This window comes from Streptomyces sp. NPDC041135 (genome assembly GCF_055592085.1).
In genome coordinates this window covers 446,402-501,560 of the sequence record NZ_JBVIYZ010000004.1, presented here as the reverse complement: position 1 = coordinate 501,560, position 55,159 = coordinate 446,402, and the positions used below count along the sequence as shown (strand labels likewise).

Here is a 55,159-nt window from a genome sequence, read left to right as displayed (position 1 = left end):
AGGCGGACCTTGACGTCGGGCAGTTCGGCGACCGACTGCTGCTCGGCGGTGTGGATGCGGCGGCGGGCGCCGTCGTACCAGTAGACCCGCAGCAGCCTGCTGTCGGCGAAGATCGTGCGGGCGCGGTCGATGAGAGCCTCGATCAGTCCCTCGGCGTCGAGGTCGAAGGCGCGGCGGTCCTCCGTCCCGGCGACGAGCCGGCCCGCGGCGGCGTAGAGGTAGCCCGCGTCGACGAAGATCGCGTGGGTGGAGGGCGTCTTCGCCACTTCGGCGAGCATGCGGGTGAGCAGCTCGTTCGTGTGGTCGATGCGGGCGTGGAGGGCCGCGAGGTCGTCGTTCATCGCCGTCATTGTCCCGGCGCTCGCGCAGCGGGCACAACCGTTGCCGGCCGGTTCCGGCACAGCCACTTACCGCTCAGTAATTAGACGTTCGAAAAATTTATTTAGCGTAGGGAATGTTTGTAACACGCAGCCCGTTGACTACGTACGTAAGCAGGACACCAGTAGTTCTCCGCAGGAGGATGACCAGACGAAGGGAGAAGCCCTTGCGCTTCGAAATCATGCGACTCGACGAGGTCGACGGCACCACCGTGGACACCACCGTCGTGGACGCCGCCTCCGTCAACCGGATCGTGCAGCAGGCTGCCGCCATAGGGCAGCGGCTGTGGATCCGTCCGGCCGAGACCTCGGCCTCATAACGCGCGGATCACCGCAGAAGCTCGCCGCGGGAGCCGGTCCACCACCGGACCGGCTCCCCCGGACGGACACCGCGGCGCGCAGGCTCAGCCGCCCCGCACGACCTGGGTCACCCCGTTGATGATCTGCTGCACGGCGATCGCGGAGAGCATCATGCCCGCGAGCCGTGTCACCAGCACCACTCCGCCGTCCTTGATGACCCGGATGATCAGCAGCGAGTAGCGCATCACCAGCCACAGCACGACATGGATCGCGAGGATCGCGGACCACACCGACACCTGCGTGGACAGGCTGCCGGCCTTCTGCACGGCCAGGATCACGGAGACGATCGCCCCCGGCCCCGCGAGCAGCGGCATGCCGAGCGGGACGAGCGCGACGTTGACGTCCTTGGTCTGCTTCGGCTCGTCCGTCTTGCCGGTGAGCAGGTCCAGCGCGATCAACAGCAGCAGCAGTCCGCCCGCGATCATCAGCGCGGGGACGGAGACGTGCAGGTAGTCCAGGATCTGATGCCCCAGGACGCCGAAGACGGCGATGACCCCGCCCGCCACGCAGACGGCCTGGAACGCCATCCGCTTCTGCACCTTGGCGGGCCGCCCGGCGGTCAGGGCGAGGAAGATCGGGGTGATCCCGGGGGGGTCCATGATGACGAAGAGGGTCAGGAACAGGGAGCCGAAGACGGCGAGGTCGAACATGGGTGTGGCAGGCCTTGCGAGAGAGGTGCGGACGTGCGGAGGGACGGATGCCTGGACTCAGGCTCCGCCGGCGCCCGGCACCGGGAAGGCGCCCGTCGCCCGCCGCGTGATCTCCCCGTAGACCTCGGGGTCGGTGGTGTACTCACCGAGCGGGACCGTCTTACGGCTGCCGTGGTAGTCGGAGGACCCGGTGACCAGCAGGCCCAGCTCGGCGGCGAGCCCGCGCAGTCGTGCGCGGGTGTCGGCGTCGTGGTCGAGGTGGTCGACCTCGATGCCGTCCAGGCCGGCCGCGGCCATCTCGGCGATCGCCGGCTCCGGCACCGTGCGGCCGCGCTTGGCGGCGCCCGGGTGCGCGAAGACGCACACCCCGCCCGCGCCCTTCACCAGCCGGATCAGCTCGAACGGGTCGGTCTCGTGCTTCGCCACGTAGGCGCGGCCGCCGTCCGCCAGCCACTGGTCGGTGAACGCGTCGCTCACGGTGTCGACCACGCCCAGTTCCACCAGCGCGGAGGCGACGTGCGGGCGCCCGACCGAGCCGTCCCCGGCGATGCGCGCGACCTGCTCCCAGGTGACCGGGACGCCCAGCCCGTTCAGCTTGGCGATCATGCCCTTGGCCCGCGGTACCCGGTCGTCCCGGACCAGTTCGCGCTCGGCGAGCAGCGCCGGCTCCTCGGGGTCGAACAGGTAGGCCAGCATGTGCATGCTCACGCCGTCGATCCGGCACGACAGTTCGGCGCCGGTGACCAGGGTGAGCCCCTCGGGCAGTGCGGCAAGGGCCTCGGCGTGGCCGCGGGTGGTGTCGTGGTCGGTCAGCGCGACGACGTCCAGGCCGCACGCGGCGGCGTTGCGCACCAGCTCGGCCGGGGTGTCCGTGCCGTCGGAGGCCGTGGAGTGGCAGTGCAGGTCGATGCGCACGCGGGCTCCAGGCGGGTGACGGACGGAGGGGACTCCTAAGGATAACGGGAGCGGCGGCATGCCCCGTCACACCCGCAGCGCCCCGGCGCCCCCTACACCCCGGCGTCCCCCGCACCCCGCCGGTATCCGGCCGTCACGGCCCCAGCAGCCGCGGGGACAGCGCCCCGCACGGCACCAGGTCCAGCTCCGCGCCCGCGTCCCGCAGATCCGTCAGCACCAGCTCGTCGTACATCAGCAGCCCGGACTGCTCGGGCCAGACCACGGCCCACAGCCACAGCCCGCACGCCTCGCCGGCGAACACGGCGCGGTCGTCGGGGCCGGCGGTGACGTGCCACAGCGGCGTCGGCCGGCCGGCTGCGAGCAGCTTGGCCTGGGCGGGTTTGCCGACGTCCATGTACGGCCCGGGGTCGGGACCGTCGACCCCGGCGTAGCGCGCGCCGAGGCCGACGCCGAGCTCCTCGGCCACCAGGATCAGCTCGCCCATTCCGCCGAGCGGTCCCGGGCCGGTGCAGGCCACGGCGGAGGCGCGGCCGCCGCTGCGGTCGTCGCCGGCGCTGGCCACGCCCGTGAACAGCCAGCCGACCGGCAGGGGCCACGGCATCCACACCGGCACCTGGGTGCGATGCACCACCACGCTGAGAGCCTCGACGCTGGGCGGGATCACGGGCTGGACCGGATGCACGGTCCCGTGCACATCACATTGCCAGGAATCGGCGAAGAGTCCGGGAGCCCTGACCCGGCCACCACACTTCGGGCAACTGGGTTCGCCCCTCATAGGGCTCCACGGTCCTACCCCGCTCGCGTCACGTCAAGGACGATCACCCGTCCGGCGGGACGGGCCTGTCGCGAGAATTTACGTGTAGCTTGCATTAATTAGGTCGCCTAACTTAGTATGTGTATATTGCAACCACCGATTCGGACGGGAGAACTCAAGTGGACCCCCTCGACGCGGGAGCCGGCGGCATCCTCCGGCAGCCCAAGGCGGTCTGGGCGACGGCCGGTGCCTCCGTCGTCGCCTTCATGGGCATCGGCCTGGTCGACCCGATCCTGCCGTCCATCGCGCAGGGCCTGCACGCCTCCGCCGGCCAGGTCTCCCTGCTGTTCACCTCGTACTTCCTGATCACCGCCGTCGCGATGCTGCTCACCGGTGTCGTCTCCAGCCGCATCGGCGGCCGCAAGACCCTGCTGCTCGGCCTCGCCCTCGTGGTGGTCTTCGCCGGGCTCGCCGGAACCTCGGGCACGGTCGGCCAGCTCGTCGGCTTCCGGGCCGGCTGGGGCCTCGGCAACGCCCTGTTCGTCTCCACCGCGCTGGCGGTCATCGTCGGCGCGGCGGCCGGCGGCAGCGCGGCGGCGATCCTCCTCTACGAGTCCGCCCTCGGCCTCGGCATGGCCTGCGGCCCGCTGCTGGGCGCCGTGCTCGGCGACCTCAGCTGGCGCTACCCGTTCTTCGGCACCGCCTCGCTGATGGCGGTCGGCTTCCTGTGCATCACGGCCTTCCTCAAGGAGCAGCCCAGGCCCGCCCGCAGGACCTCCGTGCTCGACCCGCTCCGGGCGCTCCGGCACGGCGGCCTGGCCTCGGCGGCGGTCTCCGCGTTCTTCTACAACTACACGTTCTTCACCGTGCTGGCCTTCACGCCGTTCGTGCTGGACATGACCCCCTACAAGTCGGGCGCGGTGTTCTTCGCCTGGGGCCTGCTGCTCGCCGTCTTCTCGGTGCTCGTGGCGCCCCGGATGCAGGAGCGGTTCGGCTCGCTGAAGGTGCTGGGCGGCTCGCTGCTGCTGCTCGCCGCCGACGTGCTCGTCCTCGGCTACGGCGGCCACACCGCGGCGGTCGTCTGCACGATCCTGTCAGGTGCCTTCATCGGTGTGAACAACACCGTCTACACCGAGCTGGCGCTCGGCGTGTCGGACGCGCCGCGCCCGGTGGCGAGCGCGGGTTACAACTTCGTGCGCTGGTTCGCGGCCGCCGCGGCGCCGTACTTCGCGCCGAAGATCGAGGAGTGGACCGACGTCCACGTCCCGTTCGTGGTCGCGGCCGTCACCGCGGTCCTGGGCGCGCTGGTCGTCGTCGTGCGGCGCCGCTCCCTCACCCGGGAGGCGGCCGAACTCCAGCCGCGGCACGCCACCGAGGACGGGGTCACGGTCTTCGCCGGCTGACGGTCACCGTCGTCGACCGGCCGGCGAAGAGGCGGCGGCGGGCCGGTTCACCCCAGCGGGACGGACGCGCGAGCGGGATGGCGCAGGTCCGTCCCGTTCGCCAGCCAGCGCTCCTGGAGCGCCTGGGCGCCGTGCACACGCTTCCAGGCGGCCTCGTTCGGGGTCATCGGCAGCAGCGGCAGGAACCGTACGGGGTCCATCGGCTCGTCGAGTTCGAGGTCGGCCACCAGACCGCCCGGCTCGCCGACCAGCACCGAGGTGAAGGGAGCGCCGGGCCACAGCGGGCCGCCCACGTCCAGCGAGGCGCCGGGAGCCACCACCACACCCTCCACCTGCGGGGAGGCGGCCAGTACGGCCAGCGGGCGCAGCACCTCGCCGGTGTCGGCCAGGCCCGCGCGGACGGACAGGACCAGCTCGGCGCGCGGGCCCCGGACGGGGTCGGCGAGCATCGCGGTGGGGTCGGTCATGGGGTGCGCGGACATGCCGAGCGTGGCGTACCGGACGACGGCCCCCTCCTGGTCGGCGTCGCGGAAGCGGAGCACCTCGATGCGGTCCGCGCCGAGGAAGGTGACCGCGGCGCGGGCGTCCGGTTCGCCCAGCGCCGTGCTCAACCGCGCCTCGACCAGAGGAAGAACATCAACCATGCGGTGAGCATAGAACTCGTCAGTACCGGGCAAAGCGGCGCCTTGACACTTCAGGCGACTGCTACTCTGAGCCGGTGGTTCGGGGCAAGGTGTAGCCGCCCTCAGGCCGTTGGGCACTGAGGACGCCACTGTCGGTCCCGACGCCGTTGAGACTCCCTTACGAGGGACCGGCCGGAGGAGGTGGGGCTGTCATGGATCGAAGTCGACCTGGCAGTACCACTCGCTCTTCCGGCTGCTGATGTCGTAACTGGCTCGCTGCCGCCTCTCACGTTCGCGTCGAGATCCTCGGGTATCGCGTCATCCGCGTCATTCGGAAGAGCACTCGTTTCGCTTCCCCTGATGTCTGATCTGGACCAGTAGCGAAACCGCCATCGCGACGGTGCGGTGCTCCCCGCTTTGTGGACGAGCCAAACCTCCTTCCCCGCCCCGGGGCGGAAGATCGTGCAGGACGTCCTCATTCCGGGCAGTTCCAGCCGTTGCCGGCGGCCTTTCGTTGCCCGCCCGCGAAGGAGCCTGCCCGTGTCGATGATCCGCGACCTGCGTGCCGCCGTCCGCCCCTCCCGCCCCTCGCTGCGCAAGAGCGGCCTGCGCCCGGACAACAGCGCCTACGACAGCACCCGCGACCCCGCCACCCCCTCCGCGGTCGTCGACTGCGCCGTCTACCGCGACGGCGCCCGGGTGGCGAGCGGCACGCCGCTGACCCCGCAGGAGGCGATGCGGCTGGTGCGCCGCGACGGCGGCTTCGTGTGGATCGGCCTGCACGAGCCGACCGAGGCCGAATTCGCCGGTATCGCCAGCGAGTTCGGACTGCACCCGCTGGCCGTGGAGGACGCGGTGCAGGCGCACCAGCGGCCCAAGCTGGAGCGGTACGACGACTCGCTGTTCACCGTCTTCAAGACCATCCACTACGTGGAGCACGACCGCCTCACCGCCAACAGCGAGGTCGTCGAGACCGGCGAGGTCATGTGCTTCACCGGCCGGGACTTCTTCATCACCGTCCGGCACGGCGGCCAGGGCTCGCTGCGGACGCTGCGCCACCGCCTCCAGGACGACCCGGAGCTGCTCGCCAAGGGCCCTTCGGCCGTGCTGCACGCCATCGCCGACCACGTCGTCGACGGTTACATCGCGGTCGCGGACGCCGTGCAGGACGACATCGACGAGGTGGAGACCGAGGTGTTCTCGCCGGGCCGCCGGGGCGGTGTCTCGCGCGGTGTGGACTCGGCGCGGATCTACCAGCTCAAGCGCGAGGTGCTGGAGTTCAAGCGGGCGGTGTCGCCGCTGCTGCGGCCCATGCAGCTGCTGAGCGAGCGGCCGATGCGGCTGATCGATCCCGACATCCAGAAGTACTTCCGCGACGTCGCCGACCACCTCGCCCGGGTCCAGGAGCAGGTGCTGGGCTTCGACGAACTGCTCAACTCCATCCTCCAGGCCAATCTGGCGCAGGCGTCCGTCGCGCAGAACGAGGACATGCGCAAGATCACCGCCTGGGCCGCGATCATCGCCGTACCGACGATGGTGTGCGGGGTGTACGGCATGAACTTCACGTACATGCCCGAGCTGCACTGGAAGTACGGCTACCCGGTGATCATGGGCGTCACGGTGTGCATCTGTCTGGGCATCCACCGCACGCTGAAGCGCAACGGCTGGCTCTGAGGCCGCCTGGATAGGGTGGGCCCATGACAAGCGAGCTGCTGGAGCGGGCCCTCGTCGAGGAGGCCACGAAGAAGTCGGGCCTCATCTGGGTCGAGGCCGCCGCGGCCCCGGGCGCGCGTGCGCTGTGGCACGTGTGGCACGACGGCGCGGCGTGCCTGGTCGGTGACGGGCCGGGCGAGCAGCCGCTGACCGGGCTGGTGGACGGCGGCCGGGCCGAGGTGACCGTCCGCAGCAAGGACAAGGGCGGCCGGCTGGTGACCTGGACCGCGACCGTGTCCGAGGCGGCCGCCGGCTCGCCCGAGTGGGAGGCGGCGGTGGCCGAGCTGAAGGGCAAACGGCTCAACGCCCCCGACGGCGAGGCGATGACGCAGCGCTGGGCGCGGGAGTGCCGGGTGCTGCGGCTGGTGCCGACCGGTGCCGCGCTGCCGCTGCCCTCCGGCAGCCTCGCCCGCCCGCCCGCGCCGTCCCCGGCGACCACCCGGGAGCCGGTGCCGGCCGGGCTGCCGCGGCTGCTGGCGAAGCGCCGCAAGCGCGGGCAGCCGCCCGCCCCGCAGCGCTGAGGGACCCCGCCGGCAGCGGCGCTACGACGTCGGCAGCTGCTTGCCGTAGTCGACCGTCTCGGACCGGGCGGGCTCGGCGACGGTGAAGTCCTCGCCCCAGTCGGAGAAGGCCAGCGTGCCCGCCCCGCCGCCGCGGACCAGGCGCAGCGGATACGGCCGGCCCTCCAGGGAGACGTCCAGCGTGCCGCCGGAGCCCTTGTCGCCGGTGATGCGGATGGTGCGGGTACCGGACTGGTCGTGGTGGCCGTCCGTGGCCAGCGTGCCGTGCAGCGTCAGCAGACCGTCGAGGAGGACGTCCTTGTCCGTGAAGCCACTGAACTTCTTGTACGCCGGGTCGGCCTGCGGCACCTTCACGTACTTGCCGTCGAGCTTGCCCCCGGCCGCCGTGTCCTTGCCGCTGCCGGCGCCCTGGTTCCAGAAGTCGGCGTCGGCCTTCAGATACAGCTGCTCACCCACCCGCAGCAGCCGGAAGGTCGCACCCCTGGACGTCACCGACCCGGACCCGCCGTCGTCCTTGAGCCGCATGTCGAGCCGGTACGTGCGCCCGCCGCTGACCACGGTCCCCGACAGCCGCACCGCCGACGCCGAGTCCGCCGCCGCCCGGGTCTTCGACTGGATCCGCGCGGGCGCCAGCTTGCCCACCCCGTTCGTGCCCGCGTCCGGATCGTCTCCGCCGCACCCCGCGAGCGCCGCCGCCCCTGTCACGGCCAGTGCGCAGGTCGCGGTCACCAGCGTGGCACTACGGGAACGGCCCTGGGGAGTCGCAGTCACCGGTGGGGCTGCCTTTCTGACGGGTCCTGAACGGCGTACGGCAGCGTACCGGGGCGACCCGGTGGGAGCGGAGCCGGACCGTCCGGACCGCCCGCCCAGGCACGGCCGATCGGTACGGGCTAGCCTGAAGCCCACCCCAGCGGGCCATTCGGAACACATGAGTGCGGTAACCGAGCAGGTCACAGGTAAAGGAAGCACAGCCATGGCAGCCGGCGCCCCCCGGGTCTTCGTCTCGCACCTCGCCGGGGTCCCCGTCTTCGACCCGAGCGGCGACCAGGTGGGCCGCGTGCGGGACCTGGTCGTCATGCTGCGCGTCGGGCGGCGGCCCCCGCGGCTGCTCGGACTGGTCGTCGAGCTGTCCACCCGGCGCCGCATCTTCCTGCCCATGACCCGGGTGACCGGCGTCGAGTCCGGCCAGGTCATCACCACCGGGGTGCTCAACGTCCGCCGCTTCGAGGCGCGGCCCACCGAACGCCTGGTCTTCGGTGAGCTGCTGGACCGGCGCGTCACGCTCGTCGAGACCGGCGAGGAGGTCACCGTGCTGGACCTGTCGGTGCAGCAGCTGCCCGCCCGCCGGGACTGGGAGATCGACCGGGTCTTCGTGCGCAAGGGCAGGAAGGGCGGCGCCTTCCGGCGGGCCAGGGGCGAGACGCTGACCGTGGAGTGGTCGGCGGTCACCGGGTTCTCGCTGGAGGAGCACGGGCAGGGCGCCGAGAGCCTGCTCGCCACCTTCGAGCAGCTGCGCCCGGCCGACCTGGCCAACGTCCTGCACCACCTTTCCGCCAAGCGCCGCGCCGAGGTCGCCGCCGCCCTCGACGACGACCGGCTCGCCGACGTCCTGGAGGAGCTGCCGGAGGACGACCAGATCGAGATCCTCGGCAAGCTCAAGGAGGAGCGCGCGGCCGACGTCCTGGAGGCGATGGACCCCGACGACGCCGCCGACCTGCTCGGCGAGCTGCCGGAGGCGGACAAGGAGCGGCTGCTGAGCCTGATGCAGCCCGCGGACGCGGCCGAGATGCGGCGGCTGATGTCCTACGAGGAGCACACCGCCGGCGGTCTGATGACGACCGAGCCGATCGTGCTGCGCCCGGACGCGACCGTCGCCGACGCCCTGGCCCGGGTCCGCAACCCCGACCTGTCCCCGGCCCTCGCCGCGCAGGTCTACGTCTGCCGCCCGCCCGACGAGACGCCGACCGGCAAGTACCTCGGGACGGTGCACTTCCAGCGGCTGCTGCGCGACCCGCCGTACACCCTGGTCAGCTCGCTCGTCGACGACGATCTGCAACCCCTCGCCCCGGGCGCGAACCTGCCGCTCATCGCCGGGTTCTTCGCCACCTACGACATGGTGGCGGCGCCGGTGGTCGACGAGGCCGGGTCGCTGGTGGGCGCGGTCACCGTGGACGACGTCCTCGACCACATGCTGCCCGACGACTGGCGGGAGACCGAGTTCCACCTGGACGGGACCGGGGACGCGGCCGCCGGGGAGGGTCTCCATGGCTCCTGAGCGCGAGAGCGGCCGCGAACGCACCCCGGCGGGCGCCACGGCCGCCGCCCGGCCCCGCGTGCCCCGCCTCGACCAGCCGCGCCCGCCCCGGCGCCGGCTGGTGCCCGAGTGGGACCCGGAGGCCTTCGGGCGGCTGTCGGAGCGGATCGCCCGTTTCCTGGGCACCGGCCGGTTCATCGTCTGGATGACGATCGTGATCATCGCGTGGGTGGTGTGGAACATCGCCGCACCCCGCCACCTGCGCTTCGACCAGTACCCGTTCATCTTCCTGACCCTGATGCTGTCCCTCCAGGCCTCCTACGCGGCCCCGCTGATCCTGCTCGCGCAGAACCGGCAGGACGACCGCGACCGGGTCAACCTGGAGCAGGACCGCAAGCAGAACGAGCGGTCGATCGCGGACACCGAGTACCTGACCCGGGAGGTGGCGGCGCTGCGCATGGGCCTGGGCGAGGTGGCGACCCGCGACTGGATCCGCTCCGAGCTTCAGGACCTGGTGAAGGAGCTGGAGGACAGACGGCGCCACGACGGGCACGTCAGGGTCGCGGCGGAGCGGACGGAACGGGCAGAGCGCCCGCAACCGCCTCCGGGACGTGACGCAGACGACCGCTGAGGGGCTACCCGGAGGTGGCCGCGGGCGCCGTACCATCGTCCTTATGGTTACGGAAGACGCGGTGCGCGACGCGCTGGCGACGGTGAACGACCCCGAGATCAACCGACCCATCACCGAACTGGGGATGGTCAAGTCGGTGGAGATCGGCGCGGACGGGGCGGTCGCGGTCACCGTGTACCTGACGGTCTCCGGCTGCCCCATGCGGGAGACGATCACGCAACGGGTGACCGAGGCGGTCTCCGGCGTCGAGGGCGTCACCGGGGTCGGCGTCACGCTCGACGTGATGAGCGACGAGCAGCGCAAGGAGCTGGCGACCGCCCTGCGCGGCGGCCAGACCGAGCGCGAGGTCCCCTTCGCCAAGCCCGGCAGCCTCACCCGGGTCTACGCGGTCGCCTCCGGCAAGGGCGGCGTCGGCAAGTCCTCGGTGACGGTGAACCTGGCGGCGGCGATGGCGGCGGACGGCCTGAAGGTCGGTGTCGTCGACGCCGACATCTACGGCCACTCGGTGCCCCGGATGCTGGGCGCCGACGGCCGTCCGACCCAGGTCGAGAACATGATCATGCCGCCGTCGGCGAACGGCGTGAAGGTCATCTCCATCGGCATGTTCACCCCGGGCAACGCCCCGGTCGTCTGGCGCGGCCCGATGCTGCACCGCGCCCTCCAGCAGTTCCTGGCGGACGTCTACTGGGGCGACCTCGACGTGCTGCTGCTGGACCTGCCGCCCGGCACCGGTGACATCGCGATCTCGGTGGCCCAGCTGGTGCCGAACGCCGAGATCCTCGTCGTGACGACGCCGCAGCAGGCCGCCGCGGAGGTCGCCGAGCGCGCGGGCTCCATCGCCGTGCAGACCCACCAGAAGATCGTCGGCGTGGTCGAGAACATGTCCGGCCTGCCCTGCCCGCACTGCGGCGAGATGGTCGACGTCTTCGGCACCGGCGGCGGCCAGACCGTGGCGGACGGCCTGACCCGGACGACCGGCGCGAGCGTTCCGGTCCTCGGCAGCATCCCGATCGACGTCCGGCTGCGCGAGGGCGGCGACGAGGGCAGGCCCGTGGTCCTGTCCGACCCCGAGTCCCCGGCGGGCGCGGCGCTGCGGGCCATCGCGGGCAAGCTGGGCGGCCGCCAGCGGGGCCTGTCCGGCCTGTCCCTGGGAATCACCCCGCGCAACAAGTTCTGACCCCGCACGCCAGGACAGGGCCTGTCCGTTCGGGTGCGACGAAGGGGCGCCGGTTCCCACCGGCGCCCCTTCCGCGTCTCCGCGCCCGCCCGGGTCAGGCGTAGGCGCCGATGTCCTTGACCGTCGCGAAGCCGAGCCCGTACGCGCTCATGCCGCGCCCGTAGGCGCCCAGGTGCACGCCCCCCTCGGTGGAGCCGGCGAGCACCCACCCGAACTCGGACTCCCGGTAGTGGAACGGCACCGGGACCCCGTCCACCGGCAGGGACAGCGTCGACCACTCCGGCCCGGCCAGGTCGTCGGCCAGCGCCCACGCCGTCTCGGTCTGCTGGTCCAGCCAGTCGTCGCGCAGGCTGTGGTCCATCTGGCCGGGCCAGGTGAAGGACAGCAGCCCCACGCCCGCCAGCCAGGCCGCCGAGGACACCGACGTGGCCTCCAGCACGCCCGTGCCGTCGGCGCTGCGCCGAACGGGGTTGGCCGCGACGGTGACGACCACAGCGAACTTCTCCCGGGCGTCGTTCGCGGCCCCGGCGACGTGCTCGTTGCGCACGGAGGGCTCGTCACCGTGCCCGATCGACCCGTGCTCGACGGCACCGTCCGCCGCCGTACCGACCTGCATCAGCCAGCGCGGGCCCGTGAAGGCCTCGTCGAGGCCGTACCAGGGGAAGGGCGCCTCGAGGTAACCGTCGACCGCGCGCCGGGCGGAGGGGTCCTGCGGTCCGCCCTCCGCGGCCGACGCCTGTGCGCCCACCCGACTTGTCGTCTCCATCTGCCCGGACGCCTCCTCGCTCTCGTCGGACCGGGGCGGCCCGCCCCCCTTCGGGCGTACTCGCCCGGTCCGCACAACAACTCGGCAGCATATCCACACCGCCGGGAGCGGCAGGGAAAGCGCCCGGCGGGTGGGTCGCGCGGAGGACCGTTCAGGCCGTGCGCAGCACGTATGGCGCTATGACATACGTCACGTGCGCGGGGTGGGGCGTCGGCAGTGGCCCGGACGGAGGTACGCGGGCGGCGGGCCGGACGGACTAGGTCGCGTCCGCGTCGAAGGCCGGGCTCTCGATCGCGCTCTGGGGCTTCTTGGTCATGTCGACGGCGGCGCCGGACGGGGCGGCTGACGAGGCGGCGGAGTCCGCGGCGGCGCCGCTCTGGATCGCCTCCGTGACCTCGGCCATCTCCTTCTTCAGGTCGAAGCCGTTGCGGATCTCCTTCAGCCCCAGGTCGTCGCTGTCCAGCTGCTTGCGCAGGAACGTCTTGGGGTTGAGGTCCTCGAACTCGAAGTTCTTGAACTCCGGACCCAGCTCGCTGCGGATGTCCTCCTTGGCGCTCTCCGAGAACTCCCGGATCTTCCGGATCGTGCGCATCACGTCCTGGATGACATTGGGAAGCTTGTCCGGACCGAAGACGAGCACGCCGAGCACGACGATCGTCACCAGCTCGGGTAGTCCTATGTCATTGAACACCTGAAGCTCCTTGCGATGTCCTCGGTCGCTCAACGGTACCCGGCGCACCCGTGCGACCGGTACCGCCCCAAGGTGTCCGAGTGGGTACGGGGCGTGCTTTTTCGCGTTGTTTGCCATGGGGGGCCCGGCGCGGGGCCCCGCCCTGTGAGCTATCCGTCAGTCCGGTCCGGGCCCGGACCGGTTCAGTCCCGGTCCGAGAAGCCCAGCACCAGCGAGACGTGGCGCCGTGCGCCGTCGCGCTCCACGGTCAGGGCCAGCCGGTCGCCGGGGCGGCGGGCGCGGGTGCGGACGATCAGTTCCTGCCCGGAGTGCACCGGCCGGCCGTCGACCTCGGTGATGACGTCGCCCGCCTCCAGGCCCGCCCGGTCGCCGGGGCCGCCCCGGGTGACGGAGGGCCGGCCGGCGCTGCCGCCGCCGATGCGGGCGCCGTCGCCGGAGTAGTCCATGTCGAGGGTGACGCCGATGACCGGGTGGGTCGCCCGGCCGGTGTTGATCAGCTCCTCGGCGACCCGCCTGGCCTGGTTGACCGGGATCGCGAAGCCGAGCCCTATCGAGCCGGACTGGCCGCTCTCCGTGCCGGTGGCGCCGCCCGCGGAGCGGATCGCGGAGTTGATCCCGATGACGCGGGCCCGGGTGTCGAGCAGCGGGCCGCCGGAGTTGCCCGGGTTGATGGGCGCGTCGGTCTGGAGGGCGTCCACGTATGACACGTCGCCGGCGTCGCCCTCCGCGCCGCCCGCCGTGATGGGCCGGTCCTTGGCGCTGATGATGCCGGAGGTGACGGTGTCGGCCAGGTCGAAGGGCGCGCCGATGGCGACCACCGGGTCGCCGACCTGGACGTTGTCGGAGTTGCCGAGCGGCAGCGGGGTCAGCCCGTGGACACCGCTCACCTGGACGACGGCGAGGTCGTAGCCGCTGTCCCGGCCGACCACCTCCGCGGTGGCGGTGTCACCGCTGCTGAACGCCACCGTGATCCGGCCGCCTCCCGCCGCGGCGGCGACGACGTGGTTGTTGGTGAGGATGTGGCCGCGGGTGTCGAGGACGAAGCCGGTGCCGGTGTCCTGCTCGTCGGCGCCGCTCACGTGCAGCGTGACGACGCTGGGCAGGGCCTTCGCGGCGATCCCGGCAACGCTGTCCGGCGCCCGTCCGGAGGGCTCCTTCCCGGCCTGTGGCAGGTGGACCTCGGCCAGCCCGCCGGTGCGCTCCAGCCAGGCGCCGACCACGCCGCCCACGCCGCCCGAGACGAGCGCCAGCACCAGGGCGCCGCCCGCCAGGGCCCGCACGGCCCGGCGGCGCCGCTGAGGCGGGGTGAGGACGGCCGCACCGGTCTGCTGGAAGGGGGCGTGCACCGGACCGGGCGCGGGGGCCGGGGCCGGGGCCGCCCAGGGGTCGTAACGCTGCCAGGGGGCCGCCGGCGGGGCTGCGGCGGCGGGAGGGGTGGCGGGGGCCGGTGCCTCGGGCGCGGGGCCCGGGACGGCCGGGTGCGCCGGTGTCTGCGCGAGGGGCGGCGCCGGTGCCGGTGCTTCGGAGGACGGGCCCGGGATCGAGGTGCCGCGGGCCGGAGTGGCCTGGGCGGCCGCCGGGTGCTGGACCGGCGGGGCGGACGCCCAGGGGCCCGGCTCGCCGTAGGGCGGGGTGCTGTAGGGATCGGGGGCGTGCAGCGGACGGGGACGCTCGGCGGACGGCACGGTGCCGGCGCCCTCCGCGGGCGTGCGGGCAGCGGTGGCCGGCCGCGCCAGCTCGAAGTCGCCCTCCGGGCCGGCGGGCCGCGGCGGCCGTCCGTCCCCGTCCGGTGCCTCGCCCGTCTGCGCCGGTCCCGGCGGGTTCCCCTCGTTCATACGCTCCCCACAGCTGGCCGGGCCCTCGCGCCCGGGTCCCGGCCCGGGCGCGCCTCACAGGATTCAACCAGGTTCGGGCGCCGCGGGGCAGCGGGCGCTCAGGGGGTGGCGGAGGAAGCCGCGGAGCCGGACGCCGTGTCGGGCAGGGCGGTGGACAGCGGGGCGGGGCCGCGCACCTCGGGGGCCGTGGAGTAGGAGGTCAGGGCGAACGGCGAGGTGGCGGTCAGCGGAGGTATGAGCGGGGACATGACGGCCGCGCCGGCCGTCACCGGTGCCGTCAGCCCGCGCACGGGATCGGGGCCGGCCGGGGGCGGCATGCCGGGCAGCAGCGGCGCGGACACCGAGGTCGGCGCCACCGGGGCCGCGCCGAGCAGCGTGTCCTGGGCGAGCAGCGGTCCGCCGGAGCGGCGGCGCTGGGTCGCGGACGTCGCCGCCGGGCCGGTGCCCGCCGGGCCGCTCGGCGTCACGTTGCTGCCCGCGCCCGCACCGCCGCGCGCGTCCGGGCCCGCGGCGCCCGGCATACCGGTGGTCACGCCGCCGAGGGCGACGGCCGCCAGCGACACCGCGCCCGCGGCGACGAACGCGAACCGCATCCCGCGCGAGGCGGGGCGGTCGGCGTCCGGGCGCCCGACGGCGTGGATGCGGAAACCGCGGTCGTGGGGCACGGCCGGGGTGTGCGGGCGGGCGGGGACGTAACCGAACTCGAAGCGCTCCTCGCGTCCCGCGCCGAAGACCCCGGCGCCGGGGCCCCGGCCGGACAGCCCCGCGCCGCCGGGCGCCGGGCCGGTGCCCTCGAAGCCGCCTCCGCCGGGCAGGCCCTGGAGGCGGGCCAGGAAGCTCTCCGAGGGCGGCGGCGGGGCCGCCTCGGCGAAGACGTTCTTCAGCCGGCGCTGGGCGTCCGCCTCCGCCCGGCACCTGGCGCAGGTGGCCAGGTGGGCGAGGACCCGCTCGCGCGACTCGTGACCCAGTTCTCCGTCCACCAGGGCGGAGAGGCGGTCTCCCAGATGCTCCTCTGCCAGTTGCTTCTCGGCAGGTTCAGGCCATGATCGGCTCACGCGGTCGCGCCCCCTCCTCCCAGAGCGGGGACACGGGGGACGAAGGAGCGCCGCTCGGCGGCGCGCGCCTCGGGCGAGCGGTGGGCGAGGGCCTTGCGGAGCTGGGAGCGGCCGCGGTGGATACGGGAGCGGACCGTGCCGAGCTTCACGCCCAGGGTCGCGGCGATCTCCTCGTAGGACAGTCCTTCGATGTCGCACAGGACGACCGCGGCGCGGAACTCGGGCGCGAGGGTGTCGAGGGCCTGCTGGACGTCCGCGTCGAAGTGGGCGTCGTTGAACAACTGCTGCGGGTTCGGCTCCCTGCTGGGCAGCCGCTCGGCCGCGTCCTCGCCGAGGGCGTCGAAGCGGATGCGCTGCCTGCGCCGGACCATGTCCAGGAACAGGTTGGTGGTGATGCGGTGCAGCCAGCCCTCGAAGGTGCCCGGCGTGTACGTCGACAGCGAGCGGAAGACGCGGACGAAGACCTCCTGGGTGAGGTCCTCGGCGTCGTGCTGGTTGCCCGTCAGCCGGTAGGCGAGCCGGTAGACCCGGCCGCTGTGCGTGCTGACGATCTCCTCCCAGGTGGGCGGAGTCCACGCCTGCCCGTCCGCGTCGGTGGCGAAGGTCGCGGTCTGGGCGTCGCCTGCGGCAGGCTCCGCGGCGTGGTGGTCAGCAGCGGTGTCGTTCACGGATCTCGGCCTGCCTGCCGATCCGAGGAAGCGCCGCAGCACTCCTCCCCGATCCACGGGCGCGGCCGCACCTCCCCTGTCGGCTCTGGTGGTGTCCAGCGGAGCCCCTACCATAGCCACCTCGCCCGTTAGCTCCGGATAAGCGGTTTTACGAGAATTTGATCGCCACCTGGACGGCTCGTCCGGCCCGATCGGCACCTGCTCGGCGTCCTGATCCACCCCTCGCCCCCCGTCGCGTCGCCGGCCGTCCCTGCAACCCTTTTAACGCCCGGTCCCATCTGCGGGTTCCCGACGGCAACGGATACAGTCACGCCCAGGCAACCATGGGGACAGGAGAGGGTCATTACCGGCAACCGGCAGACGAGCTGGGCGTTCGCCGACGCCTTTGTCGCCGAGGACGAAGCGCTGCACTGGGCCCGTGACCGGGCCCGTGAGGCAGGGCTGCGCTCGGTGTCGCCCGGCACGGGCGCCGCGCTGCGGGTGCTCGCCGCGTCCGTGGACGCGAAGGCGGTCGCCGAGATCGGTACCGGCTGCGGGGTGTCCGGGATCCACCTGCTGCACGGGATGCGCCCGGACGGGGTGCTCACGACCGTCGACCCGGAGCCCGAGCACCAGCAGTCCGCCCGGCAGGCCTTCCGTGCCTGCGGCTTCGCCAGCAACCGGGCCCGCTTCATCCCGGGCCGCGCCCTGGACGTGCTGCCCCGCCTCGCGGACGCCGGGTACGACCTCGTCTTCTGCGACGGGGACCGCCAGGAGTACTCGGACTACCTCGCTGAATCGTTGCGGCTGCTGCGGCCGGGCGGTGTGGTGGTCTTCGAGGGCGTCTTCGCCAACGGCCGCACGGTCGACTCGGGACCGCAGCCGACGGAGGTGCTGCGGCTGCGGGAGCTGCTGCGCACCGTCCGGGAGAGCCAGGAACTGGTGACCTCGCTGCTACCGGTGGGCGACGGCCTGCTCTGCGCCGTCAAGCGCTGATCCCGCCCGGCACCCTTCACCCCCGCGTCCCCCTCACCTGCCGCCGCGGGCCGCCGTCGCCGGGAACGCGGCTGCCCCGGTACCGCGAGCGGTACCGGGGCAGCCGGACGGACAAGGGTCGCGTGCGCGTCAGACGACGACCTTCTTGAGGGCGTCCCCAAGCGCCTCGGCCTCGTCGGGGGTCAGCTCGACGACGAGTCGACCGCCGCCTTCGAGCGGAACGCGCATGACGATGCCCCGCCCCTCCTTGGTCACCTCGAGCGGGCCATCACCCGTTCGCGGCTTCATGGCCGCCATGCTCGTTCCCCTTCCTGAAACCAGCTCATCGTCTGCCGACGGCCCAGAAAGGGCACGCGCATCCTGGCGGGACGCACGACACCGGCATCGAACACATTGCTTCCAAGCCATTATCCCGCATCTCAGGACCCGATGACCAACATCAGTCGGCATCGCTTGGGCAACGCGCGCGAGCAAAACCACTCAATTCGGGGATGTGACTGCGATACTTCGCCGCCGCACGGTCCCCGGCCGCCCGGGCGCCCGCCGTAATTGTTTGACGCAGGTCACACGTCCGGTGCGGCCCGCGACCGGTGATCTCCGCCATGCTGTCCCTCGGACCAGGCGTACCGAGCGGTACGCCGCAGCCGCGAACCGGAGGGGATGCGCCATGGCCGACACCGTGCTCTACGAGGTGAGCGACGGGCTCGCGACGATCACGCTGAATCGCCCCGAGGCGATGAACGCGCTGAACATCGCGGCCAAGGAAGCCCTGCGCGAGGCGGCGCGGGAGGCGGCCGGGGACGGGTCCGTACGGGCGATCCTGCTCACCGCGGCCGGGGAGCGGGCGTTCTGCGTGGGCCAGGACCTCAAGGAGCACATCGGGCTGCTGGCCGCCGACCGGGAGACGGGGTCGGGGCGGACCATGACCACGGTCAGGGAGCACTACAACCCGATCGTGACCGCGCTGGCGGAGGCGCCGAAGCCGGTGGTCGCCGCGGTGAACGGCGTCGCGGCCGGGGCGGGCTTCGGCTTCGCGCTCGCCGCGGACTACCGGGTGGTCGCGGACACCGCCGCCTTCAACACCTCGTTCGCCGGGGTGGCGCTGACCGCCGACTCCGGCATCTCCTGGACGCTGCCCCGGGTGGTCGGTCCGGGTCGCGCCGCCGACCTGCTGCTCTTCCCGCGCGGCATCAGCGCCCAGGAGGCCCTGGAGCTGGGCATCGCCAACCGGGTGGTGCCGGCCGCCGAGCTGCGGGCGGAGGCCGAGAAGGTGGCGCGGGCGCTGGCCGAGGGCCCGACGGTGGCGTACGCGGCGCTCAAGGAGGCGGTGGCCTTCGGCCTGACGCACTCCCTCGGGGAGACGCTGGAGAAGGAGGACGAACTCCAGACGCGCGCGGGCGCCTCCGAGGACCACGCGATCGCCGTCCAGGCCTTCGTCGACAAGCAGAAGCCGGTGTACCTGGGCCGCTGAGCCCTCAGGCCGGGCGCGGGCCGGTCCGGGCGACGCACCCTTCCAGGTGGTCGTCGACCAGCCCGCACGCCTGCATCAGCGCGTACGCCGTCGTCGGGCCGACGAAGCGCAGGCCGCGCTTCTTCAGCGCCTTCGACAGCGCCGTCGACTCCGGGGTGATCGCGGGCACGTCCGCGAGGGTCCTGGGGACCGGGCGGCCGGCCGGGTCGGGGGCGTGGGACCAGATCAGGGTGTCCAGCTCGCCCGGGGCCCACTCGGCGAGCACGCGCGCGTTGGCGAGGGTCGCGTCGATCTTGGCGCGGTTGCGGATGATGCCGGTGTCGGCCAGCAGGCGGTCGCGGTCGGTCTCGGTGAAGGCCGCGACCTTCTCGACGCGGAAGCCGGCGAAGGCGGCCCGGAAGCCCGGGCGGCGGCGCAGGATCGTGATCCAGGACAGGCCCGACTGGAACGCCTCCAGGCTGAGCCGCTCGAACAGCGCGTCGTCGCCGTGGACCGGGCGGCCCCACTCCTGGTCGTGGTAGGTCACGTAGTCCTCGGTGGACAGCGCCCAGGGGCAGCGGCGCACCCCGTCGGGCCCGGCGAGGGCGGCGCCGCTCAACTCCGCTCCTCCGGCGCCGGCCGGTCGAACCGGTCGGACCGCTCGGTGCGGGCCTGCACGGCGGCCCGGGCGCCGGCCAGCGCGGACTCCAGGTCGGCGATGCGGGCGTCCCGCTCGGCGAGTTCGGCGGCGACCCGGCCGAGCGCGTCGTCGACGTCCGCCATGCGGTAGCCGCGGACGGTGACCGGGAAGCGCAGGCTCTCCACGTCCGCCCGGCCCACCGGCCGGTCGGGCGGCAGCGGGTCGTGCAGCCGCTCGGGCGCCGCCTCCGGCAGCGGGCCGCTCTCGCCGCCGCCCAGCACCGCGAGTGTCACCGCGGCGACGACGACGACGAGCGCGACGACCAGGAACAAGAACATGACCATCGCTGGGTCCCCACGCTCGGTACTGCTCGTTGGCAAGGTGTGCGGGTCCGATCGTGCCATGCGGATGGGACAGTTAGGGTCGCAGGCGGTCGATGCGGCGGACGCACTAGGAGAGGTCACAGGGGATGCTCAGGCTGGGACGGCGGGAATTCGGGCCGCACGAGCCGGTGATCATGGCGATCGTGAACCGGACCCCCGACTCCTTCTACGACCGGGGAGCCACCTTCCGTGACGAACCGGCGCTCGCGCGCGTGGAGCAGGCCGTGGCCGAGGGCGCCGCGATCATCGACATCGGCGGGGTGAAGGCCGGGCCGGGCGAGGAGGTCACCGCCGAGGAGGAGGCCCGCCGCACGGTCGGGTTCGTCGCCGAGGTGCGGCGGCGGTTCCCCGAGGTGGTCATCAGCGTGGACACCTGGCGGGCCGAGGTGGGCGAGGCGGTCTGCGAGGCCGGGGCCGACCTGCTGAACGACGCGTGGGGCGGCGTCGACCCGGGACTTGCGGAGGTCGCCGCGCGGTACGGGGCGGGGCTGGTGTGCACGCACGCGGGGGGCGCGCAGCCGCGTACCCGGCCGCACCGGGTGGCCTACGACGACGTCGTGGCGGACATCCTGCGGGTGACCCTGGGGCTGGCCGAGCGGGCCGTGGCGCTGGGGGTGCCGCGGGAGTCGGTGCTGATCGACCCCGGGCACGACTTCGGCAAGAACACCCGGCACAGCCTGGAGGCGACGCGGCGGCTCGGCGAGATGACCGCCACGGGCTGGCCGGTGCTGGTGTCGCTGTCCAACAAGGACTTCGTGGGCGAGACGCTGGACCGGCCGGTCACGGAGCGGCTCGTCGGGACGCTGGCGACGACCGCGGTGTCGGCCTGGCTGGGCGCCCAGGTGTACCGGGTGCACGAGGTGGCCGAGACCCGGCAGGTGCTCGACATGGTGGCCTCCATCGCCGGGCACCGGCCGCCCGCGGTCGCCCGCCGGGGACTGGCGTAGGGCCGGCCCCCGGCCCCGGCCCCGGCCCCGGGCTCGCCGCCCGGGGGGGGCGGGGCGGTCCTACCGGCCGGCCTCCTTCGACACCAGGGCCACCGCCTCGTCGACCTCGTCGGTGACGTGGAAGAGCAGCAGGTCCTTCTCCGCGGCCTTGCCCTGGGCGATCAGGGTGTCCTTCAGCCAGGAGATGAGGCCGCCCCAGTACTCGGTGCCGAACAGGACGATGGGGAAGCGGGTGACCTTCTGGGTCTGGACGAGGGTGAGCGCCTCGAAGAGTTCGTCGAGGGTGCCGAGCCCGCCGGGCAGGACCACGAAGCCCTGCGCGTACTTCACGAACATCATCTTGCGGACGAAGAAGTACCGGAAGTTCAGCCCGATGTCGACGTACTGGTTGAGGCCCTGCTCGAACGGCAGTTCGATGCCGAGGCCGACCGACGTGCCGCCCGCCTCGCAGGCGCCCTTGTTGGCCGCCTCCATGGCGCCGGGACCGCCGCCGGTGATCACCGCGAAGCCCGCCTCGACCAGACCCCGGCCCAGGCGCACCCCGGCGTCGTACTCGGGCGAGTCCACCGGTGTCCGCGCGGACCCGAACACGCTGATCGCGGGCGGAAGTTCGGCCAGGGTGCCGAAGCCCTCGATGAACTCCGACTGGATGCGCAGGACCCGCCAGGGGTCGGTGTGCACCCAGTCGGTGGGGGCGCGCTCGTCCAGCAGACGCTGGTCGGTCGTGCTCTTCGTCACCTGTCCGCGTCGCCGGAGGACCGGCCCCAGGCGCTGCTCCTCCGGCGGCTGCTTCTTGCCCTCGGGGTTCCCGGTAGCCATGTGCGCTCCCTCCGCTTGCCGACGTTCCGTCTCAGCGTAGATCTACGCGGGTTACGGCGGGGGGACGTCGGCGTGTCCGCCGTGCGGCGCCGGGCGGTTCCTCACCGGGTGAGCCAGGCGCGCAGCCGCTCCTCGCCCGCCAGGATCTTCGCCGTGTCGACGCGTTCGTCCCGCTTGTGGGCCAAGTGCGGGTTGCCGGGGCCATAGTTGACCGCCGGGATGCCGAGGGCGGAGAAACGGGAGACGTCCGTCCAGCCGTACTTGGGCCGCGGGGTGCCGCCGACCGCCTCGGTGAAGGCGGCCGCGGCCGGGTGGGAGAGGCCGGGCAGGGCGGCACCGCTGTGGTCGTCCACGACGAACTCCGCGACCCCGCAGTCCGCGAAGACCTCGCGCACGTGGGCGATCGCCTCCTCCTCGCTGCGGTCGGGCGCGTAGCGGAAGTTGACGGTGACGACGCACTCGTCGGGGATGACGTTGCCGGCCACGCCGCCGGAGATGCCCACCGCGTTCAGGCCCTCGCGGTACTCCAGGCCGTCGATGACCGGGTAGCGGGGCTCGTAGGCCGCCAGGCGGGCCAGGATCGGGGCGGCGGCGTGGATCGCGTTGGCGCCCATCCAGCCGCGTGCCGAGTGGGCCCGCTCGCCCGCCGTCCTCAGCAGCACGCGCAGGGTGCCCTGGCAGCCACCCTCGACCTCGCCGTCGGAGGGCTCCAGCAGGACCGCGAAGTCGCCCTCCAGCCACTCCGGGTGCGCCTCGGAGACGTGCTTGAGGCCGTTGAGGTCGGCGGCGACCTCCTCGTTGTCGTAGAAGACGAAGGTCAGGTCGCGGTTGGGTGCCGGGACCGTGGCGGCGATGCGCAGCTGGACCGCGACGCCCGACTTCATGTCGCAGGTGCCGCAGCCCCACAGCACGCCGTCGTCGTCGAGGCGGGAGGGCACGTTGCCGGCGATCGGGACGGTGTCGATGTGGCCGGCCAGGATCACGCGCTCCGCGCGACCGAGCCGGGTGCGGGCGATCACGTTGTTGCCGTACCGGTCGACGGTGAGGTGCGGCAGGGCGCGCAGCGCGTCCTCGATCGCGTCCGCGAGCGGCTTCTCGGTGCCGCTCTCGGAGCGGAAGTCGACGAGCCGGGCGGTCAGCGCGGCGGCGTCCAGCGTGAGGTCAAGCGAGGTGTCGGCCATGGCCACGACCCTAGGCCCTGTCGCCACATTCCCGTCTGCCCCGCCCTCCGGGCGGACGACGGGAATGTGACGACAGGACCTAGCGCCGTGACCGGGACGGTTCACCGGCGAAGGTGCTCGGCCGGCCGGGGTGGGCACCGGCGGTCCCCGCACCGCCCGCCGGGCGGGCTCCAGTACCTTGTACGCGTGTCAGAGCCGACCACCCTCCCTCCCAGGCGTCGCGGCCGCATCACGCGGTTCGCCGCGGCCCTGCTGGTCCTGTGCGCCGTCGCCGGCTATCTCGTGGTGCAGTACCTCACCGGCGGCGCCGGTCCGCACGGCTGCGAGGTGGTCTCGGGGACCGCGGACGGGGAGTCGTACGAGTTCACGCCCGAGCAGGCGGTGAACGCCGCGACGATCGCCGCCGTCGGCACCGGGCGGGGCATGCCGCAGCGGGCGGTGACCATCGCGCTGGCGACCGCGCTCCAGGAGTCGGGGCTGCGCAACATCGGGCACGGCGACCGGGACTCGCTGGGGCTGTTCCAGCAGCGGCCGTCCCAGGGCTGGGGCACCGCGCGGCAGATCATGGACCCGGCGTACGCGGCAGGCATCTTCTACGCGCACCTGGCCGAGGTGCCCGACTACCCGCGGCTGCCGCTGACCGTGGCGGCGCAGCGGGTACAGCGCAGCGGCTACCCGGAGGCGTACGCCAAGCACGAGGCGGACGCCGCACTGCTGTCGGCGGCGCTGACCGGGCACGCGGCGGCCACCCTCAGCTGTGACGGGCGGCCGGCCACCACGAGCACCGCCACCGCCGCGGCCGCGGGCGCGGCCGCCGGGGGCCCGGCGACCGGTCCGGACGCGGTGCGGGCGGCGCTGGTGCGGGACTTCGGCCGGGACGCGCTCCAGGAGACCGGCGCGGTGGTGGGCGGCACCCGGGTGGCGTCGCCGTCGCCGTCCCCGAGCGTGACCGCCACGGCGCGCGGCCGGACGGTGACCGTGCCGGTGTCCCCGGGCGGGCGGCGGGACGCGGCGGGGCGCCCGGAGCGGCAGCGGGGCTGGCAGCTGGCGCACTGGGCGGTCGCCAACGCCTCGGCGCTGCAGATCCGGCGCGTGTCGTACGCCGGGCGGGTGTGGGAGGCCGGCAGCACCCTCGGCCGGTGGCGGGCGGCCGGCCCGGCCGACGCCTCCGCGACGGGGAACGCCCCGGACCCGGGGAACGCCTCGGAGAAGGGGGACGCCGGGGACGCGCGGAACCCCGGGCGCGCCGGGGGCGGTGCGGCCTCCCTGGACGCCGTGCGGATCGTGACCGGGCAGTAGTTCGGGCCGTCACCCGGCCGGGTCACCCGGGCAGCGACGCGGCGCCGGTGCGCACGGGGGCGCGCACGGTCGTCCCGGGGCGGCGGGGAACCCTTGGGAACACCGGGGCGGAAGGATTCGGCAGGGACCCGGACCGGACTCGGACCGAACGCCGTTTGCCCGTTTTTATCCACACCTGATAATGCGATGCGTTATCAATTCTTTACCCGGGCGGTCCGCAACCTTCGCGGGGTTCGAGCGGTAGTCAGGGCGTCCGAGGCCGGACGATCACCTCGGACGACTTCCTCGTATCTCCCGTCGAATGGAGCATCATGTCCCTCCCCCTGACCCGCCGGATCGCCCGTGCCGCGCTGCTCGTCGCAGCGGGAGCGGCCGCCGGGGTCGGTGTGGCCGGCTCCGCCAGCGCGGCCCCGAACCTGCCCGCCGCCACCCCCGACCTCGGCGGGCTGACCGCCCTGGACGGGGCGAGCGTCGCCAACAGCACCGACGGCGCCACCCAGCACGTCACCGGGCTCGCGGGCGACGCGGCCGGCAAGGCCGTCAAGCAGGCGGTGCCGGCCGCGGGCAGGGTCGGCGGCAAGGCCGTGAAGACGGCGGCGCCCGCCGCGCAGAAGACCGCGGGCGACGTGGCCGGCACCGCCGGGACCGTGCTGGGCGGCACCGCCTCCACCGCGACCAAGGGCGGCCTGCCCACGTCGTCGCTGCCCGCGTCGTCGCTGCCCACCCGCGGCCTGCCGATCGGCTAGGCACGGCAACCGCGCGCACGGCGACGGGGCACAGGTCTCCTCCTGGGCCCCGTCGCCGTGTCCGCGTGCCGGGCGCCACCCGGCGCCCGGCGTCCGCCTCAGCCCGCCAGCCGCTGAACCGCGGCCCGCACCCGTTCGTCCGTCGCGGTGAACGCCACCCGGACGAACCTCTCCCCCGCCGGGCCGTAGAAGTCCCCCGGGGCCACCAGGACGCCCCGCTCGGCGAGGTGGGCGACCGTGGTCCAGCAGGGCTCGTCGCGGGTGGCCCAGAGGTACAGGCTGGCCTCGCTGTGCTCGATGCGGAAGCCGTGGGCCAGCAGGGCGTCGCGCAGGGCCGTACGCCGGGCGGCGTAGCGCTCGCGCTGCTCGTGCACGTGGGCGTCGTCGCCGAGGGCCGCCACGGTCGCCGCCTGGGTCGGCGCGGAGGTCATCAGGCCGCCGTGCTTGCGGATCTCCAGCAGCGGGCCGAGGACCGCCGGGTCACCGGCCAGGAAGGCCGCGCGGTAGCCCGCCAGGTTGGACCGCTTGGAGAGCGAGTGCAGCGCCAGGATGCCGTCGTAGGAGCCGCCGTTGACGTCCGGGTGGAGCACCGAGACCGGGTCCGCCTCCCAGCCCAGCTCCAGGTAGCACTCGTCGGAGGCGAGCAGCACGCCGTGCGCGCGGGCCCAGGCGACGATCTCCGTCAGCTCCCGCTTGTCCAGCACCTTGCCCGTGGGGTTGGAGGGCGAGTTCAGCCAGAGCAGCTTGAGCCCGGCCGGGTCCAGCCGGGTCGGGTCGTCGTAGGCCTCGTGCTCGGCGCCGGCCAGCCGGGCACCGACCTCGTACGTCGGGTAGGCCAGCCGCGGGAAGGCCACCCGGTCGTCCGGGCCCAGGCCCAGCTGGGTGGGCAGCCAGGCGACCAGTTCCTTGGAGCCGACCACCGGCAGCACGTGGTGGTGGGTGACCCCGCGCGCGCCCAGGCGGCGCTCCAGCCAGCCGGTGATCGCGTTCCGCAGTGCCGGCGTGCCCCAGACCGTCGGGTAGCCCGGCGAGTCGGCCGCGGCCACCAGGGCCTTCTGGATCAGGTCGGGCACCGGGTCGACCGGGGTGCCGACGGACAGGTCGACGATGCCGCCGGGGTGGGCCGCGGCCGTCTCCTTGTACGGGGCGAGCCTGTCCCACGGGAAGACCGGGAGGCGGTCGTGGGGCGACTGCGCGGACGGGCGGCCGGCTGCGGGCGGAGGGCCGGGAACTGCGGACACGGGATCTGGCTCACTTTCTCGTACGGACGCCAAACGCCTCGGTCCCGCACGGCCGTCGAGCAGGAACTGGCCGTACGGGACCGAGGCGGCACGGTGGTGCGGGCCGCTTGCGCGATTACTCGGCCTGCGGCGGCAGCGCGGCGACGAAGGGGTGGTCGCGCTCGATCAGCCCCAGCTTGCTGGCACCGCCCGGGGAGCCGAGTTCGTCGAAGAACTCGACGTTGGCCTTGTAGTAGTCCTTCCACTCCTCGGGAGTGTCGTCCTCGTAGAAGATCGCCTCGACCGGGCACACCGGTTCACAGGCTCCACAGTCGACGCATTCGTCCGGGTGGATGTACAAGGACCGCTGGCCCTCGTAGATGCAGTCGACCGGGCACTCCTCGATGCACGCCTTGTCCTTGACGTCGACACAAGGCTGCGCGATGACGTAGGTCACGCTGTCGTTCCTCCTCGATAGGGCGCTGGCGGGCCTCCACAGGCTCCGCCGCCTGGCGCGCGGGAGCGCGGCGTCGTCGATGCCCGCCACCTAGTATCTCCGTTCCGGGGCACGATCCGAACAGGAGGGGTGAACTGACCTGTGGAAATCTCGGCGGCCGGACGTCTCGAGGTCCGTATCACCACCGCTGACGTGGGCAAACGGGTCTCGGTACGGCGTTTGACCGAACCTGGGGCGGTACCCGAGAAGTTCACCGACACGGTGGGTGTTCTCACATCATGGGACAAGGGCGTGCTCATGATCACACGACGGGACGGCCAGGCCGTCCGGATCCCGGAATCGGCGCTGGTCGCGGGCAAGGTGGTACCGGCCGCACCGGCGCGCCGCCGGGGTCCCGCCGCCTCCTACCCGGAGCTGGCACGGGTGGCCGCGCGGGCGTGGCAACCGGTGGAGCGGGAGCGGCTGGGCGAGTGGGAGCTGCGGGCGGCCGGCGGGTTCACGCGCCGGGCCAACAGCGTGCTGCCGCTCGGCGATCCCGGCCTGCCGCTGGACGAGGCCCTCACCGCCGTACGGCGGTGGTACGGCGAGCGCGGGCTGCCCGCCTACGTGCAGACCGCCACCGGCGCCGCCGGCACCCAGGAGCTGCTGTGCGCGGAGCTGGAGCGGCGCGGCTGGGTCCGGGAGGTGACCGCCGAGCTGTGGACCGGCGAGGCGGCGCCGGTCGCGGACCGGGCCGAGCCGGCCGGGGTGGTGCTGTCCCGGCGGGCGGACGAGGCGTGGCTGGCCCGCTACCGGCGCGCCGGGGCCGGCGAGGTGGCCCTGCGGGTACTCGGGTCGGGCCCGCCCGGCACCGGTGACGCCGCGGGAGCGGCGGGGCCGTCGGTGTGGTTCGCGGCCGTGCCCGGGCCGGCCGGTGCCGCGCCCCTGGCGATCGGGCGGTGTGCCGTGGACGGGCGGTGGGCGGGGTTCGCCGCCGTCGAGGTGGACCCGGCCGCCCGGCGCCGGGGCCTGGCGACGCGGGTGATGGCCGCGCTGGCCCGGCGGGCGCTGGAGGAGGGCGCCTCGGCGGCCTGGCTGCAGGTCGAGAGCGACAACGAGGCGGCGCGGGCGCTGTACGCCGCACTGGGCTTCGCCGTCCACCACACGTACCACCACTACCGCGAGCCGGACGCCCCCGGCGCCGGCCGGCCGTAGGAACCGAAGGGGAAGGGCAGGAGCCAGCGATGCGACACCCCCTCCTTCCGCCTCCGTACCCGCCGCCGCCGGACCGGTCCGCCGAGCTGCGGCGCCGCTTCGCCGAGGAGGCGCGGTCCGGGCGGCCCGACCTGTCGGCGCTGTGCCTGCTGATCGGCGCCGCGGCGGACGGCTCCCTGGACGAGGCCGGTCTGGACGCGGCCCAGCAGGAGCTGGACGAGCTGGCCGGGCAGCTGCCGTACCGGCCGGGCGGGCCCCGGGAGTGGGCCGCGGCGGCGGGCCGGCTGCTGGGCGGGCGCCACGGGTTCGCCGGGTCGGCCGGGGACTACCAGCGGCTGGAGTCCTCGCTGCTGCACGAGGTGCTGCGGCGGCGGCGCGGGCTGCCGATCCTGCTGTCGGTGGTGTGGATGGAGGTGACGCGCCGGGCCGGGGCCCCGGTGTACGGGGTCGCGCTGCCCGGGCACTTCGTGGTCGGGTTCGGGGCGGCGACGGCGGACGGCGGGCAGGTGCTGGCCGACCCGTTCGACGGGGGCCGGGTGCTCACCGGGGCCGACGCCGAGCTGCTGGTGGCGGGGGCCACGGGGACGCCGTTGCAGCCGTCGATGCTGGTGCCCGCCGAGCCCCTGGAGCTGGTGCAGCGCATCCTGAACAACATCCGGGCCTGGGCGGCGGCCCGGCCCGAGCGCTCCGACGTGGCCCTGTGGGCCGTGGACCTGGCGCTGCTGCTGCCCTCCCACCCGGCCAGGCTGCGCTACGACCGGGCCCAGCTGCTCGTGCAGCGCGGCGAGTTCACCGCCGGCGCCGACGAACTGAGCGCCTACGCCGAGCTGCTGGGCGCGGTGGACCCGGACGCCGCCGAGCGGGTGCGCCTGCAGGCGCTGGCGGCCCGCTCCCGGCTCAACTGACCCGGGGGCTCACCGGGGGAGTCAGAGCCAGCCCTTCTCCCGGGCCGTCCGTACCGCTTCGGCGCGGTTGCGCACCGCGAGCTTCTGGATGGCCGTCGAGAGGTAGTTGCGGACGGTGCCCTGGGAGAGGTGGAGGGCGGCGGCGAGTTCGGCGTTGGTGGAGCCGTCGGCCGCCGCGCGCAGCACCTCGCGTTCGCGTTCGGTCAGCGGATTGGCGCCACCGGCGAGGGCGGCGGCGGCCAGGGTGGGGTCGATGACCCGCTCCCCCGCCAGCACCTTGCGTACGGCGGCGGCGAGTTGGGCGGCGGGGGCGTCCTTGACCAGGAAGGCGTCGGCGCCGGCCTCCATGGCGCTGCGCAGATACCCGGGGCGGCCGAAGGTGGTGAGGACGACCAGCTTCACCTCGGGCAGTTCCCGGTGCACCCGGGCGGCCGCCTCGATGCCGGTGCAGCCGGGCATCTCTATGTCGAGCAGCGCGACGTCCACGCCGTGTTCGCGGACGGCGGCCAGCACCTCGTCGCCGCGCGCGACCTGGGCGACGACCTCGATGTCGTCCTCCAGGCCGAGGAGCGCGGCGAGCGCCTCGCGGACCATCGACTGGTCCTCGGCGAGAAGGACCTTGATCGTGCTCGTCATGCCCCGGATCCTATGGCCACCGCCGGCGCCGCCGGCACGCGGGCGACCAGCCGGAAGCCGCGGCGGGTGCGGCCCGCCTCCAGGGTGCCGCCGGCCTTCTCCAGCCGTTCGGTCAGCCCGGTCAGGCCGTTGCCCGGGCCCTTGCCGGAGCCGCCGGAGCCGTCGTCCTCGACGGAGAGCTCCAGCACCGGGCCGTCCAGGGTCGCCCGCCGGATGACCTCGACCGTGCACCGGTCGGCCCCGCTGTGCCGCACGACGTTGGTGATCGCCTCGCGCAGCGCCCAGGCCAGGGCGGCCTCGGCGGCGTCGGGCACGCCGGTGAGGTCGGGCTCGGCCGGCACCTCGGCGGTGACTCCGGCGGCGGCCAGGGCCACCTGGGCGCCGGCGAGTTCGTCGGCGAGCCGGGCGCGCCGGTAGCCGGTGACGGCCTCCCGCACGTCCACCAGCGCCTGCCGGCTGACGCGTTCGATGTCGGCGACCTGCTGGGCGGCCTTCTCGGGGTGGCCGGGCAGCATCCGGCCGGCCAGCTCGCTCTTGAGCGTGATGAGGGACAGGGAGTGGCCGAGCAGGTCGTGCAGGTCGCGGGCGAGGCGCAACCGCTCCTCGTTGGCGGCGAGCTGTGCGACCGTGGCCCGCGCCTTGCGCAACTCCACGGTCGTGCGGATGAGTTGCCCGACGCCCGTCATGGCGGCGCCGATCAGCAGGGTCAGCGGGATCAGTCCGCGCGCCGCCTGCTCGTCGGAGTGGCTGCCGACCAGGTACATCGCGGCGGCCGAGGCCGGGACGGCCCAGTAGGCCGCGCGCAGCGGCAGGGTCGCCCCGCAGGCCACCGAGAGGTAGCAGAACAGGCCCAGCCAGGCGCTGCCGAGGGTGTAGGCCAGCACGGGGGCGAGCACGCCGAGCACCAGCAGCAGGGCGATCACCAGCCGCCGGGGCATCGGCCGGCCCATGTTGCGGAAGACCAGCGTCAGGTACACCCCGACGAACGCGGTGAGGCCCACCGAGCCGGCCACGGTCGCCCGCGCGGAGTGGCCGCCGTCGACCAGGTCCTGGACCGGCGAGCTGAGGAAGACCAGCCAGACGCCGATCCACACCGTCTTGGCCAGCAGTTCGCGCGGGTTGCGGGGCGGCCGGCCCATGGGGACGTCCCCCGTGGCGCCGGCCTTCCGGTCTTCCGTCATGGTGCTCACGCCTTCAGCGTGTCCTTCCGGTACAGCCAGGCCGCGCCGCCCGCGAAGAGCACGAAGAAGACGGCGAGGACGGCGACGTCCTGGGCGTGCGGGGCCCGGCTCTCCTCGATGGCCCGCCCGAGAGCAGCGTACGCGTGCGTGGGCAGCCACTTGGCGATGTCCTGGAGCCACTGCGGGAACGTGGTCGTGGGCATCCACAGGCCGCCGAGCATCGACAGGCCGAAGTAGGTGATCATCGTGACGGGGCGGACCGCGTCACCGGTGGCGAGGTAGCCGATGGCGACGCCGAGCGCGGCGAAGACCAGGCTGCCCGCCCAGATGGCCCCGGTGAGCGCGAGCCACTGCCAGGCCTGGAGCCGTACGTCCTTCACGGTCGCGGCGACGGCGAACACCACGACGATGGACGGCAGGCTGACCACGGCGGCGCTGGCCGTCTTGGCGAGCACGTAGCCGCGCCCCGGCAGCGGGGTCAGCCGCAGCTGCCGCACCCAGCCGCTCTCCCGTTCCTTGGCGATGCGCTCGCTGTTGCCCATCAGGACGGCGGTCAGCGCGCCGAAGGAGGCCATGGAGACCATCATGTAGGTCGGCAGGGTCAGGCCGCTGCCGTCGACCTTGGTGGTGGCGTCGGCGTTGCCCGCGATGAGCAGGAAGAGGATCGCGGGGTAGAGCACCGAGAAGAACAGGAACTTGCGGTTGCGCAGGGCCCGGGTGAGTTCGAGCCGGATGAGCGCCCGTGTGGTGAAGGTGTTCCTCATGACTGCCTGGCCTCCTCGGCCTCGGTGATGGCGACGAAGGCCTGCTCCAGGCCGAGGCCGGTGACCTCGAGGTTGCGGGGGTAGAGACCGAGGCCGTACAGGGCGTGGACGGTGGCGTCGGCGTCGGCGGACTGGATGCGGACGGTCTGCCCGGAGACGGTGAGCGACGTCAGGAAGGGCAGGCCGCGCAGGGCCGCCTCGTCGGGGCCGCCCTCCAGGTCGAAGGAGACCCGCCGGGCGCCGGCCCGGGCCTTGATCTCGGCGGCGGTGCCGTCGGCGAGGAGCCGGCCGCGGTGCAGCACCAGCACCCGGTCGGCGATCGCGTCCGCCTCCTCCAGGTAGTGCGTGGCGAACAGCACCGTGCGGCCCTGGTCGGCCTGTTCGCGCATGGTGGCCCAGAAGGCCTGGCGGGCGGAGACGTCCATGCCGGTGGTCGGCTCGTCCAGGACGATGAGGTCGCTGTCGCCGGCGGTGGCGAGGGCGAACCGGACGCGCTGGGCCTGGCCGCCGGAGAGCTTGTTGACCTTGCGGTCGGCGACCTGGGTGAGCCCCGCCCGGGCCAGCACGTCGGCGGCCGGGTAGGGCCGCGGGTGCAGGGCGCAGGCCAGCTTCACCAGTTCGGTGACGGTGACGTCCTCCATCAGCCCGCCGCTCTGCAGCATGGCGCCCACCCGCCCGGCGACGATGGCCTCGCGCGGGCTGGTGCCGAACACCTCGACCGTGCCGCCGTCGGCCTGCTTGAGGCCGAGGAGCAGGTCCAGGGTGGTCGACTTGCCGGCCCCGTTGGGGCCGAGGAGGGCGACGGTCTCGCCCGGGTACAGCCGGAGCGAGAGGCCGTCGACGGCCCGGACGGTTCCGTACGTCTTGGTCACCTGGTCGAACCCGGCCACCGGGGTGGTGGTGGCCGGCGCCGCTGTCGTCGTCATGGTGTCCATGGTGGCCGCGGGCGGCGGGAGCGCGGCAGTGTCGGTGGTCCTCGGTGCGGGATGACGGATGTCATGCGCACGGTGTGACGGGCAGGACGCGCGAAGGGCGCCCGGTGTGCTCCGGGCGCCCCTCGCACCGCGTACGGCCGGACCGTCAGCTGGGGTCGGTGTCGATGACGGCGACCCGGTCGGTGGTGCTCAGCAGCGCCGGGCGCAGGGCGGAGTAGACGTCCTGGGGCGTCACGGGCGTCTTGTCGCCGTTGGCCCGGGTGATGAGCACACCGTCGAACGCCTGGCCGTAGAGCGCCTTCAGGGCGTCCAGGTCGGGCTTGTCGACCAGCTTGCCGTCGACCGCCGTCACCCGGAGGAACTTCCACAGCGAGTTCTGCGGGCTCATCGGCACCGAGTGCGCCGCATCCGTCTGCACGGTCACGGCGGCGGACATGGCGGGCTCGGCGAACTTCTTCATCATCCGGTCGACCTCGGCGTTGGAGACCGTCGGCTGCCGGGTGGTGGTCGGCACGGTCACCGCGCCGGCCGCGCCGGTCTCCACCTCGGTGCGGTAGGCCTGGGCGACGGCCCGGCCCGCCCGGGCGACGTCGATGGCCTTGCCCGTCCTGCCGTACACGGCCACGGCCTTGCCGGAGGTGAACTTCACCGTGCCCTCGGTGACCGAGCCGGAGCCGCCGCCGGCGTTCCGCAGGGCCGCCTGGAGCTTCTCCTCGTCCACCGGCATGGCCGGCTCCACGACGCGCTTCTGCCCGAAGAGGGAGCCGATGACGGAGACGGGGTTGTAGTCGCTCTTGGCCGCCGCGCCGACGGTGCTGTCGACGTCGAGCTGGAGGCCCGCCTGTTCCGGCGTCAGCGACACCGTGCGGCCGCCCACCGCCAGCTTCAGCGGCTTGTTCACGCGGTCGCCGAAGGCGTCGTCCAGCTTGCGGACCGCGTCGTCGCGGGTGCCGCCGCCGATGTCGACGCCCATCACCGTGGTGCCCTTGGGCACGTCGGTGTGGTTCATCAGCAGACCGGCGCCGTACGCGCCGCCGCCCAGGACGACGACGGCGACGGCGAGCAGCACCAGCTTGCTGCGGCCCTTCTTGCGGGGCTTGGCGGCGGCCGGGGCCGGTGCGGCCGGCTCGGGCCGCCGGGGGGCGGTGTGCGGCACCGGCTGGTCGGTGTGGGAGCCGGGCCCGAAGGGGGAGTCCGGGCCGGCCGGTACGACCGGGATGCCGCTGGTGACGGTGTGTCCGGAGACGTTGGCCGCCGGGGAGCCGTAGCCGGGCGTGCCGGGTTCGGGGGCCGGTTTCTGCGGGGTGAGGATCGCGGTGTCGTCGCTCAGCCCGCCGCCGGGTCCGTGTCCGGCGCGGGGGGCGCTGCGGGGACCGCCGGGGGCGTGGGCGCCGGGGCCGCCGAAGCCGTCGGGGCCGGTGGGGCCGCCGAAGGGGTCGCCGGCGTCCGGGCCGGGGCCGCCCTGCCCGGCTGGGGGCAGGAGGGGGCCGTCGCCGGTGACCGGGCCGCCGGTCGGGCCCGCGGGGCCGTGCGGGCCGCCGGGGCCGCCGCGGCCGGTCGGGCCGTTGAAGCCGCTGGCGCCGCCCGGGCCGCCCGCAGCACCCGGGGCGCCGCGGCCCGGACCCTGCCCGCGGGCCGCGCCGGTGCCGTCGGTGCCGGGCCGGCCGCTCCCGGCGAAGTACGGCAGGTCGTCGCGGCGCGGTTCGCCGTCGCCGGTGCCGGTGCGGGAGCCGCCGCCCAGGGGGCCGGCGGCCAGCGCCTCGGTCACGTCGAAGGAGCCGGTGCCGCCGCCGTGCCCGGGGGCCACGGGGCCGCCGGTGGCGCCGGGCAGGCCCGCGCCGTTGGTGCCGCCGCGGGAGCCGCCGGGCACGCTCATGGAGCCGACGACGCCACCGGGACGGGCACCGCCCGCACGCGCGCCGCCGGGGGCGGAGGGGGCGGAGGGTCCCGAGGCGGGGGCCGGGGCGGCCGTGGCGCCGGGCAGGCCCGCGCCGTTCGTGCCGCCGGCCAGGGCGGCGCCGGCGCCGTTCGTGCCGCCGCCGCCCTGACCGGCCTTGCCCGGGCCGGACTTGCGGGGCGCGAACCAGTCGCTGGTCTTCTCGTCGGCCGCGGCCGCGGGGTCGGCGGCCGGCGTGCCGGTGCCGGCGGCCGGCGGGGCCGTCTCCGCCCGGGTGTCGGCGCCCGGGTCGTCGGCGACGGCCTCGCCGTCCGCGACGGTCTTGCGCACGACGACCGGCGGGATGGGCCGCGATCCGGGGATGTTGATCCGGATCCGGGTCGTCAGTGTGGTCTCGGTCTTGCGGTCCTCCGGCCGCGTGGCCGAACGGCCCGCGCCCGTACCGTCGTCGGAAGCCATGGGGGTCCCGTACGGCGGCGTGCCGGAGGGGTAGGCGGCTTTGCCGCGCCCGTCGGGCCCGGAGGACGGAGTGTCAGTTTCACGACTCAAGGCAGGTTCTCCCGGTTGGCTCCGCCGCCCGTTCGACCTTGCTCGGGCGGCTCGGCGGCGCGCTCCACCATACTGGCCGCCTCCCGCGCGTATCCCAGGACCGCTGGGTAAACCCCCACGGGACCCCCACGCGCGCCGTACGGCGCGGTACGTCAGCCGCCACGCCGGGCGGGGCCGCCGCCGGCCGGCCGTCCGACTCCCAGAGTGGCGCAGATCACAGCGACGGCCATCCCGCCGAGCAGGAAGACGTAGCTGCCGAGCCCGGCCCCGAAGAAGAAATCCCCTTCGGGGCGGCCGGCGGTGAGCAGGATGACCGTCAGGACCCAGCCCGCGGCCGGTGCGACCGCCCCGGCGCGGCCGCCCAGGGCGCGTGCCCCGCCCAGGAACAGCCCGGCGGCGCCCGCGAGGGCGAGCAGCAGCCCACCGGGCGGCCGGGCGCCCTGCACCAGGGTCCCGGCGACGGCGGTGACGGCGCCGAGGACGAACAGCCCGGCGCAGGCGGCGATCCGGCCGGCCGTCGGGCGGCGCAGCGGCTGGGCGAGCAGCGGGCCGCGTCCCTGCGCGCTCACGGCGTCTCCTCGGGGATGCCGGCGAACAGGTCGCTCTCCCCGGGCTCGGCCGTGCCGCTCACCAGTTCGTAGTACTCGGTGGTGAAGATCGGCTGGGCCAGCTCGTTGGAGAGCGCGAAGTACGGCCCCGAGACCTGGATCTGGGTGGCGTGGGCGCGCATGGCGGCGGTCTTGGCGGCGGCGTACGCGGTGCCGTCGACGGCGGTGGTGACCCGCTCGTCGTCGACCACGCCGGGTACGTCCTCGACGGAGGCGCTCTCGGCGAAGGGCAGGCCGGGCAGGTCCTCGCGCAGCCGGGCGAAGGCGGCCTCGGCGACGGAGCGCGGGACCCGGTTGCAGTAGACCTTGGCGACGCGGTGCCCGGCGCCGGCGGCCAGTTCGACGGCGCGCAGGGCGACGCGGTGGGCCTGGATGTGGTCGGGGTGGCCGTAGCCGCCGTTGTCGTCGTAGGTGACGAGGACCTGGGGGCGGGTGCGCAGCACGACCTCGGCGAGCGCCGCGGCGGCCCGGTCGACGTCGGCCCGCCAGAAGCAGTCCGGGTCGTCGTTGTCGGCGGTGCCCATCATCCCGGAGTCCCGGAACCGGCCGCGGCCGCCGAGCAGGGAGAAGTCCTCGACGCCGAGGGCCGCCATCGCGGCGGTCAGCTCGCGCTCGCGCTCGCGGGCCAGGGCGTCGCCGGTCAGCTGCCGCAACTCGGGCGGGATGACCTCGCCGCGCTCCCCGAGGGTGCAGGTGACCAGCGTCACCTGGACGCCCTCGGCCGCGTACCTGGCCATGGTCGCGCCGTTGTTGATCGACTCGTCGTCCGGGTGCGCGTGCACCAGCAGCAGACGCCGGCCGGGGCGGGAGGGGCGTCCCCCGGGCCCCGGGCCGGAGGTGGGCGGTTGGGTCATGCCCCCACCCTACGAGGCGGCACCGGGAGCGCCGGGCAGCCCCGTGGGGAGGCGGGTCAGAACTTGATGCTGCCGATCATGCTCGCGACGTTCGTCGTCAGCTCGCTGATCGTGGGAGCGACGGTCGAGGAGGCGAGGTAGAAGCCGAGCAGGACACAGACGACCGCATGACCGCCCTTCAGTCCTGACTTCTTGACCAGCAGGAAGACGATGATCGCCAGCAGCACCACCGCCGAAATCGAGAGTGCCACGGCGGCTCACCTCCAATGATCCCAGGGACGAGGGGGGTTCGGACTATGGGGGTCGAACTCGGTTGTGCAGCAGTACAGCCGGCCCGTACGGGGAGCCGACAGGGTCATACCCACTCAGCGACAGTGATCATAACTATGTGTACTCGCGCATCGGTCGGCGCACGGCCGCACAAGGGGGCGCATGGCCAATATGGTCGGGGCATGACGACCGAGTCCGACTCCTTCCCCCGCCGGCACGCCCGGACCCAGCGGTTCACGCTCGGCGCGCCGCGGGCGTTCACCGTCGCTCCCGACGGTTCCCGCGTCGCGTTCCTGCGCTCGTCCAGCGGTACCGACCGGGCCAATTCCCTGTGGACGCTGGACCTCACGGACGGCCGGGAGCGCGTCGCCGCCGACCCGCGGCTGCTGCTGGGCGGTGCCACGGAACACCTCTCGCCCGAGGAACGCGCGCGCCGCGAGCGCAGCCGTGAGGGCGGGGCCGGCATCGTCGGCTACGCCACCGACGCCGCCGTGGAGCTGGCCTCTTTCGCGTTGTCAGGGCGGCTTTTCACGGCCGGGCTGCGGGCCGGCACGGCGCGTGAACTGCGCGTCTCCGGACCGGTGATCGACCCCCGTCCGGCGCCCGACGGACGGCACGTCGCGTACGTCGCCCAGGGCGCGCTGCGGGTGGTGGGCGCCGAGGGCGACGGCGACCGGGCGCTGGCCCGGCCGGATGCGGACGGGGTCACCTACGGCCTCGCAGAGTTCGTCGCGGCCGAGGAGATGGGGCGCGCCCGGGGCTTCTGGTGGGCGCCGGAGTCGGACCGGCTGCTGGTGGCGCGGGCGGACGACACGCCGGTGCGGCGGTGGTGGATCGCCGACCCGGCCCGTCCCGAGCGTGAGCCGCAGCACGTCGCGTACCCCGCGGCGGGCACCGCCAACGCGGAGGTGCGGCTGTTCGTCCTGGACCTGGACGGAGGGCGCACGGAGGTCGTGTGGGACCGGGCCCGCTATCCGTATCTGGCGCATGTGCACTGGTCAGCGGCCGGGGCGCCGCTGCTGCTGGTGCAGGCGCGGGACCAGCGGAGCCAGCTCGTCCTGGCCGTGGACGCGGATTCGGGGGCGACCCGGATGGTGCACGCCGACGAAGATCCAACTTGGCTTGAACTTTTCCCCGGGGTGCCCTGCTGGAGCCCCTCCGGGCAGCTTGTGCGGATCGCCGACGAGGGCGGCGCCCGGGTGCTGGCCGTGGGGGAACGGCCGCTGACCGGCGCGCAGTTGCACGTGCGCGCGGTGCTGGACGTGGGCGCCGGTGACGTGCTGGTCTCGGCGTCGGCGGGCGCGGAGGCCGGGGCGCCGGAGACCGGCGAGGTGCATGTGTACCGGGTCAACGAACTCGGCTTGGAGCGGCTGTCGCAGCGGCCCGGGGTGCACACGGCGGTGCGGGCCGGGGGCGTGACCGTGCTGCTGTCCGCGACGCTCGACAGTCCGGGCACCCGTGTCCAGGTGCTGCGTGACGGAAAACGAGTGGCGACTGTCCCGTCCCACGCCGAACATCCCGGTCTGTCCCCCCGCGTGCTCCTCACCGAGGGGGGCGCACGCCGAATTCCGTGCGCCGTGCTTATGCCATCGGACTACCCCGGTGACACTCCCCTGCCGGTGCTGCTGGACCCCTACGGCGGCCCGCACGGCGCCCGGGTGGTGGCCGCGCACAACGCGCACCTGACCTCCCAGTGGTTCGCCGACCAGGGCTTCGCGGTGGTCGTGGCCGACGGCCGGGGCACCCCCGGCCGCTCACCGGCGTGGGAGAAGGCGGTCCACCACGACTTCACGCTCGCCCTCGACGACCAGATCGAGGCCCTGCACGACCTGGCCGGACGCCACCCCCTGGACCTGTCCCGGGTGGCGATCCGCGGCTGGTCCTTCGGCGGCTACCTGGCCGCCCTCGCCGTGCTGCGCCGCCCGGACGTCTTCCGCGCGGGCATCGCCGGCGCGCCGGTGACCGACTGGCGGCTGTACGACACCCACTACACCGAGCGCTACCTGGGCGACCCGACGGCGCAAGCGCGGACGTACGCGCTCAACTCGCTGGTCACCGACGACGGCCTGACCGCCCCCGCCGAACCGCACCGGCCGCTGATGGTCGTCCACGGCCTCGCCGACGACAACGTGGTGGTCGCCCACTCCCTGCGGCTGTCCTCGGCCCTGCTGGCCGCGGGCCGCCCGCACGAGGTGCTCCCGCTGTCCGGCGTCACCCACATGACCCCGCAGGAGCAGGTCGCCGAGAACCTGCTCCTGCTCCAGGTGGACTTCCTGCGGCGTTCGCTCGCATAACCGGGCAAACGCCCTGCAACGACGTTTACACACAGGCAACTTGGCGGAAGCGGCACCGATATACGGACGCGTCAGTCTGAACAGCGTACGGCCGTGCGGGTGCCGTGAGCGGGCCGGGATGCACCATGTCATCCCGGCCCGTTGCCGTGCGCCTCCACCGGCACCACCTGCCTCTCCTGTGCGAAGTGGCAGGCCGAGTCGTGGGCCGCGGGCCCGGACGCCGCACGGAAGGCCGCCGGGACCGCGAGGGCCGGCACCTCCCGGGCGCAGCGCTCCTCGGCCTTCCAGCAGCGGGTGCGGAAACGGCAGCCGGAGGGGACGTCCGCCGGGGAGGGCACGTCACCCGAGAGGATGATCCGCTCGCGCCGGCCGCGGGCCTCCGGGTCGGGCACCGGCACCGCGGAGAGCAGGGCCTGGGTGTACGGGTGTGTGGGGTGGTCGTAGATCTCGGTGTCCCGGCCGCTCTCCACGATCCGGCCCAGGTACATCACCGCCACCCGGTCCGCGATGTGCCGGACGACCGACAGGTCGTGGGCGATGAAGACGTAGGACAGCCCGAACTCCCGCTGGAGGCGGCCGAAGAGGTTGATCACCTGGGCCTGCACGGAGACGTCCAGGGCGGAGACCGGTTCGTCGGCGACGATCACCTCCGGGCGCAGCGCGAGCCCGCGCGCGATGCCGATGCGCTGGCGCTGGCCGCCGGAGAACTGGTGCGGATAGCGGTCGGCGTACCCGGGGTCGAGGCCGACGACGTCGAGGAGTTCGCGCACCCGGCGGCGCCGGTCGCCCCGGGGCGCCGCCTCGGGGTGGATGTCGAACGGCTCCCCGATGATGTCGCCGACCGTCATGCGGGGGTTGAGCGAGGTGTAGGGGTCCTGGAAGACCATCTGGATGGTGCGGCGGACCGCCTTCAGCGCCTTGCCGGACAGCCGGGTGATGTCCTCGCCCTTGAAGCGGACCACGCCCGCCGTCGGCCGTTCGAGGTTGCACAGCAGCCTGGCGACGGTGGACTTGCCGCAGCCGGACTCCCCCACGACGCCGAGGGTCTCGCCGCCGCCGAGGCGGAAGTCGACGCCGTCGACGGCCCGCACCGCGCCGATCTGCTTCCTGAACAGGATGCCCCGGGTGAGGGGGTAGTGCTTGACGAGCCCGCTGACCTCCAGGAGCGGCTCAGTGGTCGAGGTCATCCAGGCACTCCCTCCAGTAGTGGCAGGCGCTGCCCCGCTCGCCGGAGACCCGGTACAGCGGTGGTTCGTCGGTGCGGCACACGTCCCGGGCCCGCGGGCAGCGGGGGTGGAAGGAGCAGCCCGGCGGGACGTGGCTGAGGTCGGGCGGCAGCCCCTTGATGGCGTACAGCTCGCGGCCCTTGTGGTCCAGGCGCGGGACGGAGTCCAGCAGGCCCCGGGTGTAGGGGTGCGCGGGCGCCTTGTACAGGTCGTGGACGGGGGCCGACTCCACGACGCGCCCGGCGTACATGACGGCGATGCGGTCGGCCACGTCCGCGACGACACCGAGGTCGTGGGTGATCAGGATCAGGCCCATGCGGTACTCGCGCTGCAACTCCGCGAGCAGGTCCATGACCTGGGCCTGGACGGTGACGTCGAGGGCGGTGGTGGGCTCGTCTGCGATGATCAGCGCCGGTTCGAGCGCCAGCGCCATGGCGATCATGATGCGCTGGCGCATGCCGCCGGAGAACTGGTGGGGGTAGTCGCGCACCCGCTGGGCGGCGCCGGGGATGCGCACCCGGTCCATCAGCTCGACCGCCCGGGCCCGCGCGTCCTTGCGGGACGTCCCCCGGTGCACGGTGAACATCTCGCCGAGCTGGTCGCCCACCGGCAGCACCGGGTTGAGCGACGACAGCGCGTCCTGGAAGATCATCGCCATGCCGGTGCCGCGCGTCCGGCGCCGCTCCTGCTCGCTCAGCTTCAGCAGGTCGCGGCCCTGGAAGAGGACCTCGCCCGCGGTGATCCGCGCGGGCGGCGTGTCGAGGATGCCCATCACCGCCTGCGCGGTCACCGACTTGCCGGAGCCCGACTCACCGAGCACGGCGAGGGTCTCCCCGGCGTCGACGGCGTAGCTGACACCGTCCACGGCGCGGGCCACGCCGTCCCGGGTGCGGAACTCCACGTGCAGGTCGCGCACTTCGAGCAGCACGGCCGGTCACCTCAGCTTCGGGTCGAGGGCGTCGCGGACCGCGTCGCCGAGCATGATGAAGGCCAGCACGGTGACGGCCAGCGCGCCGGAGGGCCACAGCAGGGCGTGCGGGGCGTTGCGGACGTAGGGCGAGGCGGCGGAGATGTCGATGCCCCAGGAGACGCTGGGCGGCTTCAGGCCGACGCCGAGGTAGGACAGGGTCGCCTCCAGCGCGATGTAGGTGCCCAGGGCGATGGTGGCCACCACGATCACCGGGGCGACGGCGTTGGGCGCGATGTGCCGCAGCAGGATGCGGGAGGAGGAGGCGCCGAGGGCGCGGGCGGCCTGGACGTAGTCGTGGTGCCGGGCGGTGATGACGGCGCCGCGCGCGATGCGGGAGATCTGCGGCCAGCCGAGCAGCACCATGAACCCGATGACCGGCCAGACGGTGTTGCTGGTGACCACGGAGAGCAGCACCAGACCGCCGAGGACGACCGGGATCGCGAAGAAGATGTCGGTGACCCGGGACAGCACCGCGTCCCCCGGTCCGCCGAAGAACCCCGCCAGGGCGCCCAGTACGGACCCCAGGACGGCCACGCCGAGGGTGGCGCACACCCCGACGGTCACGGACGTACGGGCGCCGTACACGGTCCGTGTGTAGACGTTGCAGCCCTGGCCGTCGTAGCCGAAGGGGGCGCCGGGGCCGCTGCCCTGCTGGGCCTTGGCGAGGTCGCAGTCGAGGGGGCTGCCGGGGGCGACGGCCGAGGGCCACAGCGCGATGAAGACCAGGAAGAGGATGACGAGCGCGGAGGCCAGGAAGACGGGGTTGCGGCGCAGGTCCCGCCAGGCGTCGGACCACAGGGAGCGCGGCCGGCCGAGCGGGCCGGTGCCCTCGGGGCCGCCCGGGCCCCTCTCCAGGGTCACCGCCTCACTGGCCGCGAGGTCCATCGCGCCGCCCATGCCGGTGCCGGCGATGGCGCGCTCGGGCTCGTAGGGCTGCTCAGGCATAGCGGATCCTCGGGTCGAGTACGGCGTACAGCAGGTCCACGAGCAGGTTGGCGGCCAGGAACACCAGCACCAGCACGGTGACGAAGCCGACGACCGTCTGCGAGTTCTGGCGCAGGATGCCCTGGTAGAGCTGGTAGCCGACGCCGTGGATGTTGAAGATCCGCTCGGTGACGATCGCGCCGCCCATCAGCGCCCCGATGTCGGTGCCGATGAAGGTGACGACGGGGATGAGGGAGTTGCGCAGCAGGTGCCGGGTGACGACCCGGTGCCGGGGCAGGCCCTTGGCGACGGCCGTGCGGACGTAGTCGGAGCGCCTGTTCTCGGCGATGGAGGTGCGGGTCAGCCGGGTGACGTAGGCGAGGGAGACGGAGGCCAGGACCAGGCCGGGCACGAGCAGCTCGCCGAACGGCGCGTCCGGCGTCACCGACGGTCTGATCCAGCCCCACCGCACCCCGAGCAGCAGTTGCAGCAGCAGGCCGGTGACGAAGGTGGGCACGGAGATGACGACCAGGGTGGCCAGCAGCACCCCGGAGTCGACGGGCCGGCCGCGCCGCAGGCCGGTGAGGACGCCCAGGGTGATGCCGATGACGATCTCCAGGACGACGGCCACGACGGTCAGCCGAAGGGTGACCGGGAACGCCGACGCCATCAGCTCGGTGACCGGCTGCCCGTCGAACGCCGTACCGAAGTCACCGGTGAGGACGTGCCGCATGTAGGTCACGTACTGGACGAGGACGTTCTGGTCCAGGCCGTACTCCGCGCGCAGCCGGGCGGCGGTCGCCGGGTCGCAGCTGCGCTCGCCGCACAGGCCGGCCACCGGGTCGCCCATCACGTACACCATGAGGAAGATCAGCAGCGTGGCCCCGACGAACACCGGGATCATCTGGAGCAGCCGCCGGACGACATAGCGCCCCATGCCGGCTCAGCCGACCTTGATCTCGTTGTACACGGGCACGCTGAAGGGGTTGAGGGTCACGTTGGACAGCCGGTCGGAGTAGCCGGCGCTGCCGTTCTGGTACCAGAGCGGGATGGCGGCCATGTGGTCGCGGACCACCTCCTCGGCCTGCTGGAACCCGGCGACCGACCTGGCGGCGTCGGTCTCGGCGTTGGCCCGGTCGACCAGCGCGTCGAAGCGGGGGTCGGACCACTTGCCGTCGTTGGAGGAGGCGTTCGTGTAGTAGAGCGGCTGGAGGAAGTTCTGCACGAGCGGGTAGTCCATCTGCCAGCCCGCCCGGAAGGGGCCGGTCAGCCGGTGCCGCCCGAGCTGGTTGCGGAAGTCGGCGAAGGTGCCGACCGGGTTGCCGACGCAGGCCCGGTCGTCGCCGAGGGCGTGGTTGATGGAGTTGCACACGGCGTCGACCCACTGGCGGTGCGAGCCGGTGTCCGCGTTGTAGGTGATCTTCACCTGGCCGCCGGGGATGCCGCCGCCCTCCTGGATCAGCTTCCTGGCCCGGGCGGGGTCGTAGGAGCAGGCCGGGCCGCACAGGCCGGCCTTGAAGCCGCCGTCCGCGCCGAGCACCGGTGAGGTCCAGTCGGTGGCCGGGGTGCGGGTGCCCTGGAAGATGGTGTCGGTGATCTGCTTGCGGTCGATCGCCATGGACAGCCCGGTGCGGACCTTCTCCGAGCCCTTCTTGTTCCACTCCTTGTCGTAGTACGGGAAGGCGAGCGTCTGGATGATGCCGGCCGGGACGTTGAGGTAGCGGCCGCCGAGGTCGCTGCGGACGTTCTTCAGCTGGGCGGCGGGGATGTCGTCGGCCAGGTCGAGGTTGCCGGCCAGCAGGTCGGTGTAGGCGGTGTTGCTGTCCGTGTAGACCTTCAGGGTCACCCCGCCGTTGCGCGCCCGGTCCTCGCCGGGGTAGCGGTCCCACGCCGTCAGCGACATCTGCGAGCCCTTGGCGTAGGAGTCGATCCGGTAGGGGCCGTTGCCGACCGGCCGGCGCAGCCAGCCCGCGTGGTCGGTGAAGAACGACCGGGGCAGCGGGGCGAAGGCCGCGTAGCCGAGGGTGTCGGGGAAGCCGGAGAACTTCTGGGCGAGCCGGACGGTGAAGGTGCGGTCGTTCACCACGTGGAGCCCGGAGAGGGTGTCGGCGCGCTGCGCGCCGCTGTCGGGGTGGACCGTGTCGTAGCCCTGGATGTAGCCGAAGAAGTAGGCGTTCTTCTGGTTGTTGCGCAGGCTCGCGCCGTAGTTCCAGGCATCGACGAAGGAGCGGGCCGTCACCTTCTCGCCGTCGGAGAAGGTCCAGCCGTCCCTGACCGTGATCGTGAAGGTCTGCGAGTCCGAGGTGTCGATCCTCTCCGCGAGCATGTTCCGGGCCGCGCCGGTCCTGGGGTCGTAGCGCTTGAGGCCGCGGAAGATCATGTCGAGGACCTTGCCGCCCTGGACCTCGTTGGTGTTGGCCGGCTCCAGGGGGTTCTGCGGGTCGCCCCAGGACGAGCTGAGCACCGTGGAGCCGGCACCGCCACCGGCGCCGTGCGAGCCCCCCGAGCAGCCCGTGACGGCGAGCGCCAGCGCCACCGCGCAGGCGGCCCGTCCGGCGTACGTGGCTCCGCGCATGGGGTGCCTCCTCCGTGAACGCTGATCATCAGACCGGTTACCGGTCAATATCCGTCCAAACGGCGCATTCCGCCTGTCCGCCATCCCGTCAGTTGGCCTGTCCGGACCCTTTCGAGAGCCTTTAGGGGGACACGTCGGCCGATTGCGGGCGAGCCTCCGGGGACGGCTGGACGATCTTGCGTGTAGGGCGCAATGGATCTCCGCGTAACGATGCCGAAACGTTGGATTCGTACCGACCGTTGTACGCATTTCGACACACCAGCATCCGCATATCGAACTCATTGACCGAATAGTCCGGTTGGTCCGATGTGAAGCACGGATTGATTACGGCGCGCTACCCGCGTAGCTACGGAATGGTCAAGTACAGGCAAAGAAAGTAAAGAGAAACCCAAGCCGGTCGAGAATTTATTGACCTTGAATGAATTGCGTTGAAAAAGTCCGGCGTAGCCCGTAGGGGAGTGCCCTGCGGAGTCATCAGACCCTCCCTTGGGCCAGGAGCACCATGACCCCCCCAACTCCATCCGCGGCTGCCCCGCTTGAGGTGACCGACGAGACCGTCGAGAAGTCGGCGACTCCGGACGGCTCGAAGGGCAGCGAGAGCCGCTCTCCGGGACGGCTGGCCTGGACGCGCTTCCGGCGCGACCGGACGGGCGTTATATCCGCCTACATAGTGATCTTCTTCTTCGCGATCGGGATCGCGGCGCCGCTGATAGCCAAGCTGTACGGGAAGGACCCGTACACCACCTACACCACGCTGCATCCCGAGCTGCTCAACGCCTTCTCGTACCCTGCGGGACCCAACGGCGGCATGAGCGGGGACTTCTGGTTCGGCATCGAGCCCCAGCTCGGCCGGGACGTCTTCACGTTCCTGCTGTACGCCATCCGCAACTCGCTCGGCATCGCCACCGCCGCCACGCTGCTCACCACCTTCCTCGGTGTCGTGATCGGCGTCACGGCCGGCTACCTGGGCGGCAAGACGGACTACCTCGTGGGCCGGGTCATCGACATCCTGCTGTCGTTCCCGTCCACGCTCTTCTTCATCGCCTTCATGCCTGTGGTCTTCGGATTCTTCGTCGACCCCGACGACAACATCCCGACCTGGCTGCGTGCCACCGCCCTGATCCTGGTGCTGTCCGCCTTCGGCTGGGCGTCCATCGCCCGGCTGCTGCGCGGCCAGGTGCTCGGACTGCGGGAGCGCGAGTTCGTCGAGGCCGCGAAGGTGACGGGCGCCTCTCCGATGCGCATCGTCTTCAAGGAGCTGCTGCCCAATCTCTGGACGCCGATCCTGATCCAGTCCACCCTGCTGCTCCCGGCCTTCGTGACCGCGGAGGCGGGTCTGGCCTTTCTCGGCGTGGGCATGATCGACCCGACTCCCGACTGGGGTGTGATGATCGGCCGCGGTGCCCAGTTCTACACCGAGGACATCACCTTCATGCTCTTCCCGGGTATCTCCATGGTGATCTTCGTCCTCGCCTTCAACCTGCTCGGCGACTCCGTGCGCGACGCGCTCGACCCCAAGTCGAAGCGCTAGCAAGCCACACCCACCCGGCCCGGTTCGATGACGTCCGGCTGGTTTCGACCGTCCGAATTGACCCCTATAGGCAGGCTCAGCATGTCCTTTTCTCGCAGAAACTTCCTGATCGCCACCGGTGTGGCCGCGGCCTCCACGACCGTGCTGAGCGCCTGCAGCAGCGGCGACGACGGCAAGAGCGGCTCCGGCGACAACGTGCCCTCGGTCAGCAAGGCCAAGACCGTGAACATCCCGGTCGGCACCAAGGCCGACTCCACCGGTCCGGCCCCCGAGGTCCCCGGCGCGGTCAAGGGCGGGACGCTCTACTCGCTCGACCAGTTCGACATGGACCACCTGGACCCGGCCCAGATCTACGTCTCGACCGAGGGCGCCATCACCGTCCCGATCATGCGTGGTCTGACCGGCTACAAGATCGACGACAAGGGCGGATGCACCCTGGTCGGCGACGCGGCCACCGACGCCGGCACCATGAAGAACGGCGGCAAGACCTGGTCCTTCACGATCAAGGAAGGCATCAAGTGGGAGGACGGTTCCGACCTCTCCATGGACGACGTGCGCCACACGTTCGAGCGCCTCTTCGCCTCCTTCATCACCGAGGGCCCGCGCTACGTCCAGCAGTGGCTGGTCGGCGGTGACAAGTACAAGGGCCCGTACGACGGCAAGAAGCTCTCCTCCGTCGAGATCTCCGGCCGCACCGTCACGTTCCACCTGAGCGAGGCGCGCACCGACTTCAACTACACGCTCGCCATGCGCGGCTACTCCCTGGTGCCCAAGAAGCACGACACCAAGGAGAAGTACGACAAGCACCCCTTCTCCTGCGGTCCGTACAAGATCGAGAGCCGCAGCATCGGCAAGTCGATGACCTACGTGCGCAACGAGCACTGGGACGCGGCGACCGACTCGATCCGCAACAACTACCCGGACAAGTACGTCTTCCAGTTCGGCTTCCAGCCGGTCGCCTCCACGGACCGCTTCATCGCGGACCGCGGCAACGACCAGTACGCGATGACGATCTTCAACGAGGTCGCGCCCGAGCGCACCGCCCAGGTGCTCACCAACGCGCAGCTGAAGAAGCGCGTCCTGACCCAGGTCGACACGGTCACCTACTACTGGCCGATCAACACGACCCGGATCACGGACGTCAAGGTCCGCCAGGCGATCAACTGGGCCTGGCCGCACCAGCAGCTGCAGACCATCCGCGGCGGCGCCGCCACCAGCGAGCTGGCCACCAGCATCCTCAGCCCGGTCACCCCCGGCTACCAGAAGTTCGACCTCTACGGCACGGACAAGAAGCCCGGTGGCGACCCGGCGAAGGCCAAGGCCCTGCTGAAGGAGGCCGGCAAGGTCGGCCAGAAGCTGGTCATCGCCTACCAGCAGTCGGACAACGCGGTGAAGCAGGCCGTGGCGATCAAGAACGCGCTGGAGGCGGCCGGCTTCCAGGTCGTCAACAAGCAGATCGACAAGTCGACCTTCTACACGCAGATCGGCAAGGTCGACAACGACTACGACCTGTTCGCCGCCGGCTGGAGCCCCGACTGGCCCAACGGTTACTCCGTGTTCTTCCCGTGCTGGAGCGGCAAGAACATCGGCGACGGCCGCAGCAACTACGCGCAGCTGAACGACCCGAGCGTGAACAAGGCGATCGACGCGGCCGCCAAGATCACCGACGTCGAGGCCGCCAACAAGGCCTGGGGCAACGTCGACCGGCAGATCATGGAGCTGGCGCCGGTCATCCCGGACTACCACTCCATCCGCAACTGGATGCACGGTTCCAAGGTCGGCAACGTCGTCTACGACGCCGGCAACACCTGCGTCGCGCTCTGCAAGCTGTACGCCAAGAAGTAAGCGCTAGACACCGGGGGGCGGCCACGACCTGGCCGCCCCCCACGGCCCACCCCCCTTACCCCCGGCGACGGCGCCCCGTCCGGAAAGTCACGCCCCATGTTCCGCTTCCTTGTCCGCCGAGTCTTCGGCGCGCTGGTCATCCTGTTGATCATCAGCGCCGTCACCTTCTGGCTTTTCTACGCCATCCCGCGTGACCCCGCCCAGATGTCGTGCGGCAAGAACTGCACGCCCGACATGCTCAAGCAGGTCCGGCACAACCTCGGCATCGACCACCCGGTCCCGGTGCAGTACTGGTACTGGCTCAAGGGCATCTTCGTGGGCCGCAGCTACGGTGACTTCGGCGATTGCAGCGCGCCCTGCCTCGGGTACTCCTTCGCCAACCGCGAGCCCGTCCTCGGCACGATCATGGACCGGCTCCCGACGACCCTCTCGCTCGCGCTCGGCTCGGCCGTCGTCTTCCTCGTCTTCGGCGTCGGCACCGGCATGCTCGCCGCCGTCAAGCAGGGCAAGTGGCAGGACAAGGTCGCCAGCTCCGCGTCGCTGGTCGCCTCCTCGATGCAGATCTACTTCGTCGGCTACATCGCGATGTACTTCCTGGTCTCGAAGCTGGGCATCCTCGGCAACCCCACGTACACGCCGATCACCGAGGACCCGCTGTCCTGGGCGTCCGGGCTGCTGCTGCCGTGGCTGGTCCTGGCCCTGATCTGGACCGCCAACTACACGCGTATGACGCGCTCGCAGCTGGTCGAGACGCTGAGCGAGGACTACGTGCGCACGGCCCGCGCCAAGGGCCTGTCCCGCCGCAACGTCTTCTTCCGCTTCGCCTGGCGCGGTGCGATGGGGCCGATCGTCACGATCTTCGGCATCGACCTCGCCACCCTCATCGGCGGCGCGATCATCACCGAGACGGTCTTCAGCCTCCAGGGCGTCGGCCAGCTGGCGCTGAAGTCCGTGGACCAGAGCGACCTGCCCATGGTCCTCGGTGTCACCCTGCTGTCGGCCAGCGCCATCGTGTTCTTCAACATCATCGTCGATGCCGTCTACGCCCTCATCGACCCGCGGATCCGGCTCGCCTGACCTCCGCCCCACCCCCGACCCCCCGCATCACCCCCCAGGAGCGTCCCCGTGACGAGCACCGATCAGCAGCCGTTCCTCTCCATCAAGGACCTCAGGGTCCACTTCTCCACCGAGGACGGCGTCGTCAAGGCCGTCGACGGACTCAGCTTCGACCTGGCCAAGGGCCAGACCCTCGGCATCGTGGGCGAGTCGGGCTCCGGCAAGTCCGTCACCAACCTGACGATCCTGGGCCTGCACGACCGTGCCCGCACCGCGATCGACGGTGAGATCCTGCTCGACGGCACGGACCTGCTCACCGCCGGCGAGCGGGAGATGGAGCGGCTGCGCGGCAACAAGATGTCCATGATCTTCCAGGACGCGCTGGCCTCGCTGTCGCCGTACCACACCATCGGCACGCAGATCGGCGAGACCTACCGCAAGCACACGGGCGCCTCCAAGGCCCAGGCCCGGGTGCGCGCCATCGAGATGCTGCGGCGGGTCGGCATCCCGCAGCCGGACATGCGGGTGGACGACTACCCCCACCAGTTCTCCGGCGGTATGCGCCAGCGCGCGATGATCGCCATGGCGCTGGTGTGCGACCCCGAGCTGCTGATCGCCGACGAGCCGACCACCGCGCTCGACGTGACGGTCCAGGCCCAGATTATGGACCTGCTCAAGGACCTCCAGCAGGAGTTCGGCACCGCGATCATCTTCATCACCCACGACCTCGGCGTCATCGCCGACATCGCGGACGACGTCCTGGTGATGTACGGCGGCCGGTGCGTGGAGCGCGGCACCAAGGAGCAGGTGCTGCGCGCCCCGCAGCACCCCTACACCCTGGGCCTGCTCAACTCCATGCCGAGCCTGACCGGCGCGGTGGACGTGCCGCTGACGCCCATCCCCGGCTCGCCGCCCTCGCTGCTCAACCCGCCCACCGGCTGCCGCTTCCACCCGCGGTGCACCTTCTCCGCGAAGGTGCCGGGTGACCGCTGCTCCGCCGAGCGGCCGCTGCTCGACGTGGTCGACGGCCGCGGTTCCGCCTGCCACCTCACCCCGGAGCAGAAGCGGGAACTGTTCACCGACTTCGCCGCGACCCGGCCCAACTGACAGACCGAGACGGGACTTCACGATCATGAGCAACACGAACCCCCTCCTGGACGTCTCCGGGCTGACCAAGCACTTCCCCATCAAGGGCGGCTTCCCGATCCGCCGTACCGTCGGCGCGGTGCAGGCCGTGGACGGCCTGGACTTCCAGGTCGGCGAGGGCGAGAGCCTGGGTCTGGTCGGCGAGTCGGGCTGCGGCAAGTCGACCACGGGCCGGCTCATCACCCGTCTGCTGGAGCCGACCGCCGGCCGGGTCGTCTACCGCGGCCAGGACATCACCCACGCGGGCCGCAAGCAGCTGGCGCCGGTGCGGTCCGAGATCCAGATGATCTTCCAGGACCCCTACGCCTCCCTGAACCCGCGCCAGACGGTGGGCAAGATCGTCTCGGGTCCGATGGAGATCAACGGCATCAACCCGCCCGGCGGCCGCGAGGCCCGCGTGCGCGAGCTGCTGGAGATCGTCGGTCTCAACCCCGAGCACTACAACCGCTTCCCGCACGAGTTCTCCGGCGGCCAGCGCCAGCGCATCGGCGTCGCCCGCGCGCTCGCCCTGGAGCCGAAGCTGATCGTCGCCGACGAGCCGGTCTCCGCCCTGGACGTCTCCATCCAGGCCCAGGTGGTCAACCTGCTCCAGAAGGTGCAGCGCGAACTCGGCATCGCGTTCGTGTTCATCGCCCACGACCTGGCCGTCGTACGGCACTTCTCGCAGCGCGTCGCCGTGATGTACCTCGGCAAGATCGTCGAGATCGCCGACCGCGAGGACCTCTACGAGAACCCGCGCCACCCCTACACGCGGGCGCTGCTGTCCGCCGTGCCCGAGGCCACCGTGGACGAGGAGACGCCCCGCGAGCGCATCCGGCTGGTCGGTGACGTGCCCTCGCCCATCAACCCGCCCTCCGGCTGCCGCTTCCGCACCCGCTGCTGGAAGGCGACGGAGAAGTGCGCCACCGAGGCGCCCCCGCTGGTCCAGGTCGAGGGCAACAAGCCCGGTCACCTCACGGCCTGCCACTACCCGGAGACCGCGGACACCGTTCCGGCACCGCGGCTGTCCAAAGACCCCCAGGAAGCGGTCTGACACACCCCTTTACCGTCAGCCGCCGCCTGCGGACGGACTTTCACCGGCCCATTGACCCGAGCCCATGAACGTCCGCTCCAGGGGAGGAAGGCCCGCGCCCGCCCAGGCGCGGGCCTTCGCCTGTCCCGGCGCCCCGCGGCGGCCCAACGCCCGTGCGCGGGTGCACAGTTCGGCGTCGTTCCTGACACACCGTCGAGCGACCTGTGGCAGACTGCCGCGGTGGTCGATCACTCGTTCGCCGATCTCGCGCTCGCCGCGCTCTACGACACCCTCAACCCCTGGGGGCCCGGTGACGACTTCTACCTGGGCCTGGTGATGGACGCGGGCTCGGTGCTGGACGTCGGCTGCGGGACCGGACGGCTGCTGCGCCGGGCGCGGGCGCAGGGGCACGGCGGGCGGCTCATGGGACTCGACCCGGCCGCCGCGATGCTCGTGCACGCCCGGCGGGCCGCACCGGACGTCGAGTGGGTGCTGGGAGACCTGCGCACCCGGCTGTGGGAGGCGGAGTTCGACCTGGTCGTGATGACCGGGCACGCCTTCCAGGTGCTGCTCGGCGACGAGGAGCTGCGCACCTGTCTGCGGGCCGTACGGCAGGCCCTGGCACCCGGCGGGCGGTTCGTCTTCGAGACCCGCAACCCCGCCGCCCGCCCCTGGCTGACCTGGACGCCGGACCGGGCCCGGGAGGTGACCGACGCCGACGGCCGGACCGTCCGCGTGTGGCACGAGGTCCAGGGTGCCCCGGCCGGGGACCGGGTCACCTTCACCGAGACCTTCCAGGGCGGCCCCTGGCAGCGGCCCCGCACCAGCCGGACGACCCTGCGCTTCCTCGGCGCCGAGGCCCTGAACGGCTTCCTGGCCGAGGCGGGGCTGCGGGTGGCCGAGCAGTACGGCGACTGGTCGCGGGGGCCGCTCACCCCTGCGAGCCCGGAGATCATCACGGTGGCCGCACCCACCGGTCAGGACACTCCGGGCACCGCCTAGGGCCTGTCGTTCGGATCAGGTCGTGTCCTCGCCCGGCCGGTCCTTCTCCAGGGCCGCCAGCGCCGGGTCCAGCACGATGTCCGCCTCCCGGGCCTCGGTCGTCGGGTCCTCCGGGAAGTGGCAGGCCGTGAGGTGGCCGGCGGTGTTGCCCGCGATCCGGACCAGCGGCGGTTCCTCGGCCGCGCACCTGTCCTGGGCCTTCCAGCAGCGGGTGCGGAAGCGGCAGCCGGAGGGCGGCGAGATGGGCGAGGGCACGTCACCGGCCAGGCGGATGCGCTCCCGGGCCGGCGCCTCGGCGTCGGTGAGGTTCACCTCGGGCACGGCGGACAGCAGGGCGTGGGTGTAGGGGTGGCGGGGCCGGTGGTAGATCGACTCCCGGTCCCCCACCTCGATGATCTTGCCGAGGTACATGACCGCGACGCGCTGGGAGAAGTGCCGTACGACGGCCAGGTCGTGGGCGATGAAGAGGAACGCGATGCCGAGTTCGCGCTGCACCTTCTGGAGCAGGTTGACCACCTGGGCCTGGATGGAGACGTCCAGGGCGGAGACCGGTTCGTCGGCGACGATGAGCTTCGGCTCGAGGGCGAGCGCGCGGGCGACGCCGATGCGCTGGCGCTGGCCGCCGGAGAACTCGTGCGGGAAGCGGTTGTAGTGCTCGGGGTTGAGGCCGACGATCTCCAGCAGCTCGCGCACGCGGGCCTCGCGGCCGCCGGGCGGGTTGATGCCGTTGATCTCCATCGGACCGGCGATGATCTTCCCGACCGTCTGGCGCGGGTTCAGCGACGAGTACGGGTCCTGGAAGATCATCTGTATCTCGGAGCGCACGGGCGCCAGCTGTTTGCGCGAGGCGTGGCTGATGTCCCGGCCGCGGTAGGTGACGGTGCCGCTGGTCGGCTCCATCAGCCGGGTGATGAGCCGGCCCGTGGTCGACTTGCCGCACCCCGACTCCCCCACCAGCCCGAAGCTCTCGCCGACGTGCACGGTGAGGTCGATGCCGTCCACGGCCTGCACCGCGCCGACGGTACGCCGGATCGGGAAGCCGCCCTTGACCGGGAAGTGCTTGGTCAGCCCCGAGACCTCCAGCAGCGGCTCCCCGTCCGCGCCGGCCGTGTGCTCGCGCGGGGCGGGGAGGACCAGGTCCTCTGTCATGACGATGAACTCCTCTGCTCGGCCACGGGGCTTCCTAGCCCAGCCGGGGCTTGATCTCTTCGATGAAGACGGTCCGCTTCTGCTCCGCGGTGAGATGACACGCCGAGGCCCGGCCGGGCCCCAGCAGCGGGCGTTCGCGCACACAGCGGCCCGGGCCGCCCTCGACACGGTCCGGGAAGGTGCAGCGGGGGTGGAAGCGGCAGCCGGCGGGGGGGTTGAGCAGCGAGGGCGGGGAGCCGGGGATCGGCGCCAGCGGCGCGCTCAGGTCGGAGTCGAGGCGCGGCATCGAGTTCAGCAGGCCCCAGGTGTAGGGGTGCTGGGGCGCGCGCAGCACCTCGTCCACGGTGCCGCGCTCCACCGCGCTGCCCGCGTACATCACCATGATGTCGTCGGCCATGTCGGCGATCACCCCCAGGTCGTGGGTGATGAAGATGATGCCCGAGCCGAACTCCTGCTGCAGGTCCTTGAGCAGATCGAGGATCTGCGCCTGGACCGTGACGTCGAGGGCCGTGGTCGGCTCGTCGGCGATCAGCAGGTCGGGGTCGCAGACCAGCGCCATCGCGATCATGGCGCGCTGGCGCATACCGCCGGAGAACTGGTGCGGGTAGTCCTTCGCCCGCTCCCGGGGGTTGGGGATGCCGACCTTGCCCAGCATCTCCACCGCCCGGTCCCAGGCCGCCCGCTTGGAGGCACCGGTGTGCTTGCGGTACGGCTCGGCGATCTGGCGGCCCACGGTGTAGTACGGGGAGAGCGCGGTGAGCGGATCCTGGAAGATCATGGCGACCTTGTTGCCGCGCAGCTTCTCCAGCTCCGACTCGCGCGCGGTGGTCAGTTCCTGCCCGTCGAGCAGGATCTCGCCCTCGACGGTGGTGAACATCGGGTTGTGCAGCCCGAGCACGGTCAGGTTGGTGACCGACTTGCCCGAGCCCGACTCCCCCACGATGCCCAGGGTGCTGCCGCGGGCGAGGTCGAAGGAGAGCCCGTCCACGGCGCGTACGACGCCGTCCTCGGTCCGGAAGCTGACGTGCAGGTCCCGTACCGAGAGCAGGGCCCCGGTGCCGGCCGGGCCGGGCCGGCCGGCCTCCTTGGTCACAGTGGTCACGGCAGTGCTCCTGAATCCGGCCTAGGCCAGCCGTACGCGCGGGTCGATGAAGGCGTAGGCGGCGTCGACGACGATGTTGAACAGCAGGATCATGGTCGCGGAGAACAGCATCACGCCCAGCAGCAGCGGCAGGTCGCTGAAGAACACGGACTGCACGGCCAGCTGGCCCAGGCCCGGCAGGCCGAAGGTGTACTCGGTGATGATGGCGCCGCCCAGCAGCGAGCCCAGGTCGATGCCGAAGATGGTGACGATGGGGATCAGCGAACCGCGCCAGGCGTAGCGGAAGAAGACGTACCGGCGGGACATGCCCTTGGCGCGGGCGGTGCGGACGTGTTCCTCCTGGAGCTGTTCGATCATCGACGAGCGGGACATACGGGTGTACTGCGCGGCGAAGATCGTCGACAGCACCACCCAGGGGATGATCAGGCCGCTGATCCAGGTGGCGGGGTTGGCGGTGAACTCGTTGTAGGCGGGCTTGGCGAACCAGTGGGTCTGGTAGACGAGGATCGCCAGCGCCAGCGGACCGAGGAAGTAGATCTGCATCGAACTGATCACCATGGCCCCGGCGGTGGCCGTCTTGTCGATCATCGTGCCGCGCCGCCAGGCGGCGAGCAGCCCGGTGCCCAGGCCGACGATCAGGAAGCAGACCGCGCCGCCGAGGGTGAGCGAGACGGTGGTCGGCAGCCGGTCCAGCAGGGTGCCCCAGACCTGCTCGTTGGTGTGGTACGAGTACCCGAAGCAGGGGGCCGGGCAGGGCCCCTGGGCGAACTGGTCGCTGCCCAGGACGAGGTTGTGCAGGAAGATCCAGTACTGCTCGGGGACCGACCTGTCGAGGCCGAGCACGTGGTGGATGTTGGCGATGCTGTCGGGGTTGCAGGTCTTGCCGCACATCAGCAGGGCCGGGTCGCGGGGCACCCCGAAGAACAGCAGGAACGTGACGATGCTCAGCAGGAACAGGATGACGACGGCACCGAGGAACCGGCGGACGAGGAAGCGCAGCATGGCAGGGGCAGCTCTCTGACGT

At 72.6% G+C, this 55,159-nt stretch carries 55 protein-coding genes (1 of these 55 only partly in view); 21 read left to right on the top strand and 34 right to left on the bottom strand.

Annotated elements, in window-relative coordinates; genetic code table 11:
- On the bottom strand, positions 1-341 hold the start of the coding sequence (locus ACZ6CZ_RS13420) for an NYN domain-containing protein (protein WP_469019027.1). Its footprint begins 556 nt before the window's first position; 341 of the gene's 897 nt are visible here — the first part of the coding sequence; it begins with the start codon at positions 339-341; the stop codon falls past the left edge of the window.
- A 203-nt stretch (positions 342-544) separates the two neighbouring features.
- On the opposite strand from ACZ6CZ_RS13420, the gene ACZ6CZ_RS13415 reads away from it, so the two are divergent.
- Positions 545-697: a hypothetical protein gene (locus tag ACZ6CZ_RS13415; RefSeq protein WP_360747054.1), complete on the top strand. Its 153-nt coding sequence runs from the start codon at positions 545-547 to the stop codon at positions 695-697.
- 84 nt (positions 698-781) lie between these two features.
- On the opposite strand, the gene ACZ6CZ_RS13410 is transcribed toward ACZ6CZ_RS13415, so the two are convergent.
- The 3 genes from ACZ6CZ_RS13410 to ACZ6CZ_RS13400 all read right to left on the bottom strand — a co-directional run bounded on the left by ACZ6CZ_RS13410 (position 782) and on the right by ACZ6CZ_RS13400 (position 3,077).
- Positions 782-1,387 carry a MarC family protein gene (locus ACZ6CZ_RS13410; protein WP_469019025.1) on the bottom strand — a complete coding sequence of 202 codons (606 nt, stop codon included), beginning with the start codon at positions 1,385-1,387 and terminating at the stop codon, positions 782-784.
- Positions 1,388-1,444: 57 nt separating this feature from the next.
- On the bottom strand, positions 1,445-2,302 hold the full coding sequence (locus ACZ6CZ_RS13405) for a PHP domain-containing protein (RefSeq protein WP_469019022.1): 858 nt from the start codon (positions 2,300-2,302) through the stop codon (positions 1,445-1,447).
- 133 nt (positions 2,303-2,435) lie between these two features.
- The gene (locus tag ACZ6CZ_RS13400) at positions 2,436-3,077 is read right to left on the bottom strand and encodes a DUF6758 family protein (RefSeq protein WP_469019021.1); all 642 of its coding nucleotides are present in this window, start codon (positions 3,075-3,077) and stop codon (positions 2,436-2,438) included.
- 158 nt (positions 3,078-3,235) lie between these two features.
- On the opposite strand from ACZ6CZ_RS13400, the gene ACZ6CZ_RS13395 reads away from it, so the two are divergent.
- Positions 3,236-4,459, top strand: a complete 1,224-nt coding sequence (locus ACZ6CZ_RS13395) for an MFS transporter (protein ID WP_469019018.1) — start codon at positions 3,236-3,238, stop codon at positions 4,457-4,459.
- Between the two features lie 47 nt (positions 4,460-4,506).
- Here the strand turns inward: ACZ6CZ_RS13395 and ACZ6CZ_RS13390 are convergent, their stop codons facing one another.
- Entirely contained in the window at positions 4,507-5,103 is a 597-nt protein-coding gene (locus ACZ6CZ_RS13390; RefSeq protein WP_469019016.1) for a suppressor of fused domain protein, read from the bottom strand.
- A gap of 519 nt (positions 5,104-5,622) precedes the next feature.
- Here ACZ6CZ_RS13390 and ACZ6CZ_RS13385 point away from each other — a divergent pair.
- Both ACZ6CZ_RS13385 and ACZ6CZ_RS13380 read left to right on the top strand, forming a co-directional pair.
- Positions 5,623-6,756: a magnesium and cobalt transport protein CorA gene (locus tag ACZ6CZ_RS13385; protein ID WP_469019014.1), complete on the top strand. Its 1,134-nt coding sequence runs from the start codon at positions 5,623-5,625 to the stop codon at positions 6,754-6,756.
- Positions 6,757-6,779: 23 nt separating this feature from the next.
- Entirely contained in the window at positions 6,780-7,316 is a 537-nt protein-coding gene (locus ACZ6CZ_RS13380; RefSeq protein ID WP_469019011.1) for a hypothetical protein, read from the top strand.
- Positions 7,317-7,337: 21 nt separating this feature from the next.
- Here the strand turns inward: ACZ6CZ_RS13380 and ACZ6CZ_RS13375 are convergent, their stop codons facing one another.
- Positions 7,338-8,087: a hypothetical protein gene (locus tag ACZ6CZ_RS13375; RefSeq protein ID WP_469019009.1), complete on the bottom strand. Its 750-nt coding sequence runs from the start codon at positions 8,085-8,087 to the stop codon at positions 7,338-7,340.
- A 202-nt stretch (positions 8,088-8,289) separates the two neighbouring features.
- On the opposite strand from ACZ6CZ_RS13375, the gene ACZ6CZ_RS13370 reads away from it, so the two are divergent.
- Genes ACZ6CZ_RS13370 through ACZ6CZ_RS13360 form a run of 3 tightly spaced genes read left to right on the top strand, consistent with a single transcriptional unit; the run spans position 8,290 to position 11,378 of the window.
- The gene (locus ACZ6CZ_RS13370; RefSeq protein ID WP_469019006.1) at positions 8,290-9,591 is read left to right on the top strand and encodes a magnesium transporter MgtE N-terminal domain-containing protein; all 1,302 of its coding nucleotides are present in this window, start codon (positions 8,290-8,292) and stop codon (positions 9,589-9,591) included.
- On the top strand, positions 9,581-10,201 hold the full coding sequence (locus ACZ6CZ_RS13365) for a DUF1003 domain-containing protein (protein ID WP_469019003.1): 621 nt from the start codon (positions 9,581-9,583) through the stop codon (positions 10,199-10,201). Before ACZ6CZ_RS13370 ends, ACZ6CZ_RS13365 begins: the two co-directional genes overlap by 11 nt.
- A 43-nt stretch (positions 10,202-10,244) precedes the next feature.
- Positions 10,245-11,378 (top strand): Mrp/NBP35 family ATP-binding protein, encoded by a 1,134-nt coding sequence (locus ACZ6CZ_RS13360; protein ID WP_469019000.1) that lies wholly within the window; start codon positions 10,245-10,247, stop codon positions 11,376-11,378.
- Between the two features lie 94 nt (positions 11,379-11,472).
- On the opposite strand, the gene ACZ6CZ_RS13355 is transcribed toward ACZ6CZ_RS13360, so the two are convergent.
- From ACZ6CZ_RS13355 to sigE, 5 genes are all read right to left on the bottom strand, one after another.
- Positions 11,473-12,144, bottom strand: a complete 672-nt coding sequence (locus tag ACZ6CZ_RS13355; protein ID WP_469018997.1) for a hypothetical protein — start codon at positions 12,142-12,144, stop codon at positions 11,473-11,475.
- Between the two features lie 256 nt (positions 12,145-12,400).
- Positions 12,401-12,835 (bottom strand): sec-independent translocase, encoded by a 435-nt coding sequence (locus tag ACZ6CZ_RS13350; RefSeq protein WP_469018994.1) that lies wholly within the window; start codon positions 12,833-12,835, stop codon positions 12,401-12,403.
- A 182-nt stretch (positions 12,836-13,017) separates the two neighbouring features.
- Positions 13,018-14,670: a S1C family serine protease gene (locus tag ACZ6CZ_RS13345; RefSeq protein WP_469018991.1), complete on the bottom strand. Its 1,653-nt coding sequence runs from the start codon at positions 14,668-14,670 to the stop codon at positions 13,018-13,020.
- 98 nt (positions 14,671-14,768) lie between these two features.
- Positions 14,769-15,725 carry a zf-HC2 domain-containing protein gene (locus tag ACZ6CZ_RS13340; protein WP_469018988.1) on the bottom strand — a complete coding sequence of 319 codons (957 nt, stop codon included), beginning with the start codon at positions 15,723-15,725 and terminating at the stop codon, positions 14,769-14,771.
- Positions 15,722-16,435 (bottom strand): RNA polymerase sigma factor SigE, encoded by a 714-nt coding sequence (gene sigE / locus ACZ6CZ_RS13335; protein ID WP_469019120.1) that lies wholly within the window; start codon positions 16,433-16,435, stop codon positions 15,722-15,724. Before sigE ends, ACZ6CZ_RS13340 begins: the two co-directional genes overlap by 4 nt.
- Before the next feature lie 234 nt (positions 16,436-16,669).
- On the opposite strand from sigE, the gene ACZ6CZ_RS13330 reads away from it, so the two are divergent.
- Positions 16,670-17,368: an O-methyltransferase gene (locus ACZ6CZ_RS13330; protein ID WP_469019118.1), complete on the top strand. Its 699-nt coding sequence runs from the start codon at positions 16,670-16,672 to the stop codon at positions 17,366-17,368.
- 129 nt (positions 17,369-17,497) lie between these two features.
- Here the strand turns inward: ACZ6CZ_RS13330 and ACZ6CZ_RS13325 are convergent, their stop codons facing one another.
- On the bottom strand, positions 17,498-17,665 hold the full coding sequence (locus tag ACZ6CZ_RS13325) for a DUF3117 domain-containing protein (protein WP_018544333.1): 168 nt from the start codon (positions 17,663-17,665) through the stop codon (positions 17,498-17,500).
- Between the two features lie 370 nt (positions 17,666-18,035).
- Between ACZ6CZ_RS13325 and chcB the strand changes: the two genes are divergently transcribed.
- Complete coding sequence (gene chcB, locus ACZ6CZ_RS13320) at positions 18,036-18,839, top strand: 2-cyclohexenylcarbonyl CoA isomerase (protein WP_469018986.1); 804 nt, start codon at positions 18,036-18,038, stop codon at positions 18,837-18,839.
- A gap of 4 nt (positions 18,840-18,843) precedes the next feature.
- Here the strand turns inward: chcB and ACZ6CZ_RS13315 are convergent, their stop codons facing one another.
- The gene (locus tag ACZ6CZ_RS13315) at positions 18,844-19,437 is read right to left on the bottom strand and encodes a DNA-3-methyladenine glycosylase I (RefSeq protein ID WP_469018984.1); all 594 of its coding nucleotides are present in this window, start codon (positions 19,435-19,437) and stop codon (positions 18,844-18,846) included.
- Positions 19,434-19,802, bottom strand: coding sequence for a DivIVA domain-containing protein (locus ACZ6CZ_RS13310; RefSeq protein ID WP_469018983.1), 369 nt, complete (start codon positions 19,800-19,802; stop codon positions 19,434-19,436). Before ACZ6CZ_RS13310 ends, ACZ6CZ_RS13315 begins: the two co-directional genes overlap by 4 nt.
- A 125-nt stretch (positions 19,803-19,927) precedes the next feature.
- On the opposite strand from ACZ6CZ_RS13310, the gene folP reads away from it, so the two are divergent.
- Complete coding sequence (gene folP, locus ACZ6CZ_RS13305) at positions 19,928-20,788, top strand: dihydropteroate synthase (protein WP_469018980.1); 861 nt, start codon at positions 19,928-19,930, stop codon at positions 20,786-20,788.
- 60 nt (positions 20,789-20,848) lie between these two features.
- Here folP and ACZ6CZ_RS13300 read toward each other — a convergent pair whose 3' ends face one another.
- Together ACZ6CZ_RS13300 and dapE are read right to left on the bottom strand one after the other, a co-directional pair.
- Positions 20,849-21,607 (bottom strand): LOG family protein, encoded by a 759-nt coding sequence (locus ACZ6CZ_RS13300; protein WP_469018978.1) that lies wholly within the window; start codon positions 21,605-21,607, stop codon positions 20,849-20,851.
- Between the two features lie 101 nt (positions 21,608-21,708).
- Entirely contained in the window at positions 21,709-22,788 is a 1,080-nt protein-coding gene (gene dapE / locus ACZ6CZ_RS13295) for a succinyl-diaminopimelate desuccinylase (protein ID WP_469018977.1), read from the bottom strand.
- Positions 22,789-22,974: 186 nt separating this feature from the next.
- On the opposite strand from dapE, the gene ACZ6CZ_RS13290 reads away from it, so the two are divergent.
- Positions 22,975-24,087: a VldE C-terminal domain-containing protein gene (locus tag ACZ6CZ_RS13290; RefSeq protein ID WP_469018974.1), complete on the top strand. Its 1,113-nt coding sequence runs from the start codon at positions 22,975-22,977 to the stop codon at positions 24,085-24,087.
- A gap of 311 nt (positions 24,088-24,398) precedes the next feature.
- Positions 24,399-24,833, top strand: a complete 435-nt coding sequence (locus ACZ6CZ_RS13285; RefSeq protein WP_469018971.1) for an ATP-binding protein — start codon at positions 24,399-24,401, stop codon at positions 24,831-24,833.
- Positions 24,834-24,931: 98 nt separating this feature from the next.
- On the opposite strand, the gene ACZ6CZ_RS13280 is transcribed toward ACZ6CZ_RS13285, so the two are convergent.
- Together ACZ6CZ_RS13280 and fdxA are read right to left on the bottom strand one after the other, a co-directional pair.
- Positions 24,932-26,074: a bifunctional succinyldiaminopimelate transaminase/glutamate-prephenate aminotransferase gene (locus ACZ6CZ_RS13280; RefSeq protein ID WP_469018969.1), complete on the bottom strand. Its 1,143-nt coding sequence runs from the start codon at positions 26,072-26,074 to the stop codon at positions 24,932-24,934.
- Positions 26,075-26,189: 115 nt separating this feature from the next.
- Positions 26,190-26,510, bottom strand: a complete 321-nt coding sequence (gene fdxA, locus ACZ6CZ_RS13275; protein ID WP_007495984.1) for a ferredoxin — start codon at positions 26,508-26,510, stop codon at positions 26,190-26,192.
- 141 nt (positions 26,511-26,651) lie between these two features.
- On the opposite strand from fdxA, the gene ACZ6CZ_RS13270 reads away from it, so the two are divergent.
- Positions 26,652-27,704, top strand: a complete 1,053-nt coding sequence (locus ACZ6CZ_RS13270) for a GNAT family N-acetyltransferase (RefSeq protein ID WP_469018966.1) — start codon at positions 26,652-26,654, stop codon at positions 27,702-27,704.
- Between the two features lie 29 nt (positions 27,705-27,733).
- Positions 27,734-28,609 (top strand): transglutaminase family protein, encoded by an 876-nt coding sequence (locus tag ACZ6CZ_RS13265; RefSeq protein WP_469018964.1) that lies wholly within the window; start codon positions 27,734-27,736, stop codon positions 28,607-28,609.
- Between the two features lie 21 nt (positions 28,610-28,630).
- Here ACZ6CZ_RS13265 and ACZ6CZ_RS13260 read toward each other — a convergent pair whose 3' ends face one another.
- The 8 genes from ACZ6CZ_RS13260 to ACZ6CZ_RS13225 form a co-directional block, all read right to left on the bottom strand.
- On the bottom strand, positions 28,631-29,245 hold the full coding sequence (locus ACZ6CZ_RS13260) for a response regulator (protein ID WP_469018961.1): 615 nt from the start codon (positions 29,243-29,245) through the stop codon (positions 28,631-28,633).
- Complete coding sequence (locus ACZ6CZ_RS13255; protein ID WP_469019115.1) at positions 29,242-30,426, bottom strand: sensor histidine kinase; 1,185 nt, start codon at positions 30,424-30,426, stop codon at positions 29,242-29,244. Before ACZ6CZ_RS13255 ends, ACZ6CZ_RS13260 begins: the two co-directional genes overlap by 4 nt.
- A 5-nt stretch (positions 30,427-30,431) precedes the next feature.
- On the bottom strand, positions 30,432-31,190 hold the full coding sequence (locus ACZ6CZ_RS13250) for an ABC transporter permease (protein ID WP_469018959.1): 759 nt from the start codon (positions 31,188-31,190) through the stop codon (positions 30,432-30,434).
- Positions 31,187-32,116, bottom strand: a complete 930-nt coding sequence (locus ACZ6CZ_RS13245; protein ID WP_469018957.1) for an ABC transporter ATP-binding protein — start codon at positions 32,114-32,116, stop codon at positions 31,187-31,189. Before ACZ6CZ_RS13245 ends, ACZ6CZ_RS13250 begins: the two co-directional genes overlap by 4 nt.
- A gap of 154 nt (positions 32,117-32,270) precedes the next feature.
- Positions 32,271-34,571 (bottom strand): hypothetical protein, encoded by a 2,301-nt coding sequence (locus ACZ6CZ_RS13240; RefSeq protein ID WP_469018955.1) that lies wholly within the window; start codon positions 34,569-34,571, stop codon positions 32,271-32,273.
- Between the two features lie 152 nt (positions 34,572-34,723).
- Positions 34,724-35,140, bottom strand: coding sequence for a DUF6113 family protein (locus ACZ6CZ_RS13235; RefSeq protein WP_469018952.1), 417 nt, complete (start codon positions 35,138-35,140; stop codon positions 34,724-34,726).
- Entirely contained in the window at positions 35,137-36,033 is an 897-nt protein-coding gene (mshB, locus tag ACZ6CZ_RS13230) for an N-acetyl-1-D-myo-inositol-2-amino-2-deoxy-alpha-D-glucopyranoside deacetylase (RefSeq protein ID WP_469018950.1), read from the bottom strand. Before mshB ends, ACZ6CZ_RS13235 begins: the two co-directional genes overlap by 4 nt.
- A 56-nt stretch (positions 36,034-36,089) precedes the next feature.
- On the bottom strand, positions 36,090-36,284 hold the full coding sequence (locus ACZ6CZ_RS13225; protein WP_361447744.1) for a hypothetical protein: 195 nt from the start codon (positions 36,282-36,284) through the stop codon (positions 36,090-36,092).
- A 201-nt stretch (positions 36,285-36,485) separates the two neighbouring features.
- Here ACZ6CZ_RS13225 and ACZ6CZ_RS13220 point away from each other — a divergent pair, with 201 nt between their 5' ends.
- Entirely contained in the window at positions 36,486-38,597 is a 2,112-nt protein-coding gene (locus ACZ6CZ_RS13220; RefSeq protein WP_469018947.1) for a S9 family peptidase, read from the top strand.
- A gap of 128 nt (positions 38,598-38,725) precedes the next feature.
- Here the strand turns inward: ACZ6CZ_RS13220 and ACZ6CZ_RS13215 are convergent, their stop codons facing one another.
- The 5 genes from ACZ6CZ_RS13215 to ACZ6CZ_RS13195 are packed head-to-tail and all read right to left on the bottom strand — an operon-like array spanning position 38,726 to position 44,292.
- Entirely contained in the window at positions 38,726-39,784 is a 1,059-nt protein-coding gene (locus ACZ6CZ_RS13215; protein WP_469018946.1) for an ABC transporter ATP-binding protein, read from the bottom strand.
- Positions 39,768-40,751, bottom strand: a complete 984-nt coding sequence (locus ACZ6CZ_RS13210; RefSeq protein WP_469018945.1) for an ABC transporter ATP-binding protein — start codon at positions 40,749-40,751, stop codon at positions 39,768-39,770. Before ACZ6CZ_RS13210 ends, ACZ6CZ_RS13215 begins: the two co-directional genes overlap by 17 nt.
- Before the next feature lie 6 nt (positions 40,752-40,757).
- Entirely contained in the window at positions 40,758-41,738 is a 981-nt protein-coding gene (locus ACZ6CZ_RS13205) for an ABC transporter permease (RefSeq protein WP_469018943.1), read from the bottom strand.
- On the bottom strand, positions 41,731-42,654 hold the full coding sequence (locus tag ACZ6CZ_RS13200; RefSeq protein WP_469018941.1) for an ABC transporter permease: 924 nt from the start codon (positions 42,652-42,654) through the stop codon (positions 41,731-41,733). Before ACZ6CZ_RS13200 ends, ACZ6CZ_RS13205 begins: the two co-directional genes overlap by 8 nt.
- A 6-nt stretch (positions 42,655-42,660) precedes the next feature.
- The gene (locus ACZ6CZ_RS13195) at positions 42,661-44,292 is read right to left on the bottom strand and encodes a peptide ABC transporter substrate-binding protein (RefSeq protein WP_469018938.1); all 1,632 of its coding nucleotides are present in this window, start codon (positions 44,290-44,292) and stop codon (positions 42,661-42,663) included.
- A 541-nt stretch (positions 44,293-44,833) separates the two neighbouring features.
- Here ACZ6CZ_RS13195 and ACZ6CZ_RS13190 point away from each other — a divergent pair.
- The 6 genes from ACZ6CZ_RS13190 to ACZ6CZ_RS13165 all read left to right on the top strand — a co-directional run bounded on the left by ACZ6CZ_RS13190 (position 44,834) and on the right by ACZ6CZ_RS13165 (position 51,884).
- On the top strand, positions 44,834-45,823 hold the full coding sequence (locus ACZ6CZ_RS13190) for an ABC transporter permease (RefSeq protein WP_469018935.1): 990 nt from the start codon (positions 44,834-44,836) through the stop codon (positions 45,821-45,823).
- An 81-nt stretch (positions 45,824-45,904) separates the two neighbouring features.
- On the top strand, positions 45,905-47,668 hold the full coding sequence (locus ACZ6CZ_RS13185; RefSeq protein ID WP_469018933.1) for an ABC transporter substrate-binding protein: 1,764 nt from the start codon (positions 45,905-45,907) through the stop codon (positions 47,666-47,668).
- Positions 47,669-47,764: 96 nt separating this feature from the next.
- Entirely contained in the window at positions 47,765-48,745 is a 981-nt protein-coding gene (locus ACZ6CZ_RS13180) for an ABC transporter permease (RefSeq protein ID WP_469018930.1), read from the top strand.
- A 48-nt stretch (positions 48,746-48,793) separates the two neighbouring features.
- Positions 48,794-49,831, top strand: coding sequence for an ABC transporter ATP-binding protein (locus tag ACZ6CZ_RS13175; protein WP_469018928.1), 1,038 nt, complete (start codon positions 48,794-48,796; stop codon positions 49,829-49,831).
- Between the two features lie 25 nt (positions 49,832-49,856).
- A complete protein-coding gene (locus ACZ6CZ_RS13170; protein ID WP_469018925.1) occupies positions 49,857-50,903 on the top strand; it encodes an ABC transporter ATP-binding protein in 1,047 nt (348 codons plus the stop codon).
- A 219-nt stretch (positions 50,904-51,122) separates the two neighbouring features.
- The gene (locus tag ACZ6CZ_RS13165; RefSeq protein WP_469018923.1) at positions 51,123-51,884 is read left to right on the top strand and encodes a class I SAM-dependent methyltransferase; all 762 of its coding nucleotides are present in this window, start codon (positions 51,123-51,125) and stop codon (positions 51,882-51,884) included.
- A 15-nt stretch (positions 51,885-51,899) separates the two neighbouring features.
- Here ACZ6CZ_RS13165 and ACZ6CZ_RS13160 read toward each other — a convergent pair whose 3' ends face one another.
- From ACZ6CZ_RS13160 to ACZ6CZ_RS13150, 3 genes are read right to left on the bottom strand one after another with little or no spacing between them, the layout of a single operon-like run.
- Positions 51,900-53,033 (bottom strand): ABC transporter ATP-binding protein, encoded by a 1,134-nt coding sequence (locus ACZ6CZ_RS13160; protein ID WP_469018920.1) that lies wholly within the window; start codon positions 53,031-53,033, stop codon positions 51,900-51,902.
- A gap of 34 nt (positions 53,034-53,067) precedes the next feature.
- A complete protein-coding gene (locus ACZ6CZ_RS13155) occupies positions 53,068-54,135 on the bottom strand; it encodes an ABC transporter ATP-binding protein (RefSeq protein ID WP_469018917.1) in 1,068 nt (355 codons plus the stop codon).
- 21 nt (positions 54,136-54,156) lie between these two features.
- Complete coding sequence (locus ACZ6CZ_RS13150) at positions 54,157-55,137, bottom strand: ABC transporter permease (protein WP_469018914.1); 981 nt, start codon at positions 55,135-55,137, stop codon at positions 54,157-54,159.
- Positions 55,138-55,159 lie beyond the last annotated feature (22 nt).

Excerpts from the sequence above, each read along its gene's own strand:
- chcB (WP_469018986.1), top strand. The coding sequence starts at position 18,036 with ATGGCCGACACCGTGCTCTACGAGGTGAGCGACGGGCTCGCGACGATC.
- ACZ6CZ_RS13160 (WP_469018920.1), bottom strand. The coding sequence starts at position 53,033 with ATGACAGAGGACCTGGTCCTCCCCGCCCCGCGCGAGCACACGGCCGGC.
- ACZ6CZ_RS13265 (WP_469018964.1), top strand. The coding sequence starts at position 27,734 with ATGCGACACCCCCTCCTTCCGCCTCCGTACCCGCCGCCGCCGGACCGG.
- mshB (WP_469018950.1), bottom strand. The coding sequence starts at position 36,033 with ATGACCCAACCGCCCACCTCCGGCCCGGGGCCCGGGGGACGCCCCTCC.
- ACZ6CZ_RS13355 (WP_469018997.1), bottom strand. The coding sequence starts at position 12,144 with ATGGAGACGACAAGTCGGGTGGGCGCACAGGCGTCGGCCGCGGAGGGC.
- ACZ6CZ_RS13390 (WP_469019016.1), bottom strand. The coding sequence starts at position 5,103 with ATGGTTGATGTTCTTCCTCTGGTCGAGGCGCGGTTGAGCACGGCGCTG.
- ACZ6CZ_RS13220 (WP_469018947.1), top strand. The coding sequence starts at position 36,486 with ATGACGACCGAGTCCGACTCCTTCCCCCGCCGGCACGCCCGGACCCAG.
- ACZ6CZ_RS13180 (WP_469018930.1), top strand. The coding sequence starts at position 47,765 with ATGTTCCGCTTCCTTGTCCGCCGAGTCTTCGGCGCGCTGGTCATCCTG.
- ACZ6CZ_RS13400 (WP_469019021.1), bottom strand. The coding sequence starts at position 3,077 with ATGAGGGGCGAACCCAGTTGCCCGAAGTGTGGTGGCCGGGTCAGGGCT.
- ACZ6CZ_RS13300 (WP_469018978.1), bottom strand. The coding sequence starts at position 21,607 with ATGGCTACCGGGAACCCCGAGGGCAAGAAGCAGCCGCCGGAGGAGCAG.
- ACZ6CZ_RS13370 (WP_469019006.1), top strand. The coding sequence starts at position 8,290 with ATGGCAGCCGGCGCCCCCCGGGTCTTCGTCTCGCACCTCGCCGGGGTC.
- ACZ6CZ_RS13255 (WP_469019115.1), bottom strand. The coding sequence starts at position 30,426 with ATGACGGAAGACCGGAAGGCCGGCGCCACGGGGGACGTCCCCATGGGC.
- ACZ6CZ_RS13245 (WP_469018957.1), bottom strand. The coding sequence starts at position 32,116 with ATGACGACGACAGCGGCGCCGGCCACCACCACCCCGGTGGCCGGGTTC.
- folP (WP_469018980.1), top strand. The coding sequence starts at position 19,928 with ATGCTCAGGCTGGGACGGCGGGAATTCGGGCCGCACGAGCCGGTGATC.
- ACZ6CZ_RS13150 (WP_469018914.1), bottom strand. The coding sequence starts at position 55,137 with ATGCTGCGCTTCCTCGTCCGCCGGTTCCTCGGTGCCGTCGTCATCCTG.
- dapE (WP_469018977.1), bottom strand. The coding sequence starts at position 22,788 with ATGGCCGACACCTCGCTTGACCTCACGCTGGACGCCGCCGCGCTGACC.
- ACZ6CZ_RS13205 (WP_469018943.1), bottom strand. The coding sequence starts at position 41,738 with ATGCCTGAGCAGCCCTACGAGCCCGAGCGCGCCATCGCCGGCACCGGC.
- ACZ6CZ_RS13325 (WP_018544333.1), bottom strand. The coding sequence starts at position 17,665 with ATGGCGGCCATGAAGCCGCGAACGGGTGATGGCCCGCTCGAGGTGACC.
- ACZ6CZ_RS13310 (WP_469018983.1), bottom strand. The coding sequence starts at position 19,802 with ATGGTCATGTTCTTGTTCCTGGTCGTCGCGCTCGTCGTCGTCGTCGCC.
- ACZ6CZ_RS13170 (WP_469018925.1), top strand. The coding sequence starts at position 49,857 with ATGAGCAACACGAACCCCCTCCTGGACGTCTCCGGGCTGACCAAGCAC.
- ACZ6CZ_RS13410 (WP_469019025.1), bottom strand. The coding sequence starts at position 1,387 with ATGTTCGACCTCGCCGTCTTCGGCTCCCTGTTCCTGACCCTCTTCGTC.
- ACZ6CZ_RS13360 (WP_469019000.1), top strand. The coding sequence starts at position 10,245 with ATGGTTACGGAAGACGCGGTGCGCGACGCGCTGGCGACGGTGAACGAC.
- ACZ6CZ_RS13185 (WP_469018933.1), top strand. The coding sequence starts at position 45,905 with ATGTCCTTTTCTCGCAGAAACTTCCTGATCGCCACCGGTGTGGCCGCG.
- ACZ6CZ_RS13365 (WP_469019003.1), top strand. The coding sequence starts at position 9,581 with ATGGCTCCTGAGCGCGAGAGCGGCCGCGAACGCACCCCGGCGGGCGCC.
- ACZ6CZ_RS13345 (WP_469018991.1), bottom strand. The coding sequence starts at position 14,670 with ATGAACGAGGGGAACCCGCCGGGACCGGCGCAGACGGGCGAGGCACCG.
- ACZ6CZ_RS13200 (WP_469018941.1), bottom strand. The coding sequence starts at position 42,654 with ATGGGGCGCTATGTCGTCCGGCGGCTGCTCCAGATGATCCCGGTGTTC.
- ACZ6CZ_RS13285 (WP_469018971.1), top strand. The coding sequence starts at position 24,399 with ATGTCCCTCCCCCTGACCCGCCGGATCGCCCGTGCCGCGCTGCTCGTC.
- ACZ6CZ_RS13215 (WP_469018946.1), bottom strand. The coding sequence starts at position 39,784 with ATGACCTCGACCACTGAGCCGCTCCTGGAGGTCAGCGGGCTCGTCAAG.
- ACZ6CZ_RS13260 (WP_469018961.1), bottom strand. The coding sequence starts at position 29,245 with ATGACGAGCACGATCAAGGTCCTTCTCGCCGAGGACCAGTCGATGGTC.
- ACZ6CZ_RS13250 (WP_469018959.1), bottom strand. The coding sequence starts at position 31,190 with ATGAGGAACACCTTCACCACACGGGCGCTCATCCGGCTCGAACTCACC.
- ACZ6CZ_RS13195 (WP_469018938.1), bottom strand. The coding sequence starts at position 44,292 with ATGCGCGGAGCCACGTACGCCGGACGGGCCGCCTGCGCGGTGGCGCTG.
- ACZ6CZ_RS13380 (WP_469019011.1), top strand. The coding sequence starts at position 6,780 with ATGACAAGCGAGCTGCTGGAGCGGGCCCTCGTCGAGGAGGCCACGAAG.